This window comes from Ramlibacter sp. WS9 (assembly GCF_003797765.1).
Classification (GTDB): domain Bacteria; phylum Pseudomonadota; class Gammaproteobacteria; order Burkholderiales; family Burkholderiaceae_C; genus Ramlibacter.
Map to the genome: position 1 here is coordinate 1 of NZ_RKMB01000033.1, position 57,225 is coordinate 57,225.

General features: G+C 66.8%; 49 protein-coding genes (1 of these 49 only partly in view). 27 read left to right on the forward strand and 22 right to left on the reverse strand.

Features of this window, described 5'->3' with window-relative positions:
* The first annotated feature begins 187 nt into the window (after nt 1-187).
* Nucleotides 188-3,754, forward strand: a complete 3,567-nt coding sequence (locus EEB15_RS28915) for a DUF2126 domain-containing protein (RefSeq protein ID WP_141513441.1) — start codon at nt 188-190, stop codon at nt 3,752-3,754.
* Nucleotides 3,755-4,567: 813 nt separating this feature from the next.
* Here EEB15_RS28915 and EEB15_RS28920 read toward each other — a convergent pair.
* From EEB15_RS28920 to EEB15_RS28930, 3 genes are all read right to left on the reverse strand, one after another.
* Nucleotides 4,568-6,058 (reverse strand): DegQ family serine endoprotease, encoded by a 1,491-nt coding sequence (locus EEB15_RS28920; RefSeq protein WP_141513442.1) that lies wholly within the window; start codon nt 6,056-6,058, stop codon nt 4,568-4,570.
* A gap of 67 nt (nt 6,059-6,125) precedes the next feature.
* Nucleotides 6,126-7,463: an ATP-binding protein gene (locus EEB15_RS28925; RefSeq protein WP_141513443.1), complete on the reverse strand. Its 1,338-nt coding sequence runs from the start codon at nt 7,461-7,463 to the stop codon at nt 6,126-6,128.
* A complete protein-coding gene (locus tag EEB15_RS28930; RefSeq protein WP_141513444.1) occupies nt 7,460-8,119 on the reverse strand; it encodes a response regulator in 660 nt (219 codons plus the stop codon). Before EEB15_RS28930 ends, EEB15_RS28925 begins: the two co-directional genes overlap by 4 nt.
* A 146-nt stretch (nt 8,120-8,265) precedes the next feature.
* On the opposite strand from EEB15_RS28930, the gene EEB15_RS28935 reads away from it, so the two are divergent.
* The gene (locus EEB15_RS28935) at nt 8,266-10,086 is read left to right on the forward strand and encodes an autotransporter assembly complex family protein (protein ID WP_233259659.1); all 1,821 of its coding nucleotides are present in this window, start codon (nt 8,266-8,268) and stop codon (nt 10,084-10,086) included.
* Between the two features lie 5 nt (nt 10,087-10,091).
* Nucleotides 10,092-13,883, forward strand: coding sequence for a translocation/assembly module TamB domain-containing protein (locus EEB15_RS28940; RefSeq protein WP_158290266.1), 3,792 nt, complete (start codon nt 10,092-10,094; stop codon nt 13,881-13,883).
* A 658-nt stretch (nt 13,884-14,541) separates the two neighbouring features.
* Here the strand turns inward: EEB15_RS28940 and EEB15_RS28945 are convergent.
* From EEB15_RS28945 to EEB15_RS28995, 11 genes are all read right to left on the reverse strand, one after another.
* Nucleotides 14,542-15,321, reverse strand: a complete 780-nt coding sequence (locus tag EEB15_RS28945; protein ID WP_141513447.1) for a transglutaminase family protein — start codon at nt 15,319-15,321, stop codon at nt 14,542-14,544.
* A complete protein-coding gene (locus EEB15_RS28950; protein ID WP_141513448.1) occupies nt 15,293-16,363 on the reverse strand; it encodes an ABC transporter ATP-binding protein in 1,071 nt (356 codons plus the stop codon). Before EEB15_RS28950 ends, EEB15_RS28945 begins: the two co-directional genes overlap by 29 nt.
* Nucleotides 16,360-18,606 (reverse strand): iron ABC transporter permease, encoded by a 2,247-nt coding sequence (locus tag EEB15_RS28955; RefSeq protein ID WP_233259660.1) that lies wholly within the window; start codon nt 18,604-18,606, stop codon nt 16,360-16,362. Before EEB15_RS28955 ends, EEB15_RS28950 begins: the two co-directional genes overlap by 4 nt.
* Complete coding sequence (locus tag EEB15_RS28960; RefSeq protein WP_233259661.1) at nt 18,590-19,603, reverse strand: ABC transporter substrate-binding protein; 1,014 nt, start codon at nt 19,601-19,603, stop codon at nt 18,590-18,592. The genes EEB15_RS28955 and EEB15_RS28960 overlap by 17 nt, the downstream gene beginning before the upstream one ends.
* 814 nt (nt 19,604-20,417) lie before the next feature.
* The gene (locus EEB15_RS28965; protein WP_141513450.1) at nt 20,418-21,458 is read right to left on the reverse strand and encodes an ABC transporter ATP-binding protein; all 1,041 of its coding nucleotides are present in this window, start codon (nt 21,456-21,458) and stop codon (nt 20,418-20,420) included.
* On the reverse strand, nt 21,455-23,614 hold the full coding sequence (locus EEB15_RS28970; protein WP_141513451.1) for an iron ABC transporter permease: 2,160 nt from the start codon (nt 23,612-23,614) through the stop codon (nt 21,455-21,457). The genes EEB15_RS28965 and EEB15_RS28970 overlap by 4 nt, the downstream gene beginning before the upstream one ends.
* Nucleotides 23,611-24,870 (reverse strand): ATP-binding protein, encoded by a 1,260-nt coding sequence (locus EEB15_RS28975; protein WP_233259662.1) that lies wholly within the window; start codon nt 24,868-24,870, stop codon nt 23,611-23,613. Before EEB15_RS28975 ends, EEB15_RS28970 begins: the two co-directional genes overlap by 4 nt.
* Before the next feature lie 11 nt (nt 24,871-24,881).
* Nucleotides 24,882-25,562 carry a response regulator transcription factor gene (locus EEB15_RS28980; protein ID WP_141513453.1) on the reverse strand — a complete coding sequence of 227 codons (681 nt, stop codon included), beginning with the start codon at nt 25,560-25,562 and terminating at the stop codon, nt 24,882-24,884.
* Between the two features lie 51 nt (nt 25,563-25,613).
* A complete protein-coding gene (gene phnD / locus EEB15_RS28985; RefSeq protein ID WP_158290267.1) occupies nt 25,614-26,624 on the reverse strand; it encodes a phosphate/phosphite/phosphonate ABC transporter substrate-binding protein in 1,011 nt (336 codons plus the stop codon).
* 17 nt (nt 26,625-26,641) lie between these two features.
* Nucleotides 26,642-27,673, reverse strand: coding sequence for a phosphate/phosphite/phosphonate ABC transporter substrate-binding protein (gene phnD, locus EEB15_RS28990; protein ID WP_158290268.1), 1,032 nt, complete (start codon nt 27,671-27,673; stop codon nt 26,642-26,644).
* An 832-nt stretch (nt 27,674-28,505) separates the two neighbouring features.
* Nucleotides 28,506-29,243 (reverse strand): serine protease, encoded by a 738-nt coding sequence (locus EEB15_RS28995; protein ID WP_141513488.1) that lies wholly within the window; start codon nt 29,241-29,243, stop codon nt 28,506-28,508.
* Nucleotides 29,244-29,417: 174 nt separating this feature from the next.
* On the opposite strand from EEB15_RS28995, the gene EEB15_RS29000 reads away from it, so the two are divergent.
* Genes EEB15_RS29000 through EEB15_RS29010 form a run of 3 tightly spaced genes read left to right on the forward strand, consistent with a single transcriptional unit; the run spans nt 29,418 to nt 33,453 of the window.
* The gene (locus EEB15_RS29000; RefSeq protein ID WP_141513456.1) at nt 29,418-32,039 is read left to right on the forward strand and encodes a circularly permuted type 2 ATP-grasp protein; all 2,622 of its coding nucleotides are present in this window, start codon (nt 29,418-29,420) and stop codon (nt 32,037-32,039) included.
* Between the two features lie 12 nt (nt 32,040-32,051).
* Nucleotides 32,052-32,954, forward strand: coding sequence for a transglutaminase family protein (locus EEB15_RS29005; RefSeq protein ID WP_141513457.1), 903 nt, complete (start codon nt 32,052-32,054; stop codon nt 32,952-32,954).
* Between the two features lie 46 nt (nt 32,955-33,000).
* Nucleotides 33,001-33,453, forward strand: a complete 453-nt coding sequence (locus EEB15_RS29010; protein ID WP_141513458.1) for a RidA family protein — start codon at nt 33,001-33,003, stop codon at nt 33,451-33,453.
* Nucleotides 33,454-33,468: 15 nt separating this feature from the next.
* Here EEB15_RS29010 and EEB15_RS29015 read toward each other — a convergent pair whose 3' ends face one another.
* Nucleotides 33,469-35,037, reverse strand: coding sequence for a class I adenylate-forming enzyme family protein (locus EEB15_RS29015; protein WP_141513459.1), 1,569 nt, complete (start codon nt 35,035-35,037; stop codon nt 33,469-33,471).
* Between the two features lie 353 nt (nt 35,038-35,390).
* On the opposite strand from EEB15_RS29015, the gene EEB15_RS29020 reads away from it, so the two are divergent.
* The 16 genes from EEB15_RS29020 (at nt 35,391) to EEB15_RS29090 (ending at nt 45,605) form a co-directional block, all read left to right on the forward strand.
* The gene (locus EEB15_RS29020; protein ID WP_158290269.1) at nt 35,391-36,008 is read left to right on the forward strand and encodes a DUF2306 domain-containing protein; all 618 of its coding nucleotides are present in this window, start codon (nt 35,391-35,393) and stop codon (nt 36,006-36,008) included.
* The gene (locus EEB15_RS29025; protein WP_141513461.1) at nt 36,005-36,331 is read left to right on the forward strand and encodes a hypothetical protein; all 327 of its coding nucleotides are present in this window, start codon (nt 36,005-36,007) and stop codon (nt 36,329-36,331) included. Before EEB15_RS29020 ends, EEB15_RS29025 begins: the two co-directional genes overlap by 4 nt.
* A 105-nt stretch (nt 36,332-36,436) precedes the next feature.
* A complete protein-coding gene (locus tag EEB15_RS34040) occupies nt 36,437-36,604 on the forward strand; it encodes a hypothetical protein (protein ID WP_199236659.1) in 168 nt (55 codons plus the stop codon).
* 4 nt (nt 36,605-36,608) lie between these two features.
* Complete coding sequence (locus EEB15_RS29030) at nt 36,609-36,950, forward strand: MmcQ/YjbR family DNA-binding protein (RefSeq protein ID WP_141513462.1); 342 nt, start codon at nt 36,609-36,611, stop codon at nt 36,948-36,950.
* Nucleotides 36,951-36,965: 15 nt separating this feature from the next.
* Nucleotides 36,966-37,430, forward strand: a complete 465-nt coding sequence (locus EEB15_RS29035) for a hypothetical protein (protein ID WP_141513463.1) — start codon at nt 36,966-36,968, stop codon at nt 37,428-37,430.
* Nucleotides 37,431-37,502: 72 nt separating this feature from the next.
* Entirely contained in the window at nt 37,503-37,829 is a 327-nt protein-coding gene (locus tag EEB15_RS29040; RefSeq protein WP_141513464.1) for a hypothetical protein, read from the forward strand.
* 93 nt (nt 37,830-37,922) lie between these two features.
* A complete protein-coding gene (locus EEB15_RS29045; protein ID WP_158290270.1) occupies nt 37,923-38,378 on the forward strand; it encodes a potassium channel family protein in 456 nt (151 codons plus the stop codon).
* Between the two features lie 262 nt (nt 38,379-38,640).
* Nucleotides 38,641-39,534 carry an ATP-grasp fold amidoligase family protein gene (locus EEB15_RS29050; RefSeq protein ID WP_158290271.1) on the forward strand — a complete coding sequence of 298 codons (894 nt, stop codon included), beginning with the start codon at nt 38,641-38,643 and terminating at the stop codon, nt 39,532-39,534.
* Nucleotides 39,527-41,440 carry an acetate--CoA ligase family protein gene (locus EEB15_RS29055; RefSeq protein ID WP_141513467.1) on the forward strand — a complete coding sequence of 638 codons (1,914 nt, stop codon included), beginning with the start codon at nt 39,527-39,529 and terminating at the stop codon, nt 41,438-41,440. The genes EEB15_RS29050 and EEB15_RS29055 overlap by 8 nt, the downstream gene beginning before the upstream one ends.
* Entirely contained in the window at nt 41,437-42,390 is a 954-nt protein-coding gene (locus EEB15_RS29060) for a hypothetical protein (protein ID WP_141513468.1), read from the forward strand. The genes EEB15_RS29055 and EEB15_RS29060 overlap by 4 nt, the downstream gene beginning before the upstream one ends.
* Nucleotides 42,387-43,361 (forward strand): hypothetical protein, encoded by a 975-nt coding sequence (locus EEB15_RS29065; protein ID WP_141513469.1) that lies wholly within the window; start codon nt 42,387-42,389, stop codon nt 43,359-43,361. The genes EEB15_RS29060 and EEB15_RS29065 overlap by 4 nt, the downstream gene beginning before the upstream one ends.
* Before the next feature lie 14 nt (nt 43,362-43,375).
* On the forward strand, nt 43,376-43,894 hold the full coding sequence (locus EEB15_RS29070; RefSeq protein ID WP_141513470.1) for a GNAT family N-acetyltransferase: 519 nt from the start codon (nt 43,376-43,378) through the stop codon (nt 43,892-43,894).
* Nucleotides 43,895-43,918: 24 nt separating this feature from the next.
* Nucleotides 43,919-44,203, forward strand: coding sequence for a hypothetical protein (locus EEB15_RS29075; protein WP_141513471.1), 285 nt, complete (start codon nt 43,919-43,921; stop codon nt 44,201-44,203).
* 17 nt (nt 44,204-44,220) lie between these two features.
* A complete protein-coding gene (locus EEB15_RS29080) occupies nt 44,221-44,634 on the forward strand; it encodes a PACE efflux transporter (RefSeq protein WP_370283998.1) in 414 nt (137 codons plus the stop codon).
* A gap of 21 nt (nt 44,635-44,655) precedes the next feature.
* Nucleotides 44,656-45,384, forward strand: coding sequence for a class I SAM-dependent methyltransferase (locus EEB15_RS29085; RefSeq protein ID WP_141513473.1), 729 nt, complete (start codon nt 44,656-44,658; stop codon nt 45,382-45,384).
* Nucleotides 45,381-45,605, forward strand: coding sequence for a hypothetical protein (locus EEB15_RS29090; RefSeq protein ID WP_141513474.1), 225 nt, complete (start codon nt 45,381-45,383; stop codon nt 45,603-45,605). Before EEB15_RS29085 ends, EEB15_RS29090 begins: the two co-directional genes overlap by 4 nt.
* 18 nt (nt 45,606-45,623) lie before the next feature.
* On the opposite strand, the gene EEB15_RS29095 is transcribed toward EEB15_RS29090, so the two are convergent.
* The 6 genes from EEB15_RS29095 to EEB15_RS29120 are packed head-to-tail and all read right to left on the reverse strand — an operon-like array spanning nt 45,624 to nt 53,068.
* A complete protein-coding gene (locus EEB15_RS29095; protein WP_141513475.1) occupies nt 45,624-46,070 on the reverse strand; it encodes a VOC family protein in 447 nt (148 codons plus the stop codon).
* 5 nt (nt 46,071-46,075) lie between these two features.
* Nucleotides 46,076-48,436: a DNA topoisomerase IV subunit A gene (parC, locus tag EEB15_RS29100; RefSeq protein ID WP_141513476.1), complete on the reverse strand. Its 2,361-nt coding sequence runs from the start codon at nt 48,434-48,436 to the stop codon at nt 46,076-46,078.
* 49 nt (nt 48,437-48,485) lie between these two features.
* On the reverse strand, nt 48,486-49,628 hold the full coding sequence (locus EEB15_RS29105) for a diguanylate cyclase domain-containing protein (RefSeq protein WP_141513477.1): 1,143 nt from the start codon (nt 49,626-49,628) through the stop codon (nt 48,486-48,488).
* A gap of 54 nt (nt 49,629-49,682) precedes the next feature.
* Entirely contained in the window at nt 49,683-50,531 is an 849-nt protein-coding gene (locus EEB15_RS29110) for a lytic transglycosylase domain-containing protein (RefSeq protein ID WP_141513478.1), read from the reverse strand.
* Nucleotides 50,528-51,088, reverse strand: coding sequence for a GNAT family N-acetyltransferase (locus tag EEB15_RS29115; RefSeq protein ID WP_141513479.1), 561 nt, complete (start codon nt 51,086-51,088; stop codon nt 50,528-50,530). The genes EEB15_RS29110 and EEB15_RS29115 overlap by 4 nt, the downstream gene beginning before the upstream one ends.
* Nucleotides 51,089-51,100: 12 nt before the next feature.
* Nucleotides 51,101-53,068 carry a DNA topoisomerase IV subunit B gene (locus EEB15_RS29120; protein ID WP_199236660.1) on the reverse strand — a complete coding sequence of 656 codons (1,968 nt, stop codon included), beginning with the start codon at nt 53,066-53,068 and terminating at the stop codon, nt 51,101-51,103.
* A 169-nt stretch (nt 53,069-53,237) separates the two neighbouring features.
* Here EEB15_RS29120 and EEB15_RS29125 point away from each other — a divergent pair, with 169 nt between their 5' ends.
* Both EEB15_RS29125 and EEB15_RS34485 read left to right on the forward strand, forming a co-directional pair.
* Nucleotides 53,238-54,461: an MFS transporter gene (locus EEB15_RS29125; RefSeq protein ID WP_199236661.1), complete on the forward strand. Its 1,224-nt coding sequence runs from the start codon at nt 53,238-53,240 to the stop codon at nt 54,459-54,461.
* 3 nt (nt 54,462-54,464) lie between these two features.
* Complete coding sequence (locus tag EEB15_RS34485; protein WP_255466387.1) at nt 54,465-54,596, forward strand: hypothetical protein; 132 nt, start codon at nt 54,465-54,467, stop codon at nt 54,594-54,596.
* A 1-nt stretch (nt 54,597) separates the two neighbouring features.
* Here the strand turns inward: EEB15_RS34485 and EEB15_RS29130 are convergent, their stop codons facing one another.
* Nucleotides 54,598-55,194 carry a YdeI family protein gene (locus EEB15_RS29130; RefSeq protein WP_141513481.1) on the reverse strand — a complete coding sequence of 199 codons (597 nt, stop codon included), beginning with the start codon at nt 55,192-55,194 and terminating at the stop codon, nt 54,598-54,600.
* A gap of 57 nt (nt 55,195-55,251) precedes the next feature.
* Here EEB15_RS29130 and EEB15_RS29135 point away from each other — a divergent pair, with 57 nt between their 5' ends.
* The 3 genes in view from EEB15_RS29135 to dapA are tightly spaced (at most 32 nt apart) and all read left to right on the forward strand, a layout consistent with a single transcriptional unit that may run on beyond the window.
* Nucleotides 55,252-56,064 (forward strand): SDR family oxidoreductase, encoded by an 813-nt coding sequence (locus tag EEB15_RS29135; protein ID WP_141513482.1) that lies wholly within the window; start codon nt 55,252-55,254, stop codon nt 56,062-56,064.
* A 5-nt stretch (nt 56,065-56,069) separates the two neighbouring features.
* Complete coding sequence (locus EEB15_RS29140) at nt 56,070-56,606, forward strand: bifunctional 2-polyprenyl-6-hydroxyphenol methylase/3-demethylubiquinol 3-O-methyltransferase UbiG (protein ID WP_141513483.1); 537 nt, start codon at nt 56,070-56,072, stop codon at nt 56,604-56,606.
* Nucleotides 56,607-56,638: 32 nt separating this feature from the next.
* A protein-coding gene (dapA, locus tag EEB15_RS29145) for a 4-hydroxy-tetrahydrodipicolinate synthase (protein ID WP_141513484.1) crosses the window boundary here: on the forward strand, nt 56,639-57,225 show its 5' portion. The gene runs 301 nt beyond the window's last position; only the first 587 of its 888 coding nucleotides appear in the window; the start codon lies at nt 56,639-56,641; the stop codon falls past the right edge of the window.

The window sequence follows — 57,225 nt, forward strand, 5'->3', positions numbered from 1 at the left end:
GAGACAACCCCCACAACCCCGCCTGCTGCACCTGCACCGCAGGGCCGATCACGGCTCCGGCCAGCGCCGGGGTCATCCACCCTCTGTAGTTATGCATATGGCAATGTCAACGTGGCATGGCACTGTCGTGCCGACAGCCCGGCAAAAAACCTCGGGCGGGCCCCAGACTTGCTAGTATTGCCAGCATATGTCGATCCACGCCGCGCTGAACCACGTCACCCACTACAAATACGACCGCCCCGTCCAACTCGGGCCGCAGGTGGTCCGATTGAGGCCCGCGCCGCACTCCCGCAGCAGCATCGTCTCGTACTCGCTCAAGGTCGAGCCGGCCCAGCACTTCATCAATTGGCAGCAGGACCCATTCGCCAACTACCAGGCCCGCCTGGTTTTCCCCGAGAAAACCACTGAGTTCAAGGTCACGGTGGACTTGGTCGTCGAAATGGCGGTCTACAACCCCTTCGATTTTTTCCTGGAACCGGCGGCCGAGAATTTCCCATTCAAGTACGAGCCGCTGGTCGCGCAGGAGCTCGCGCCCTACCTCGCCGTGGAGCCGATCACGCCGCTTTTGCAGGCTTACCTGGAGCAGGTCGACCGCAAGAAGCAGCGCACGATCGACTTCCTGGTGGGCATCAACCAGAAGCTGCAAAACGACATCAAATACCTGATCCGCATGGAGCCGGGCGTGCAGACGCCCGAGGAAACGCTGACGAACGGCAGCGGCTCGTGCCGTGACTCGGGTTGGCTGCTGGTGCAACTGATGCGCCGTTGCGGCTTGGCAGCGCGCTTCGTCTCCGGCTACCTGATCCAGCTCACGCCCGACGTGAAGGCGCTGGACGGCCCGAGCGGCACCACCGTCGACTTCACCGACCTGCACGCCTGGTGCGAGGTCTACCTGCCCGGCGCCGGCTGGGTCGGGCTGGACCCGACATCGGGCCTGCTCGCAGGCGAAGGCCACATCCCGCTGGCCTGCACGCCGCAGCCATCGGGTGCCGCGCCCATCGAAGGACTGGTCGACGACGCCGAGGTGGAATTCGCGCATCACATGGAAGTGACGCGCATCTACGAATCGCCGCGCGTGACCAAGCCGTACACCGAGGAGCAGTGGGCCAAGGTGGTCGCGCTCGGTGAAGCCGTGGACAAGGAGCTGAAAGACGGCGACGTACGCCTGACCATGGGCGGCGAGCCGACCTTCGTCGCCGTGAGTGACCGCGACGCGGCCGAATGGAACACCGACGCGCTGGGGCCCACGAAGCGCGGCTACGCCACCGAGCTCGTGCACAAGCTGCGCGACGAATACGGCAAGGGCGGCTTCCTGCATTTCGGCCAGGGCAAGTGGTACCCGGGCGAACAGTTGCCGCGCTGGGCGCTGTCGATCTATTGGCGCGCCGACGGCCAGCCGGCGTGGAAGAACCCTTCCCTCTTCGCCGACGAGCGAGAGCCGTCGCATTACACGGGCGAAGACGCGAAGCGCTTCATCCACACGCTCACCGGCAAGCTGGGAATCACCGACAAGTTCATCAAGCCCGGCTACGAAGACGTCTATTACTACCTCTGGCGCGAGCGGCGTCTGCCGGTGAACGTCGATCCGTTCGATTCGCGGCTGGACGACGAGATGGAACGCGTGCGCCTGCGCCGCGTGTTCGAGCAGAAACTGGACTCGGTGGTCGGCTACGTCCTGCCGATCAACGCGGTCGAGAATGAGAACCCACATCTCGCCGGCCCCCAGTGGACGACGGGGCCTTGGTTCCTGCGCGACGAGCGCATGTACCTGATCCCCGGCGATTCGCCCATGGGCTATCGCCTGCCGTTGGACGCCCTGCCCTGGGCTGCGAAGACGGACGTGCCCTACCTCATCGAAAAGGACCCGATGGCGCCACGCGGCGTATTGCCCGTTGCCGACGCGCTGCATGAGCGCTACGCGGCACCGGTGGCGCCGGATGCGAAACGCAGCGCAGTGCCTTATCTCTCCGGCACCGGCCCGCAGACGGAAGCGCCGCGAAGGCTCCAATCCGCGACCGGCGACGAAGCCACTGCAGGCACCGAAGGCATCCAGTTCGCGCAGCCCGCGAAATTCGAATCGGCGAAGGAGCTGAGCCGCACGGCCCTGTGTGTCGAAGTACGCGACCCACGCCGCTCCAACGGCCCGAAGGCCGAACAGGTCGGCAGCAAGAGCGGCATGCTGTACGTCTTCATGCCGCCGCTGGCCCGGATAGAGGACTACCTCGACCTGCTGGCCGCCATCGAAGCCAGCGCGCAGGAGCTGGGCGTGAAGATCGTGCTGGAAGGCTATCCACCGCCGCGCGACCATCGCCTCAAGTTGCTGCAGGTCACGCCGGACCCTGGCGTGATCGAAGTCAACATCCATCCGGCGCACAGCTGGAACGAGCTGGTGGCGCACACCGAGTTCCTGTACCAGGCAGCTTTCGAAACGCGCCTGTCGGCCGAGAAGTTCATGACCGACGGCCGCCACACAGGCACCGGCGGCGGCAACCACTTCGTGATGGGCGGCGCCACGCCGGCCGACTCGCCCTTCCTGCGCAAGCCCGAACTCTTGGCCAGCCTGCTTCTGTACTGGCACAACCACCCGAGCCTGTCGTACCTCTTCTCCGGCATGTTCATCGGCCCGACCAGCCAGGCGCCGCGCGTGGACGAAGCGCGCAACGACCAGCTGTACGAGCTGGAGATCGCGCTACGCCAGATCGAGCGCGCGCGGCGGATGCAGGGCGAAGTGAGCGTCGCCGGGCCGCCCCAAGGCGCGAAGGCCCCCTCGGGGGGCAGCGACCCACACGGAGTGGGGGAGCGTGGGGGCTATCTCGCGCCGTGGGTCGTCGACCGCACGCTGCGCAACATCCTGGTCGACGTCACGGGCAATACGCACCGCAGCGAGTTCTGCATCGACAAGATGTACTCGCCCGATTCGTCCACCGGCCGCCTCGGCCTGCTGGAGCTGCGCGCATTCGAAATGCCGCCGCATGCGCGCATGAGCATCGCGCAGCAGCTGCTGATTCGCGCGCTGGTCGCCCGCTTCTGGAAAGAGCCGTACCGCGCGCCCGCCGCGCGCTGGGGCACGGAGCTGCACGATCGCTTCTTGTTGCCGACCTTCGTGCAGATGGACCTGCACGACGTGCTCGCCGAGATGCGTGAAGCGGGCTACCCGTTCGAAGCCGACTGGTTCGCGCCCCACTTCGAGTTCCGCTTCCCGCTGGTGGGCGCCGTGCAGTCGCGCGGCATCGAGCTCACGCTGCGCAACGCGCTCGAGCCCTGGCACGTGATGGGCGAGGAAGGATCGGCCGGCGGCACCGTGCGCTACGTCGATTCGTCGCTGGAGCGCATCGAGGTGCGCGTGACAGGAATGAACGAAAGCCGCTACACCATCACCGTGAACGGCAAGGCCATGCCGATGCAGTCCACCGGCGTCACGGGCGAGTTCGTCGCCGGCGTGCGCTACAAGGCCTGGGCGCCGCCGTCGGCGCTGCACCCGACGATCCCTGTGCATGTGCCGCTGGTGTTCGACATCGTCGACACGTGGATGAAGCGCTCGCTCGGCGGCTGCCAATACCACGTCGCGCATCCGGGCGGCCGCAACTACGACACATTCCCCGTCAACTCATACGAAGCGGAGAGCCGCCGGCTTTCGCGCTTCTTCCGCATGGGCCACACGCCCGGCGAGCTGCAGGTGCCGCCCGCTACCATCAATGTGGCCGGCAGTAAAGAGTTTCCTTTCACATTGGACCTGCGCCAGCCGCCCCGTTGAGCAGCGCGATATCCACCGCCGCTGTGGATAACCCTGTTGGTTAGTGCGGGGGCTCCGCATGGGATGCAGCATCCATGCGGGCTGCATCTGCGGTGCCCGCGAAACGGGCAGCGGCGCCCTGCGTTGCTTCCTCCACGACTTTTGGGGCGTTGCGCCCTGAGACTTCGCGGCAACGCCGTGCACGGCCGGGCCGCGGCGCGATGGCTACGGCGTCCGGCTGCGGCGCTTTCGCGCCTTTAGCCGGAGTCCCCGCGCTGGAAGGTCTTGCGGCCCGCGCGGCACAACTCACCGCGCTTTGCGCGGTTCAAACAAGTGCCGCGAGCATGAGACGGTCGCGTCGCAAGCGACTCTGGGCCGCAAGACCATCCACCGCGGGCGCCTGGGCTTTATTCGCGCCGCGGCCCGGCCGTGCACGGCGTTGCAGTGAGATGGTGGCGTGCCGGCGGTGGCATGCCGAAACCCTGGGCGGACAGCTAAGCGGTGGCACTCCACCGGGGGCGCGCCAACAGTGTCTCTGCGAAGCTGTGCGTGGGCGGGCTGCGGCGCGAATAAAGCTCAGGCGCTTGCGGCGGGTGGCCCCGCGACCCAGCACGGCTTGCCGTGCGACCGTTTCATGCTCGCGAAAACTGTTTGACCGGAGCGAAGCGCAGGGAGTTTTTTCGCGCGGGTCGCGGGGTCTCCCGGCGCAAGGAATTCGGCAGGAGCTTGCGAAGCAGGCGATGCCGAACGCCGTAGCCATCGCGCCGCAGCCCGCCCACGCACAGCTTTGCCGCGAGGTCTACGAGCGCAACTCGCGGCAACGCTGCAAACCCTTCACCCAATCCGCACCGGAACAAAAATCTTGTCGTCGCCGCGCTGGATCAACAATGCCACCGACTTGTCGGATTTTCCGATTGCCGAGCGTGCCTGCTCGACGCTCTTCACCGGCGCACCGTTGATGGCCAGCAGCACGTCACCCGGTTCGACACCCGCGCGCGCCGCGGCGCCGCCCACGTCTTCCACGACCAGGCCTTCCTTGATGCCGGACTGGCGCTTCTCGCCTTCTTGCAGCGGCCGCAAGGCCAGGCCCAGCTTGCCGCCAGTGGCGTTCTCGTTGCGCGCCTCGGCCTTCGCGACCTTCTCGTTCGCGCTCGCGAGTTGCGCGTTCAGGTCCACCTTCTTGCCTTGGCGCCAGACCTGCAGCACGACGCGGTCGCCCGGCTTCGACAGGCCGACCATCGCCGGCAAATCACCCGACGCGACGATGGCTTGGCCGTTCACGCCGCGGATCACATCGCCCGGCTGCAGGCCCGCCTTCTCCGCGGGGCTGCCCTTCTCGACGCTCGCTACGAGCGCGCCCTCGGGGCGGTCCAGCTTGAAGGAGTCGGCCAGCGTCTGGTTCACCTCCTGCACCGTCACGCCCAGGCGTGCATGCTGCGCCGAGCCGGTGGCGACGATCTGATCCTTGATGCGCACGGCGACGTCGATCGGGATCGCGAACGACACGCCCATGTAGCCGCCCGACTGGCTGTAGATCTGCGAGTTCATGCCGATCACTTCACCGCGGCCGTTGAAGAGCGGACCTCCCGAGTTGCCGGGATTCACCGCGACGTCGGTCTGGATAAACGGCACGGCGCTGTCATCGGGCAGCGACCGGCCCTTGGCGCTCACCACGCCGGCCGTCACGGTGTTCTCGAAGCCGAACGGCGAGCCGATGGCCAGCACCCACTCACCGGGGCGCAGGTCCTTCGTGTTGCCGAGCGTCACCACCGGCAGGTTGCGCGCCTCGATCTTCAACACGGCCACGTCGGTTTTCGGGTCGCTGCCCAGCACCTTGGCGCGGTACTCGCGCCGGTCGGTGAGCTTCACCGTCACTTCGCTCGCGTCCTTCACCACGTGCGCGTTGGTGAGAATGACGCCGTCGGCGCCGATGATGAAGCCCGAGCCCATGCCGCGCACCGGCACCTCGCGCGGTGTGCCGCGATTCGGGCCTTGCTGGAAGCGGCGGAAGAATTCGAACGGGTCGCCGAGCGCCTGCGCATCCATTTCCATGCCGGACGTCTTGCGCGTACCCGAGACGCTGATGTTCACCACGGCCGGGCCGTAGCGCTCGGTGATGCGCGGAAAATCGGGCAGCGTCGATGCGGCCAAAGCCGGTGCGACAGGAGCCGTCGCAACCGCTGTGGGAGTGGCGGGTGCGGCCACTGTCGTCGGCGCGGCGTTCACGGCGTTGCGGTGCAATGCCTCTACGCCGGCGCCGCCGATCACACCGGCGCCGAGCAGCGCCAGCACCAGCGGTACCGATTTGAACTGGGCTTGTGTCATGGGATGGTCCTCACGAATAGTTGGAAATCGATAGACCCAACTGTGGGGACGCCCGCTTAGGCGAGTCTTAAAGCCGTGCGGCGTCCGGCGGCGGAAACACCACCTCGACCTTCAGGCCGCCGAGGCGCTGCGAACTGCCGAGCTGCACCGTGGCGCCATGACGCGCGGCGATGGTCTTCACGATGGCAAGGCCCAGGCCGCTTCCCGCGGCGCGCGCATCGGCCGTGCGGTAGAAGCGATCGAAGACACGCTCCCGCTCCGCCTCGGCGATGCCGGGGCCGCTGTCTTCCACCCTGAGGCAAGGAGCACCCTTCGCCGCCGACAGCGAAATATCGACCTGCCCGCCCTCCGGCGAATACTTGATGGCGTTGTCGAGCAGGTTGCGCAGCAGGATGTGCAGCGGCTCCGGCTGGCCTTGCACACTGATACTCTCAGCCGTTACCAAGCCGACGTCGACGCGCCGCACCTGCGCTTGCGGGAGCACGTCGGCGACGACCTGCCGCGCAAGGTCCTGCAAGTCGATGCGTTGCAAGCGGCTCTCGCCTTCGCGGTGGCCTTCCTCTCGCGCCAACACGAGCAACTGGTTCACCAGCTGGATCGCGCGCTCGATGCCGTCGTTCAGGCGCGCCACCGCGGCCTCGCGTCCCGCATCGTCCTGGGCGCGGCGCAGGGCTTGCGCCTGCAGCCGCAATGCCGTCAACGGAGATCTCAACTCGTGCGCAGCGTCCGCCACGAAAGTCTGCTGCGCGGCGAAGGCCTCGCGCACCCGGCCGAACAGCAGGTTCAACTCGCTCACCAACGGCATCACCTCTTCGGGCAGCCCCGCCTCAGGCAGCGGCGAGAGATCGTCAGCGGCCCGCCCGGCCACCTGCGTGCGCACGCGCTGCACCGGTGCCAACGAACGGCTGATCAGCCACCACACCGCCATCATCAGGAGCGGCGCCAACAGCAGCACGGGCAACACCGCGCGCGCGGCCAGCACACGGGCACGCGCCTGTCGCGCATCGAGGTCCTGCGCAATCTGGATGGTCTGTTCGGGCGTCTGCAGCGAATAGACGCGGTAACGCACGCCCTCCACTTCCATGTCGGAGAAACCCAGCACCGCGCGCGATGGCAGCGCCGTGCCGGTCGAGCGGAAGATCTGCGCGCCGTCCGGGCCCCAGATCTGCACCTGGAAGTCGAAGGGCTGCGCGCCGCTGCCCGGGCGAAACGGGACGCCGCCCTGCACCGATCGAGCGAGTTCCTGCAGGTGATAGTCGAACATCGTGTCGGCCTGCTGCAAGGCCGTGCGGTAGGCCGTGCTCGCCTGCAACACCGACGCCAGGGCGATAGCGGCCAGCACCAGCCACAGCAGCCGCCTGCGCAGCGAATGCGGTTCCGCGGCCGTGGGTGCACCGGTACTCATTCGCGCGGCACCACGTACCCCAGGCCGCGCACGGTCTGGATCAGCTCGCTGCCCAGCTTCTTGCGCAAGCCATGGATGAACACCTCGACCGCGTTGCTGCTGATGTCGTCCTTCCAGCCGTAGAGCTTTTCTTCGAGCTGCGCACGCGAGAACACCACGCCGGGCCGCGCGAGCATCGGCTCCAGAACGGCCCATTCACGCGCCGACAGCGACACGGCATCGCCATGGACAGCCGCCTCGCGCGTTGCAGGATTGAGCGTCACGCCCTTGTGGCTGAACACCGGCTCCCCGCGGCCGGCGCTGCGGCGGATCAAGGCGCGGATGCGCGCCAGCAATTCCTCGGTGTCGTAGGGCTTGACCACGTAATCGTCGGCGCCGGCATCGAGGCCGGCGATCCGGTCGCCCACAGCGTCGCGCGCCGTGGCCACCAGCACCGGCACGGTCGAATGCCGCGCGCGCAGGGCCCGCAGCACGTCCAGGCCGTCGCGCTTGGGCAGGCCCAGGTCCAGCAGCACGAGGTCGTAGGTCTCGCTGCGCAGCGCCGTATCGGCCATGGCGCCGTCGCGCACCCAGTCGACGGCATAGTGCTCGGCGCGCAGGGCGTCGAGCACGGCTTCGCCTATCATCGCGTCGTCTTCGACCAGCAGCAGTCGCATGGGGTTGGGTTTCTCCGGCTCGCCGCGATTATGGGCTGCGCGGTCTTAGGCTTGCCTTAAAGCCGGGGCTGTTTGTCGGACACGGCCTACGCCACCGGCGCTGCAGAGCCTGCATAGTGGCAGGCTTGCTCCCAGCTCATCACACCGTGCCATCCATTAACCGAATTCGACTGGCTGCCAGGCTCATTCCCGCCTTGGGTGCGGCGGCCCTGTTGGGGCTGCTTCCCAGTGCCAGGGCCGCTTCCGACGACGCGCCGAAGCCTTCGTTCGATCTCGAAATCCGTGCGCCTCAACCGTTGCGCGCCCTGCTGGAGCGCCACCTGGAGTTGCGCCGCTACCGCGAGGTGAGCGACCTGGACGATGCCGAACTGGCCCGCCTCATCACGCTCGCCGAAAAGGACGTGCGCGAAATCGCGGCGACGCTGGGCTACTTCAGCCCCAACGTGCGCATCGCGCGCGAGCCCGGCGCGCGACCCGTCATCTCCGTGGCGGTGGATCCGGGCCAGGCCACCTCCGTACGCGAGGTGAAGATCGACTTCGAAGGCGACATCGCGGGCAGCAAGGACGAGGACGCGGTCAGGCAGCGCGAAGGCATCCGCAACGGCTGGCTGATGCCGCCCGGGCAAACCTTCACCCAGGCGGCGTGGGACGACGCCAAGGCCGCGGCCCTGCGCGAGCTGCAGGCGCGGCGCTATCCGGCCGGCCGGCTCGCCGACAGCTTGGCCGATATCGACGCACCGGCAAATCGCGCGCACCTGGGCTTGCGGCTGGACTCGGGGCCTTTGTTCCGCCTGGGCCCTGTGCAAGCCACCGGTGTCGAGCGCTACGATCCGGTGCTGGTGCCGCGCCTGGCACGGCTCGCGCCCGGCTCCATCTATGACCGCGACCGCATCCTGCAGGCGCAGTTGCGGCTGGCCAGCAGCGGCTACTTCGATTCGGCGTTCATCCTGGTCGACCCGCAAGCGGACCCGGCAGCCGCGCCCGTTCAGGTGACCGTACGCGAGGCGCCGCTGCAGAAGGTGGTGCTGGGCGTGGGCCTCACCACCGACAGCGGACCGCGCGTCTCGGTCGAGCACATCCACAACCGCGTGCCCGGCATCGGCTGGCGCGCGGTGAGCAAGCTGCAGCTCGACAAGAAGACGCCGTTCGCGCAGACCGAGTTGATGGACATCCCCGACGAGCGCGGCTGGCGCTGGGCGGGCCTCGCCCGTGGCGAACGCCTGGACGACGGCAACCTGGTGACGCACGGCCAGCGCCTGCGCTTCGGCCGCCTGAAGAGCCAAGATCACATCGATCGCAACGTCTACCTCCAGTACGACCGCGCCACGGTGCAGACGCAGGCCGGCGCGCCGGTCACTACTCTGGACAGCGGCGCGGGCTCGGCGATCTCCGCCAACTATGTCTGGACGGGCCGCTATTTCGACAACCCCACGCTTCCCACGCGCGGCCATGGATTCGGCCTGGAGCTGGGCGGCGGCCTCACTCTCACCGGCGACCGCAGCCCGTTCCAACGCACGGTGTTCCGTTGGCTGGGCTATCGCCCACTGACTCAAGGGCGGCTGCAATTGCGCAGCGAGCTGGGCGCCGTGTTGGCGCGATCGTCCGCGCAGGTGCCTGGCACGCAGCTCTTCCGCACGGGTGGCGACACCACCGTGCGCGGCTACAGCTACCGCGAAATCGGCGTGCCGCTGCCCGGCGGCCAGGTCGGGCCCGGCCGCTTCTTGGCGGTGGGCAGCGCCGAATGGCAAAGGCCTATTCGTTGGCGCGGGGCGCCCACCGAATTCGAAAGCGTCGTGTTCGTCGATGCGGGTGCCGTGGCAGACCGCGTGGGCGACTTGCGTTTCTCGACGGGCGTAGGCGCCGGCGTGCGCTGGAAGAGCCCGGTGGGCCCGGTGCAGGCCGACCTGGCCTATGGCGTCAAGTCGCGCAAGGTGCGCGTGCACATGAGCGTGGGGTTCGTGTTTTGAAAGTGATGCGCTCCCCCCGCGAATGGCAGCTGGTGCCGACGCTGCTGCTCGGTGTGATCGTGCTGATCGTTTCAACGGCTGTCGGCCTGTGGTGGTGGGCCGGCACCGAGGCGTCGCTGCAATGGGCGCTGCGGCGCGCGGTGAGTTCGCAGCCCATCGTGGTTGAAGAGGCGCGCGGCACTTTGCGAACCGGCCTGCACGTCAAGCGCCTGACCTGGGAGCGCGAGGGCCTCATGCTCCAGGCCGACGACGTCGACCTGGCTTGGCGGCCGCTGTTCCTTTTCGGCGGCACCATCAAGCTGAGCCGCTTTCACGCCGCGGCCTTGCGCATCGTCGACAGCCGGCCACCTTCCAACGAGCCGTGGAAGATGCCCGGCTCGCTGGAGATTCAACCCGACGTCGAGCTGGACGACCTGGCGATCGGCCGCATCGAGTGGATCACCAACAAGACCGTCGTCGCGGAGAACATCACCGGCCGCTACTGGTACGGCGACGCCGCACATACGGTGCGCCTGAATTCCGTGCGATGGGCCGGTGGGACGTATGGTGCAGCCGCAACTTTGGGTGCAAACGGCAAATTGCCGCTCGACGCGACGCTGTCGGGCAAACTCGAGACGAAGGTGCCCGGCAGCGCCGAGACGGTTCCCGTCGAATTCACGGCCACCCTGCGCGGGCCGCTCGCGGACTTGAAGGCCGAAGCCAAGGTCCGCAGCACGCGGGCCGGCGTCGAGGCGACGCAGGCCACCGGGACAGCGCGGGTCACGCTGTGGGAGGCGCAACCGGTGCCGCAGGCCGAGGTCACCATGAGCGGGCTCGACTTGGCGGGCCTGTGGCCGCAAGCGCCTCACACACAACTGGCCGGCCAAGTGCGCGTCGTGCCTGCAGGCACGGCAACGTGGCAAGCGACCGCCGACGTGCGCAACGACCTGCCCGGCCCGTGGGACGAGCAAAAGCTGCCGATCTCCCAACTTCGCGCCCAAGGCCAATGGCGAGGCGGCATGGCGCTGGTGCAGGAGCTCGACGCGCAGGTCGGCGGCGGACAACTCAAGGCCACGGGCGAATGGCGCAGCGGCGCTACGGGAAGCGGTGGCACGGGCTGGGCACTGCACGGCACCTTGGCCAACGTCGATCCGGCAGCCCTGCACACGCAGCTTGCGGCGACGCCGCTGGGTGGAAAGATCGATGCGCGTCAGGAAGGCACGGCCATCGCGTTCGATGTCGCTTTGAATGGCGGCAGCGCGCGCAAAGGCGCAGCGCCCCGGCGCGGCGCCAAGGCCGCGCCCCCCGCGCTGGCCATTCGCGAGTTGTCGGCGAAGGGCCGCTGGGCCGATGGCCATCTTTCGCTGCCCGCCCTCGCCCTGCGCACCAGCGACGCAAGCTTGCAAGGCTCACTGGAGGTGGAACCCGCCGCGCGCTCCGGCAGCGGCAAACTGGTGCTACAGGCACCGGGCCTGCGTGGCAACGCCGACGGCGCGCTGTCCGAGACCAAGGGCCGCGGCACGCTGCAGCTCGAGGGCAGCGACCTCGCCGCGACGCAGCGGTGGCTGCAAAGCCTGCCGGGCCTGGCCGTGGCGGCCGACGCGCCACCACTGGCCGGTCGCGCCGGCCTTGCGGTCACGTGGCAAGGCGGATGGAACGATCCGCAAATACAGGCACGCCTGTCGTCGCCCTCGATCGAGGTGCGCAACCGCGCCGACGAGAAGGCACCCGGCTGGAACGTGACGGACCTGCTGGCCACCTTGAACGGGCGCCTGAGCGACGCGGCTCTTTCGATTCAGGCACGCGCGAAGCAGGGCCAGCGCCAGGCCGGTGTGCAACTCGTGGGCCGCGGCGGCCGCGCTCCCATGCAACGCGGCGCGGCGCCTCAGTGGCGCGCCAATCTGGCGAACCTGTCGATCAACGTGCAAGACCCGGCCATCGGAGCGGGCGCGTGGCAGCTGGCCCTGCAACGCGCGGTGGATGTGCAATGGTCCCCAGGCGGGCCCAGCCTGGACGTGACCGCGGGCCAGGCCACGTTGACGTCCCCGGCGGTGAAGGGCACAGCAGCACCAACGCAGGCCGTGCTGGCTTGGGACCCGGTGCGCTGGCGCGCGGGTGAATTGCGCACGGCAGGCAAGCTCACGGGCTTGCCCATGAGCTGGATCGAACTGGTGGGCGGGCCGCAGCTGGCGGGTTCGGCCCTGTCCGGCGACATGGTGTTCGATGCGCAGTGGGATGCGAGCCTGGGCCGCACGCTCAAGCTGAATGCATCGCTCGCGCGCAGCCGTGGCGACCTGACGGTGCTCGCCGAAACGGCGGACGGCGCGTCGTCGCGTGTGGCGGCGGGCGTGCGCGACGCTCGGCTCACGCTGGTAAGCCAGGGCGAAGAAGTCGTGCTGACGATGCGCTGGGACAGCGAGCGGGCCGGCACGGCCGATGGCCGGTTGGCCACACGGCTCACACCCGGCGGCGCCGCTGGCTGGCAGTGGGCGGACAACGCCCCGATCTCCGGCGCCCTGCGCGCGCAGCTGCCGCGCATCGGCGTCTGGTCACTGCTCGCGCCGCCCGGTTGGCGCCTGCGCGGCTCGCTCGCCGCCGACGTGAAGGCCGCCGGCACGCGTGCGGACCCGCAACTTTCAGGCACCGTGGCGGCGGACGACCTGGCCCTGCGGTCGGTCGTCGACGGCATCGAGCTCCAAGGCGGCCGCATGCGCGCGCGGCTGGAGGGCAACCGTGTGGTCCTCACCGAATTCATGCTGCGCGGCGCGGGCGAGAAAGATGGCGGCGGCACCCTATCGGCCACCGGCGAGGCGGCGTGGGTCGACAAGGCGCCCCGCATCCAGATGACGGCATTGCTGACGAAGCTGCGCGCCAGCATCCGCTCCGACCGGCAACTCACGGTCTCGGGCCGGCTCGAATCGCGCATGGACGCAGAGTCGACGCAGATCCGTGGTGCGTTGAAGGTGGACCAGGCCCGCATCATCCTGCCTGAGGAAACCGCGCCGAAACTCGGCGACGACGTCGTCGTGCGCAACACGCAGGCCATGGGCGCGACCGCGCAGGAGCGCGCCGCCAAGCCGCCGGCAACACCACCCCCATCGCCTGCATCGCCCGCGAAGAAACCGCTCGTTGTCGCTGTCGACCTCGACATGGGCAACGACTTCCAGGTCGAAGGCCGAGGCCTGCGGACGAAGCTGCGCGGCTCGCTCGCCTTGTCGGCGCAGTCGATCGCGCAGCCCCAGTTGGTGGGCACGATCACGACAGTGGGCGGCGAATACCGCGCCTATGGCCAGCGCCTGGACGTGGAACGCGGCGTGCTGCGCTTCAACGGCCGCATCGACAACCCGGTGCTCGACATCCTTGCCGTGCGGCCCAACCTCGTGCAGCGCGTCGGCGTGCTGATCAACGGCACGGCGCAGGTGCCTTTCGTGCGCCTGTACGCCGAGCCCGACCTGCCCGACGCAGAGAAACTCGCCTGGCTCGTCACCGGCCGCGCGGCGCCCAGCACAGGGGCCGAGGCGGCGCTGGTGCAGCAGGCGGCGCTGGCGTTGCTGGCCAGCCGGCGGCCCGGCTCGAAGGGCATTGCGGCCACGGTTGGCCTGGACGAACTGTCGGTGCGCCGCGACGGCAGCGAAGGCGCGGTCGTCACGCTCGGCAAGCGATTCGCACGCAACTTCTACGCGTCGTACGAGCGCAGCCTCTCGGGCGCGCTGGGTACGCTCTATATCTTCTACGACGTGTCGCGGCGGCTGACGGTGCGGGCACAGGCCGGCGAGCGTGCGGGGGTGGATTTGATCTTCACTTTTGCGTTCGACTAATGCTCGTTCGAGCCGTTGCGTTCGATGTTCCGGGGCGGCAACGCCGTGCATGGCCGGGCCGCGGCGCGATGGCTACGGCGTCCGGCTGCGGCGCTTTCGCGCCTATAGCCGGAGTCCCCGCGCTGGAAGGTCTTGCGGCCCGCGCGGCACAACTCACCGCGCCTTGCGCGGTTCAAACAAGTGCCGCGAGCATGAGACGGTCGCGTCGCAAGCGACGCTGGGCCGCAAGACCGTCCACCGCGGGCGCCTGGGCTTTATTCGCGCCGCGGCCCGGCCATGCACGGCGTTGCAGTGACAGCGTGGCGTGCCACTGGTGGCTGGCCGATGTTGTGGCGAACTGGTGAAGCTTTGGCCGTCCACCGGTGGCGCGCACGGATGGTTTGCGAAGCTGTGCGTGGGCGGGCTGCGGCGCGAATAAAGCTCAGGCGCTTGGCAAGCGGGCGGCCCCGCGACCCAGCACGGCTTCAGCCGTGCGACCGTCTAATGCTCGCGAAAATTGTTTGACCGGAGCAAAGCGCAGGGAGTTTTTTCGCGCGGGTCGCGGGGTCTCCCGGCGCAAGGAATTCGGCAGGAGCGTGCGAAGCAGGCGATGCCGAACGCCGTAGCCATCGCGCCGCAGCCCGCCCACGCACAGCTTTGCCGCCCGGGTCATCGCCTGCTACAGCGTTCCCTCACGCAACTTGCGAACGCGCCAGTTGATCATCGCCGCGGCGATGGCCCACTGCTGCTTGCGGGCCCAGCTGGGTGGCGCCTGCCCCGTGCCACACTCGCAGAATTCGCCGACGTCGTCGAACACACCCAACTCGTGCAGCGGCAGGCTCTCCGGCTCGCGCGGGTGAAACAGTGCCAATGAATGGCTCGTGCCGTTCCAGGCCACTTCGCCGTTCATGTGCACACCCCAGCCGCGCTTGCGCCCCTGCCGCAGCAGCTGGTTGCGTGCCTGGAGCCCGAGCGCCAGATCGACGACGTAGGAGTCCACGCCCAGCCACTGCCCGTCGATGAGGATCTCCGTGATCACGTGTTCGATGGCGCGCCCACTGATGTCCATCAGGCCCCACAGGAAGTCCGGCTGAAGCGCCACGACACGCGCCCGCGCCGGAATGCCCAGCGAGCGCAGCAGCGCGATCAGCAAGGTGCTCTTGGTAAAGGCGTCACCCGCCTGCGCACCCAGCACGCCGACGGACGTGGTGTGGGGCGCATCCGCCGCGCAGGCGAAAGGCAGTTGGCGCACGTGCTGGTAGCAGGCCACGGCCTTGTCCGCGGGGCCACCTTTGAGCTGCGTCAACCGCAGTGCCAGCAGCCGGATCTTGGGATGGTCGTGCTGCAGCAGGGCCGTATTGCGAAGCCATCGCGCACCCGCACCCGGCAAGCTCGCGGCCGGCCCGTCGCAGGCACCGGGCCTGCGCCACTCAATCGGCTCGCACCACTGAAACGCCATGATCCGCCAGACTCAGGCCCACATCGGCCTCCATGGGCACCACTTTCGCCAGATCGGGCGACACGACGAAGATCGGTCCCAGCTCGGTTTCGAAGGTGTATTCGTACGTGCTGCCCAGGTACGCGGCTTTCTTGAGCCGGCCCTCCATGCCGCTGCCGGGTGGGCCGATCAGCCAGGCCTCGGGCCGCACCGCCACCTTCACCTGGCCTTGCGGCATGTCGTTGCCCGGCTTGAATCGCAGCGGGCCCAGGCATACATGCTGCCCCGCGTCGACGCGGCCCGGGAACAGCATGGCCTCGCCCATGAAGCCGGCCACGAACTCGCTGCGCGGCTGCTCGTACAGCTCGCGCGGCGGGCCGCTTTGCGCGATCAGGCCGTGGTCCATCACGATGATCTGGTCGCTGACCGCCAGCGCCTCGGCCTGGTCGTGCGTCACGTAGGCCACGGTGAGCGACAGGCGCTGCTGCAGCGTGCGGATCTCGTCGCGCATTTCGCGGCGCAGCCGCGCGTCCAGATTCGAGAGCGGCTCGTCGAACAGCAGCACCGCGGGCTCGAGCACCAGTGCGCGCGCAAGCGCCACGCGCTGCTGCTGACCACCGGAGAGCTCGCTGGGCAGCCGGTCGTCGAAGCGCACCAGGCCGACGTTGGCCAGCGCCTCGGCGGCCAGCTGGCGCGCCTCGCCCTTGGGCTTGCCGGACATTTTGAGGCCGTACATCACGTTCTCGACCACGCTCATGTGCGGGAACAACGCGTAGCTCTGGAACATCATGCTGACGTTGCGCTCGGCCGGGCCCAGCGTGGTGACGTCCTTCCCGGCGATCAGGATCTGGCCGCTGGTGGGCGACTCCAGGCCGGCGATCATCCGCAGCGTCGTGGTCTTGCCGCACCCGGACGGCCCGAGGATGGTCGTGAGCGTGCCGGTCGGGACGACGAAGTCGATGCCCTTGACGGCCAGCGGCGCATCGGCCTCGCTTCCATAGCGCTTGGTGACGTTACGAAACTCGATGCCGGCGGCTTTGCTGGCGGTGGCTGCGGAAATCATGTGGCTCCTTGCGGGGTGGCGATGGGTAGGGGGCGCGCCGCGGCCTTGCGGCGGCCGAGCCGGCGCTCGCCGACGACGAACTGGATCAGCGCGATGGCGGCCGACATCAGTGCGATCAGCACGGTGCAGTAGGCCAGCGCCACACCGTAGTCGGACTGGCCGACACGCCCGATGATGTAAGTCGTGGCCAGCTCGTTTTCGGCGGTGACCAGGAAGATCACCGCGCTGACGGTCGTCATGCCGCGCACGAAGCTGTAGATCAGCGCCGCGATGAACGCCGGCTTGAGCAACGGCAGCACGATGTGGCGCAGCGTGCGGCTCGACGATGCGCGCAGCATCAGCGAGGCTTCGTCCAGCGAGCGGTCGAGCTGCTTGAAGGCCGCCGTGCCGGCCCGCACGCCCACCGGCAGATTGCGAAACATGAAGCACAGCACGATGATCGCGGAGGTGCCCGTGAGCTCCAGGGGGGGTACGTTGAAGGCAAGCACGTAGCTCACACCCAGCACCGTGCCCGGAATCGCGAAGGCCAGCAGCGCGGCGAACTCGAAGCCGCCCTGGCCCTTGAACTCGGTGCGCGCCAGCAGCCAGGCGATCAGCAACCCCGCAGTGGCCGTGATCGGCGCTGCGATGCCCGCGAGCTTCACGGTGGTGATGAGCGAATCCCACGCCGTGCCCGTCAACGCAAAACCGTACGCTCCCCATTCGAACGAAAAGGCCGTGTGGAAATGCTTGAGCGTGAAGCTGTAGTCGCGACCCCAGGTCTGCACCATGCCGCCCGCGAAGGCGAACAGGTACACCACCACGGTGAAAGCGATCCAGGGCAACGCGACGGCGTTCACGGTGCGCCGCACCGATGGGGGCAAGGCCATCGGCATGCCTGCGTCGCCCTTGCCGCTCACGGTGGTGAAGCTGGTCTTGCCCAGCAGCCAGCGCTGCGTGCCGAACACCGACAGCGCGAACAGCATCAGCACCCAGGCCAACGCCGCGGCGCGGCCCTGATCGAACTGCGCCCCGACGATGGCAAAGAAGATCTCCGTGGACAGCACCGAGAACTGACCGCCCACCACGATGGGGTTGCCGAAATCGGCAATGCTTTCGATGAAGCCCACCAGAAAAGCGTTGGCCAGGCCAGGCTTGAGCAACGGCACCGTGACCGTCCAGAACGTGCGGCTGCGGTCGGCACGCAGCATCTGCGCGGCTTCCTCCAGGCTGGGCGCGATGCCTTGCACCACACCGCGCATGATCATGAAGGCGATGGGCGTAAAGGCGAACATCTGCGCGATCCACACGCCGAACATGCCGTAGAACCAGCGTGTGGGCTCCACACCGAACATCCAGGCGAAGAACTGGTTGGCAACACCGGCACGGCCGAACAGCAGAATCAGGCCCAGGCCGACCACGAACGGCGGCGTGATGATGGGCAGCAGCGCCAGCGCGCGCAGCGGCTTCTGCAGCTTCGAGTTGCCGCGCTCGGCCATCAACGCCATCATGGTCCCGAGCACTGTGGTGCTGGCCGCCGTCAACAGCGCGAGAACCAGCGTGTTCCAGCCCGCACCGCAGTTGGCCTTGCCGGCGAAGCAGCCCAGGCCCCAGATGCGCTCGTTCGCAATGCGCGTCCACAGGGCCGCCAGCGACAGCGAGCCATCCTCCTGCACGAAGGCCGCGGCCAACGACTTGGTCACGGGCCACACGATGAAGATCAACAGCAGCGCGCCGCAGCCCACCACGCTGCCGGCGACGAACACATCGCCGCGGAACAGGCCGCGCCGTGCGAGGCCGATGGACAGGAGCATGAGGCCGGCGACGAAAGAGAGCGCCGCCCCGGCGCCCATCCCGCCTTGCCCGACGGACAGCTCGCCCCATGACTGCAGCATCGGCCAGGCCCAGCCTTTGTCGCGGATCGCGAGACCCGTCAGCGCGAGGCCCAGCGCGACGAGCGCGCCGCACGCCAGCAGCACATTGCCCTGGCGGCGCCCCGGCGGCATCTGCAGGGCCAGCGCCGCGCAGGCCAGGCCAAGCGGCGCGAGCAGCAGCCACCAGCGGCCGAACAGCACGGCCTGTACCAACCCATTGCCGCCCTGCGCGTCGGAGAGCAGTCCCGCGAACAGCTCCAGCCAGGGCGCTTGCGGCGCCGAGTACCAAGGCAGGGCGATGAAGCCGAACCCGCCCACCGCCAGCCACAACCGGATGGCCCGCTGCGGGTCAGTCCGGGCCACGGCCATGCGCTCAGTGCGGGAGTGCATGGACTTCCTTTTCCCAGCGCGAGATCAGCCGGCGGCGCTCCGCGCTGGCGCCGTACTTGGCGTAGTCGTAGTTGATCAGCTTGATCGACTTGAGCTGTGGCACGCGCGCGTCCACCGGCGTCTGCGAGTTGCTGGGCAACTGGAACTGGCGCGCCGCCACGCCGAACTGCTGCGCGCCCGGCGACAGCGCCCAATCGTAGAACTTGCGCGCCACATCGGCGTTGCGGGCGTTCTTCACGATGCTCATGGAGCCGATCTCGGCGCCTGTGCCTTCGGCCGGCGTGGCCGATGCGACCGGGAAGCCTTGGAGCGCTTCGGTCGTCACGTCGTGCACGAAGCTGATCGAGATGGTCGTCTCGCCGCGTGCCGCTGATTTGACCGGCCCGGTACCGGAACGCGTATAGGTGCTCACGTTGCGGTGCAGCTTCTTCATGTAGTCGAAGGCTTGCTCTTCGCCCATCAGCTGCACGAGCGTCGCGATCATGGTGTATGCCGTACCGCTGGAGGCCGGGTTGGCCATCTGAACTTCGCCCTTGAACTCGGGGCGCAGCAGGTCGGCCCAGGTCTTGGGCGCAGACGCCTTCTTCTTGGTGAGCAGTTCGGTGTTGTAGCCGAAGCCCAGCGGGCCGAGGTAGACGCCCACGGTGCGGTACTTCGCGTCTTCGGCCTGCTTGCGCGCCCACGGGTGCAGTTGCGGCAGCAGCGGCGACTTGTACTCGAGCGTGAGGCCCTGCTCCGCCGCCTGCAGGTGCGGATCGCCCGTGCCGCCGAACCAGAGGTCGGTCTTGGGGTTCTCCCGTTCGGCGATCAGTTGCGCAAGCGCCTCGCCCGAGCCGCGCAACGACACGTTCACCTTGACGCCGCTGGTGCGGGCATACACGGTGGAAATGAGGTTGCACCACTCGGCCTGGACCGAACAGATGATGTTGAGCTGGCCCTGCGCCGATGCGCAGGTGGCGGCAGCAGCCAGGGAAAGGGCGATAAGGGCTTTCTTCACTAGGTCTCCGGCAAAGTGTTTGGGAACGTAGTGATTCTTCGGGAGACGCCCCTTTCGAATAAGAGAGGAATCACCGCCGCGCGGCGAAAGCCAGTTGAAAGTCGAACGCCGGGTTGTCATTGCGGACTTGATCCGCAATCCATGACCCCGAATTCATTCTTTGTGTTCTGTGACCGGGGCGGCGAAGCTGTGCGTGGGCGGGCTGCGGCGCGATGGCTACGGCGTTCGGCTTCGGTGCTTCGCACCTGCAGCCGAATTCCTTGCGCCGGGAGACCCCGCGACCCGCGCGAAAAAACTCGCCTCCGCTGCGCTGCGACTCAAACAATTTTCGCGAGCATGAGACGGTCGCACGGCTCAAGCCGTGCTGGGTCGCGGTGTCACCCGCCGCAAGCGCCTGGGCTTTATTCGCGCCGCAGCCCGCCCACGCACAGCTTCGCAGAGACTTTGTTGGCGCGCCACCGGTCGTTGGCCACCGCTTCATCGTTCTGCTGCAACATCGGCGCACCACCGCTGGCACGCCACCCTGTCACTGCAACGCCGTGCATGGCCGGGCCGCGGCGCGAATAAAGCCCAGGCGCCCGCGGTGGACGGTCTTGCGGCCCAGCGTCGCTTGCGACGCGACCGTCTCATGCTCGCGGCACCTGTTTGAACCGCGCAAGGCGCGGTGAGTTGTGCCGCGCGGGCCGCAAGACCGTCCAGCGCGGGGACTCCGGCTATAGGCGCGAAAGCGCCGCAGCCGGACGCCGTAGCCATCGCGCCGCGGCCCGGCCATGCACGGCGTTGCCGCGAGGTCCACGAGCGCCAGGGACAGAAACTACCCACCCGCCACCCAAGCCCCATGCCCCGCCAGCTGCAAGCTCACGGGTGCACCCGGCTCGAGCCCCGCACCGACGGCCGGCACGTGCACGAGCACTGCGCCCAGCTGCGTCTCCACCATGTACTCCATCTGCCGGCCGAGGAACGAACGCTTGACGATTCGACCGGCCAGGCCGGGTTGCGCGCAGTGGAGCACGCGCCACGCCTCGGGCCGCACTGCCACCTGCACCGGCCCCTCTGCACCCGCGTGTGGCTGCGCCAACGCGATCGGGCCGAGCCAGACGGATTGCGCCGCGTCTCGATGGCCGGTCACGATGCTCGCTTCGCCCATGAACGCTGCCGCGAATGCCGTTGCGGGCGACTCGTAGAGAGACCGTGGACTCCCTGCCTGCACGACGCGGCCTGCCTCCATCAGCACGACGTGGTCACTCACGGCAAGCGCCTCGCGCTGGTCGTGCGTGACGTAGATGACCGTCAGGCCGAGCCGCCGCTGCAGGTCGCGGATCTCTTCGCGCAACGCGCGGCGCAGGCGCGGCTCGACACTCGATAGCGGTTCATCCAGCAGCAACACGGCCGGTGCTTGCGCCAGCGCGCGAGCCACTGCAACGCGCTGCTGCTCGCCGCCTGACAGCGTCGAAGGCCATCGGCTACCGAACCCCGCCAGGCCCACCGCATCGAGCGCGTGCCTTGCGCGCGCGAGCGCCTCGCGCGGCGCCACCCCAGCGGCTTCCAGCGGGAACATCACGTTCTCGTGCGCATCCAGATGCGGGAACAGCGCCCCCTCCTGGAACACCATGCCCACCGGCCGTTGCTCAGCCGGCAGCAAGGCGAGGTCATTCCCTTCGAGCAGCAGTTGCCCGCCGTCCGGCTGCGCCAGCCCGGCGATGGCTCGCAGCACGGTCGTCTTGCCGCAACCCGAAGGGCCGAGCAGCGCCGTGAGCGAGCCCGCCGGCACGTCGAAGCTCACGTCCTGCAACGTATCGGCCGGTGCGCCGGGGTAGCGCAACTTCAGCTGCCTGACCTGCAGCAAGCCGCTCACGTCGCCCTCACCAGCCGGATCGGGCGCGTGACGCGGCCCAGTCGCAGGCCCTCGGCCAGCCAATGCGCGACGGCCATGAAGGCCGACAGCAGCAGCACCAATACTGCGCTGTACGCGAACACGAGTCCGTAGTCACCCTGCCCTGCCCGGCCGATGATGAAGGTCGTGGCCAGTTCGGTCTCCGCGGTGACGAGGAAGACCACGGCCGACACGGTCGTCATCGAACGCACGAAGCTGTAGACGAGCGACCCGGACAGCGCCGGTTTGAGCAGCGGCAGCGCGACTTGCCACAACGTCCGCGCTGTCGAGGCGCCCAGGACACGCGACGCGTCCTCCAGCGCGCTGTCCATCTGCCTGAAAGCCGCGGTGCCGATCCCCACCCCCACCGGCAGGCTGCGGAAGATGAAGCACATCACGATCAGCGCCGCCGTGCGCGTGAGCTCGATCGGCGGGCTGTTGAAGACGAGGACGTAGCTCAAGCCCAGCACGGTGCCCGGCAAGGCCAGCGCCATCAGCGCCGTGAGTTCGATCACGTGCTGGCCGGGAAAGCGGTTGCGCTGGAGCAGCCACGCCATCAGCATGCTGCCCAATGCACTGACCACCGCTGCAACGGAGGCGAACGTCAGGCTGTTGAGCAGCGACGGCCACGCCAGGCCGGTGAGTTCGAGAGACCCGTTCGCGAAAGAAAAGCCGAACGCGCCCGCGAAGTGCTTCATCGTCGGCTGGAAGTCGCGGCCCCAGGTCTCGACGAAAGCCGCCGAGATGGCGCTGAGGTACAAGCCCGCCGTCAGCAGCAACCAAGGCAGCGACACCAGCACGGCAACACGCCGCCAGCCCGCCGGCAGGAGCGCGGGCGCCGCCCTCCCACGGGCTTCGGCGCCGCGGTAGTCCCGCGTGCGCAGCACGGCGCGCTGCATCACGAAGACGCCCAAGGCGAACGATGCCAGGACCAGCGCCAGCGCCGCCGCGCGCCCCCCATCGAACTGCGCACCCAGGATCGCATAGAAGATTTCGGTCGACAGCACGCCGTAGGAGCCGCCGATGATGATCGGGCTGCCGAAATCGCCGACGCTCTCCAGGAAGCCCACCAGGAAAGCATGTGCAAATGCCGGCGCCAGCAACGGCAGCGTTACGCGGCGGAAGATGTAGGCCCGCGATGCGCTCATCGTGCGCGCGGCTTCCTCCAGCGCCGGATTCAGGCCCACGAGCGCGCCGCGCACGATCAGGTAGGCAATGGGCGTGAACGAGAACATCTGCGCGAGCCACAGCCCAGGCAGGCCGTAGAGGCCGCGCCCGGGCACGAAGCCGAACGAAGCCTCCAGGGCCTGGCTGATGAGGCCCGAGCGGCCGAGTAGCAGGATCAACGCCAGGGCCGCGATGAAGGGCGGCGCCACGAAAGGCAACGGAGCCAGCAAGCGGACGAGGCGCGCCAGGCGCCATCCGCTGCGCAGCTCCGCCAGCGCCAGCAGCGCACCCAGAAACGTCGTGCCGCCGGCCGTCAGCAGGGCCAGTACCAACGTGTTCCAGGCCACGCCGCAATTGGGCTCTTGCGTCAAACACGACAGGTTCCACACACTCTCCCCACCCACCCGCGCCCAGGCCGCCATCGGGCTGAACCGCCCATCGTCGCCGATGAAAGCCACCGCCAGGCCGCGCACCAGCGGATACACAACGAATAGCATCAGCACGCATGCGGTCAACACAGCGACGGCGCTCGCGAACAAGTCACCCTTGAAAGCCGGCCGCACGTGCGCGAGCCCGAACGAACCCAGAACCACCAATGCCGTGAGCACACCGGCGCTGCCCCAGCCGAAAGCCAACCGCGGCACGCTCGGAGCGAAACTGCCGTACGCGAGAAGCCACAGGGCGCCGCCGAATCCGGCCGCCATCAGCAAGCGGGCCCGCACGCGCGGGTCTTGCAGGCGCAGGGAGCCCGCACACGCAGCGAGCGCGGCCAGGCCCCAGAGCAAGCCGGGCTGGCGAAACAGGAAGGCCTGCCAAAGCGCCGTGGCCGATTCCGCGTCAGTCACCAGGCTGCCCGGCAATGCCAACCCGGCGAAACCAGCAGACAGGCTGTGCCACGGCAGCAGCAGGAAAGCGGCTGCGCCGAAGGCGCTCCATGCCACGACGGCCCGGCGTTCCGTGCGCTCGCTCATTCTGCAGGCCGCCAGCCGATTACCGCGTCCACGCCCGTGGTGCGGCCGCCTTCCACGCGGTTGTACAGGCGCACCTGCGCGCCCATGGCTTCGCCGATCTGCTGGCAGATCGACAGCCCCAGCCCCACGCCGCCCCGCGCGGCGGTGAACGGCGTGAAGAGGCGCGGCTTGACGTCGTCGTCGATGCCGGCGCCTTCGTCCCACACGACGACTTCGCGAAACGGCGCGGGCCGCATCACGATGCCCAGTCGCGCCCCGCGAGGGCTGTGGTGGATGGCGTTGGCCAGCAGGTTGCGGATCAATTCGCCCAGCATCATCGGGTCGGCCGAGGCCTCGAACTCTTCGCCTTCGAGTGCGAAGTCCAGGCGCTGCTGCGCGATGAGGGGAGACAGTTCGACCACGGCCTCGTGCACCACGCTACCGATTGCCATCGACTGGAGCTGTCCAATGCGTTTGAGTTGCTCGATGCGTGTCAGGCTCAGCAGCTGGTTGGCCAGGCCCGCCGCGCGGTCCACGGTGTGCAGCATCTCGCCCAGCGTGGCGCGCGGATCTGCTTCCGACACCAGCGCCGACTGCAACTGCGTGCGCAGCACCGCCATCGGCGTGCGCAACTGGTGCGCCGCGTCCGCAAGGAACCGCCGCTGCTCGTCGACCCACTGGCGCTGCTGGCGCTGCAGTTCCCGCACGTTGTCCAGCGTGGGCTGCAGTTCTTCGGGCGCCGCGACGTGCGCGGGCTTCTCGACGTCGAAGTCCTGCAGCGCGCGGACGATCCAGCGCCGGGCCCGCATCGCTGCCAATGCCGCGGCGACCAGCATCAGCAGCACACCGGCCGCGAAAGCACTGGCTGGGCCGGGCGAAGACAGGCTCATGCCTGGCAACCGACGCGCCAACGGCTCGGCGACCTGGACCACGACCGCTTCACCGCCCGGGCCCGGCTTCAAGGCCACCGCGGCGCGTGTGATGTCCCCGCCCACGCGTGTGAAATACAGCCGTGGCGCGTCGCCTGCGCGGAGTTCTCCGGGCCAGGTATACGCGGGCAAGGCTGCGTCACCCTCCAGGCGCTCGCCGGTGGTGCGACTCACGCGGCGCACCACATTCGCATCCGGATTGGGGCTATCCAGCGCTCCGACAAGCCGCGCGTCTTGCTGGCGGGCCAGCGCGCTGTAGCTCATGAACTGCTGGACGCTCGCGACCGCCAGCACGAGCGCGGCGGCGCCGGCGCCCAGCCACCAAAGGAAGTGCCGCTTCAAGGACACGACGCCGCCTCTCAGGGCGGGGGCGTGCCAGCGGTGTCGTCCCGCAGCAGGTAGCCCACGTTGCGCAGGTTGACCACTTCAACGCCCGCGCCCAGCAACTTCTTGCGCAGGCGGTGCAGCAGCACGTCGAGCGCCTCGGGCTTCACGGATTCATCGCCGCCGAACACCGCCGTGAGCAGCTCGCGGTTCGGCACCACACGATCGACCCGCGCCATGAGCGCGCGCAGCAGCGTGGATTCGCGCGGCGACAGGTCGAGCGGCATCTCGCTGCGCCAGCAACTGCCGCTGGACTGGTCGAAACGCAGCAGGCCGCAGCGCAGCTGGCCGTCGCGGCCGAAGCGCCGCGTCAGCGCCTTGAGGCGCGCTTCCAGCTCCACCAGATCGAAAGGTTTGCCGAGGTAGTCGTCGGCGCCGGCTTCGAGGCCGACCACCTTCTCAGCGACTTGGGAGCGCGCCGTGATCACAAGGACCGGCGTGGTGCTGTTGTCGCTGCGCAGGCGCTGCAACACCTCCAGGCCGTCCAACTGCGGCAGGCTCAGGTCCAGCAGGATGACGTCGAAGGCCTGCTTGCGCGCGAGCGTCAACGCCTCCTTGCCGTCGGCGCAGCACAGCACGTCCCAGCCCTTCCCGGCAAGGTATCGGCTCAGCACACCGCTGAAATCGAAGTCGTCTTCCGCAAGCAGCAATCTCATTGGTACAGCATTCATCACCCCCCGAGGGGCCGCCTCGGGGGATTCCCTATGTCAGCTCGATGCCTTGAGCATCAGCTCGATCTTCGATCCGCGGCGTGTCACCTCATCGACACGCTGCAGACGTGCTTCAGCGCTGAGCCCCGCGTCGTTGATGATGCGTTGCCGCGCGGTGAACATCTCGATGTCCGCGATCGTCACCAGTTGCCGGTTGGTGGACTTGCGAAACCCCGTCAGCTTGTCGATGTTCCAGAGGATGCCTTTCTCCTCCGGATCGGTGGCGCCGAACCGCTCGGTGAATGCGGCGATGCGCGTCTTGAGAGAGGCCGGCAGGCTGTCGCGCCAGACCATCGGGGATTCGGGAATCTCGGGCGACTCCCACACCACACGGACCAGGGCGGCCTGCTCGGGCTGGTTCGTGCGCAGGTTGTCGAGCTCGGTCGTGTTGTTCGTCGCGACGTCCACTTCGCGTTTGGCCGTGGCGAGCAGGTTGGCTTCGTGGCTGCCGCGCTTCGTCTCCTTGAACAGCTTGCCCGGATCGTTCGCGCCCCTCTTCACGAAGGCGAAGTACATCGGCACGATGTGGCCCGACACGCTCTTCAGGTCTCCGTCGCCGAAGACCAGTTGCGGCGCCTGGCGCTGCACGTCATCCAGGCTGCGAATGGCGCTGTCGCGGTGCGCGATCAACACGGAGCGGTAGGACGTCTTGCCCTGGTTCACCTTGACGGCGAAGACGCTGCCCTTGCCCGCCTCGACGATCTCGAGCGCGCCGGCGTTGCCAAGCCAGGCGAGATCGACCTTGCCGTCGACAAAGTCCTTCACCAACTCCGCGGCCGTGGCATAGGTCTGCGCAGAAATGGGCAGTCCCGCGGAAACGCTCATGCGTTCGATGAAGGGATTCCAGTTCTTCAGCGTCAGCTCCGCGTTGCGCGGCGTGATGAGGCCGAATGTCAGCCGGGCTGGCGGTGGTGCCTTCGCCGCGGGGCGGCGCGGATTGGTTTGGGCCCAAAGGGCGGGTGCGGCAGCCACGAGGCCGCCGGCCGAGATGATGAGACGCCGCTTCATACCTTGCTCCTTCATGATCAGACCTTCCCGAGCTTCAGCATCAGCTCCAGCCGCGTCCCGCGCTTGATCGCTTCGTCGATCTTTGCGGCGCGCTCCTCCGGCGGAGTCTTCGCATCGTTGTTGATGCGCTGGCGCGCGTTGAACATCTCCACGTCGGCGATGGTCACCAACTGCGCGTTGCTGGACTTGCGAAACCCCGTCAGGTTGTTCATCTTCTTGAGCGCGGCCTTCTCGTCGGCGAGCCTGGAGCCGTAATTCACCACGAATGCCTGCAGCCTGGCTTTGAGCGGCGCGGAGAGTTCGTTGCGGTAGACGAGCGGCGACTCGGGGATGTCCTTCGACTGCCAGACCACGCGCAGTTGCGAGGCCAGCTCGGGCGACAGCGACTGGAACTTCTGCAGCTCGTTCGAGTTGGTCGTGCCCAGGTCGATCTCTCGCCTGGCCACGCGCTCCATGTTCTCGGCCAGGCTGCCGCGCCTGACTTCCTTGAACAGCGCATCGGGGTCGTTGATGCCGCGCCGCACGAAGGCGAAGTAACGCGGGACGATATGGCCCGACGTGCTCTTCACGTCGCCGTCACCGTAGACGTACTTCCCCTTGTTCGCCTGCAAGTCGCCCAGCGACTGGATCGGACTATGCGCGTGCGTGACGATCACTGAGCGGTACGCCGATTGGCCATTCACCACCATCTGCGCGAACACCGTGGCCTGGCCGTTTTCCACCAACGCCAGCGCGGGAACGTTGCCGACCCAGGCGACATCGACGTTGCCCTGCGCGAACCCGTCGACCAGGTCGCCCTGCATCGGGAAGGCCTTGCCCTCCACTGGCACGCCCAGGCTCTTGCTCATCGCCTCGATGAACGGCGCCCAGTCGGCCAGTGACTGCTCGGCATTCTTCAGCGCGATCAGCCCGAACACCAGCTTTTGCGGCGGCGCCGACACCACCTGCCTCGTCTTGACGTAGCCCTGCGGCGACGCCGGTTTCTGGGCCGAAGCCAGCCCCGTGGCCAGCATGAGGGCCGACGCGATCATCATCCATCTACGCAACATGTGAGTCTCCTTCACCATTCGATCCGATCACTGCTCCCTGGCTTGTTCATGAGCTGTTCGCAATAGCGGGCATGCGCATGCCGCGATAGTGCGCGCGGCAGGGATTGAACTTGAGAGTGGAAGCCCGCTCAAGGAGCGAAAGGAAACTGAAAGTCGCTCGGCGCTCGGCGCTCGTAGACCTCGCGGCAAAGCTATGCGTGGGCGGGCTGCGGCGCGATGGCTACGGCGTTCGGCATCGCCTGCTTCGCAAGCTCCTGCCGAATTCCTTGCGCCGGGAGACCCCGCGACCCGCGCGAAAAAACTCCCTGCGCTTCGCTCCGGTCAAACAGTTTTCGCGAGCATGAGACGGTCGCACGGCTGAAGCCGTGCTGGGTCGCGAGGTCACCCGCCGCAAGCGCCTGAGCTTTATTCGCGCCGCAGCCCGCCCACGCACAGCTTTGCAGAGACATTGTTGGCGCGCCACCGGTCGCGTGCCAACGCTCTGACATTTCTGCTCCAACATCGGCTCACCACCGCTGGCACGCCACCATCTCACTGCAACGCCGTGCATGGCCGGGCCGCGGCGCGAATAAAGCTCAGGCGCCCGCGGTGGACGGTCTTGTGGCCCAGCGTCGCTTGCGACGCGACCGTCTCATGCTCGCGGCACTTGTTTGAACCGCGCAAGGCGCGGTGAGTTGTGCCGCGCGGGCCGCAAGACCGTCCAGCGCGGGGACTCCGGCAGGAGCTTGCGAAAGCAAGCGATGCCGGACGCCGTAGCCATCGCGCCGCGGCCCGGCCATGCACGGCGTTGCCGCGAGGTCTCAGAGCGCCCGGAAAGAACTAGCCGAACAGCCTATTCCTTCGTCAACGTCATCAGGATATCGGCGTACCAGGCGCAGTTGAGACCCAGTGCCTCGTCGAGCTTCAAATCACGCGTGCCAACGTCCATGCGCGACGAGTGGATGCCCAGCAGCATCCAGGGCAGATCGCCCAGGCCTTCCTTGGCCGCGCGCATGACCACCGGCGCGCCGCTCGTGCCGCGGTGGGTGCGCGCGTCGGTGAGGAAATAGCCCTTGCCCTGGAACCGCATGCCGAACGATGAAGCGTTGACGGCGTGCCTGACCACGGGCAGGTGATGCAGCGCATCGTGAAACCCGAGGGGGAATCCCACCACGAGCAACAACGAACCGACTTCCACCGGTTCGGCCGGGCCCGCCAGATGGTCTGGCGTGAAAGCGCGGTACTCGGCGGTCTTGGGCAACGCACCGCGCTCGATCTCCAGCACCGCCACGTCGATGTCGCCGCCGGTGTCGCGGCCTTGCCGCCAGACGCTCTTGCCGTCACGGTACAGCGGCATCGAAAAGCCGGTGGACCGGGCCATGTTCACCGGGTCGATGTGCAGTTCGATCTCGATCCGGTCCGGGTAGTGCTTGCTGGGTTCGTCGACCATCACGTGGCGGCTCGTCACCAGGAAGAGGCGCTCGCCTCGCTGGAAGAAGAACCCGCTGGCGTTGGTGAGGATGCGCTGCCGATCGAAGGTGACGACGCGCGCGGCCGCCAGCAGCAGCGTATCGATCGCCGGGGGCTGCATGGCCACCGCGTGGGGAGCCGAAGACGGCATGGGGCGCAGGGGTGCAGGCGTGGGGGCGTCGGACATGGGCCATTGTCCGCCATGCGGCACCGCGTAGTCCGCATGCAACATGCGCATGGGCCACAAATAATGGATCGGAGCGGCCACAGCTCGTCAGTGTGACAATATCGTTACGTGGACAAACACAACGACCCGGCCCAATCGCTCTTCGGGGATTCCAACCAGGAAGCCCCAGCGGCTCTCGCCGCTGCGCTCGCGCCCCCCGCCGCCCCAGGACACTTCGACGAGTTGCGCGGTGGCGTGTCCGCGCCTTCGGACGATGCCGCCGCACCGAATAAGGTCGAGCCACATGCCATGCCCAGCCCGCCCTGGGCCCGCTTCTTCGAGAACCTCGGGCATGACGGCTTCATCGACCTGAACCGCCGCACCGTCAACCTCGAACGGCAGGTGCGGGACAACGGCATCACCTACAACGTGTATGCCGACGCCAACGGCCCGCAGCGCCCGTGGTCGCTCGACCTGTTCCCGCTGATCATCACGCCTGAGAGCTGGCAGCAGATAGAAGCGGGCGTCCTGCAGCGCGTGCAGCTGCTCGATCGCATCATGGCCGACGTGTACGGCCCGCAGCAATTGCTTGCAAGAAACCTGCTGCCCCCCGCTTTGGTGCAGGGCCACCCCGGTTACCTGCGCGCGATGCACGGCGTCACGCCCGCTGGTGGTGCGCATTTGCACATCGCGGCCTTCGACATGGCGCGAGACCCGGCCGGCAACTGGTGGGTCATCTCGCAACGCACGCAGGCACCGTCCGGGTTGGGCTATTTGCTGGAAAACCGGCTCATCACCTCGCGCCTGTTCCCCGAAGCGTTCCGCGACCTGAAGGTGCAGCGCCTGGCCGCGACCTACCGCGCGCTGGTAGACGGCCTGCGCGCGATGTGCCCGGCCGACAGCGAGCCGCGCATCGTCCTGCTCACGCCCGGCCCGTACAACGAAACCTACTTCGAGCATGCCTACCTGGCGCGCTACCTGGGCCTGACGCTGGTCGAAGGCAGCGACCTCACGGTGCGCGACCAGCGCCTGTACCTCAAGACCCTGCAGGGCCTGGAGCCGGTGCACGGCATCCTCAAGCGCCTGGACGACGAGTTCCTGGATCCACTGGAGCTCCGGTCCGACTCGCGCCTGGGCGTGCCCGGCTTGCTGCAGGCGATCCGCGCCGGCAACGTGCTGGTGGCCAACGCGCCCGGCTCCGCCTTCCTGGAGTCCACCGCCCTGCTCGGCTTCCTGCCCGCGCTGTCGCGGCACCTGCTCGGCGAGGAACTGAAAATGCCGTCGCTCGCCACCTGGTGGTGCGGCGAGCGGGCCGCCCTGGAAGCGGTGTTGCCCCAATTGGCCGGCAGCGTCATCAAGCCCACGTACGGCGGCGCCGGCTCGGGCGCGACATTGGGCAAGTACCTTTCGCGCCGCGAGCTCGACGAATGGGCCGGCCGCATCGTGCGCGAATCCGAAGACCACACGGTGCAGGCGTACCTGCCCCTGTCGCAAATGCCCACGTGGAAACACGGCCCGGAAGGCGACCACATCGTGCCCCGCTCGATGATGCTGCGCGTGTTCGCGGTGTCCGACGGCGTGCGCTCCTGGCGCGTGCTGCCCGGCGGCCTGACGCGCATTGCCAGCGCCGCGCTCGAGATCACTTCGATGCAGCGCGGCGGCAGCAGCGCCGACACTTGGGTGCTGACCCACGGCGAAGTCGACGCTACGAGCCTGCTGCACTACGAGCAGCCCGCAGTCGACATCGCGCATCGCAGCCGCAGCGCGACGAGCCGGGCGGCCGAGAATCTCTTCTGGCTGGGCCGCTACACCGAGCGAACCGAGAACACCGCGCGTTTGGCACGGCTCATCCTCGAAAGCCTGAACGGCGAAGACCAGACGTCCCAGCCGCTTTTGGCCTGGCTGAGCGAAATGGCCGTGGCCGGTGCGCTCGTGCTGCCCGCCGTTCCACCCGCCACGCAAAGCCGCCGTGTGTTCGAACGCTCGCTGATCGCCGGCCTGGGTGACACGGAAGACGCCACCAGCGTCGGCTTCAACCTGCAGGCCTTGCGCGGCGCGGCATCGGCGGTGCGCGAGCGCCTGTCGCAAGAACAGTGGAACGTCATCATGCGCGCCGAGAAAGAATTCTTTAGCGGCTGCGCGTTGGTCACCGAAGACGGCGACTACTCGTCGGTGGAGGCGCTGCGTGTGCTGGAGGCGCTGTCGGGCGCCACCGCCGCGATGACCGGCGCGCAAACCGACCGCATGACGCGAGACGACGGCTGGCGGCTGCTCTCCAGCGGACGCCATCTGGAGCGCCTGGGCTTTCTGGCCGCGTCGCTGGGCTGGGCCATCGAGACGGAGGCGCTGTTCGACGAAGGCGGCTTCGAAGCGGTGGTCGCGCTGTTCGACAGCACCATCACCTTCCATGCACAGTACCAGCAGCGCCACGACATCCCCGCCCTGCTGGACTTGCTGGTGCTGGACCGCGACAACCCCCGCTCACTCGGCTGGGTGGCGCAGACCCTGCGCGGCCGCCTGGCCAAGCTTGCGGGCAGCGCCGCCGGCGAAGTGCCGGACATCGCCCTGACCGTGCCCGATCCGCGCCAATGGTCACTGCAGGCCATGTGCGAGCGCGATGCCGACGGCAAATACACCGTGCTGCTCGATCTGTTGCAGCAGTGCACCGACGCCGCGTACAAATTGTCGGACGACCTGGGTGCCCGCTACTTCACGCACTCGGGCGACGCGCGCCACAGCGTCGGCGCGTAATCGAAAACCATCATGCTGCTGCACGTCGTCCACGAAACGCACTACGACTACGCGCCCGCGGTCAAGACCGCGCAGCACGTGGCCCACCTCAAGCCCGCCAACAGCAGCCGGCAGCGGCTGTTGAAGCATGTTCTCGCGATCGAGCCCGGCCCCGCGCAGCAGAGCGAATCCATCGATGTCTTCGGCAACACGCGGGCCTTCTTCAGCCTGCAGGGCGCGCATGGCGAACTGAAGGTCGTGGCCGACAGCCTGGTCTCGACTTCCGCGCCCGTTGCACCGCAAAGCAAGATGTCGTGGGAGCAGGCGCGCGAACGCATGCGCTACCACCGCGGCGCCGCGTACGACCCGGCGGCGGAATTCGTCTTCCCCTCGCCCTACGTCCCCCGCCACGAAAAATTCATCGCCTACGCGCGGCCCAGCTTCATGCCGGACCGTCCGCTGTTCGAGGCCGCGCACGAACTGATGGAGCGCATCCACACCGACTTCGAATACGAGACCGAGGCCACTGACGTGAGCACGCCCGCACTGGAAGCGCTGGAGCTGCGCAAGGGTGTGTGCCAGGATTTCGCACACGTGATGCTGGCGTGCCTGCGCAGCCTGGGCCTGCCGGCACGCTACGTGAGCGGCTATCTGCTGACTGAGCCCCCGCCCGGCAAGGCACGGCTGGTCGGCGCCGATGCATCACACGCCTGGGTGTCGGTGTACCTGCCCGGCGACGGCGAGCCCGGCGAATGGGCTGACCTAGACCCGACCAACAACCGCCCGCCCGGCGAAGATTACGTGACGCTCGCCACCGGCCGCGATTATTCCGACGTGGCCCCGGTCCGTGGCGTGCTGCATGGCGGCGCCAACCACACACTTCGGGTCGCCGTGACGGTCACTCCCGTCGAGCAGGCCGAACCCGCGCCGCGGTAGACGCCTCCTACAATCGCCTGATCCCCAAATGGACCAGGAGAGCCCCATGAGCGTTTACGACAAGCTGAAAGAACAGGGCATCACCCTGCCCCCGGTGGCCACACCCGCCGCCGCCTACGTGCCCTTCGTGCAGACCGGCAACCTGGTCTACCTGTCGGGCCACATCGCCAAGAAGGACGGCAAGGCCTGGGTCGGCCAGGCGGGCAAGAACATGACGACGGAAGAAGCCAAGGGCGCAGCGCGCGCCGTGGCCATCGATTTGATGGGCACCCTGCATGCGGCCGTGGGGGACCTGAACAAGGTCAAGCGCATCGTCAAGCTGGTGAGCCTGGTCAATTCCACCAGCGACTTCACCGACCACCACCTGGTGACCAACGGCGCGAGCGACCTGCTAGGCGAGGTGTTCGGCGCGAAGGGCGCGCATGCCCGCGCGGCTTTCGGTGTGGCGCAGCTGCCGATGGGCGCCTGCGTCGAGATCGATATGGTGGCGGAGATCTGAGCCTGCCATCGGCAGTCAGGCGGCCTGGTACGCGTCCCGCAACTGCCGCTTGAGCACCTTCCCGATCTCACTGCGGGGCAGTTCGTCGACATAGCGCACCGCGGACAGCCGCTGCGTCTTGCCCAACTGCCCGTTCGCCCAGGCGCGCAACTCCTCTTCCGCTGGCGCGCCAGGAGCCCGGACGACAAAGGCCACAGGTGTCTCGCCCCACTCCTGCGAAGGCACACCCACCACCGCGGCATCCGCCACGCCAGCATGTTGGCGCAGCACGGCCTCCAGGTCGCTCGGGTAGATGTTGAAGCCGCCGGAGATCACCATGTCCTTGCGCCGGTCCATCAGCGTGAGGAAACCCTCTTCATCGAAGCGCCCGACGTCGCCGGTGCGGATGAATCGATTGCCCTGCGCGTCATACCACTCGGCCTCGCGCGTCTTCAAGGGCTGGTTGTGGTACGCCGTCATCATGGATGCGGAGCGGCCGACCACCTCACCGATCTCGCCGAAGGGCAGCTCGCGCTCGTCCTCGTCGATCACGCGGATGTCGTGGCCCTCGGCGGGCTTGCCCACGGTGTGCAGCTTGTCCGGGAAGTTGTGCGCCTCCAGGATGCAGGTGCCGCCGCCTTCGGTCATGCCATAGAACTCCACCAGGCCGCCCGGCCAGCGCTGCAGGATGTCGGCCTTGAGATCCGCGAGGAAAGGCGCGCTGGTGCAGAACTTCATCTGAAACGACGACAGGTCGTAGCCGTCGAATTCCGGCTGCGCCATGATGCGCCGGTACTGCACGGGCACCAGCATCGCGTGTGTCGCGCGCACCTTTTCCGCCAGCGCGCACCAGGTCGCGGCGTCGAACTTGGGCGGCGCCAGCACCGCGCAGCCGCCCTTGGCAAGGGTCGGGAAGAAGCACACCAGCGTGGTGTTGGAGCACAGCGACGTGGCGATCATCGTCACCGCGCTGAGGCCGTAGCCATAGTTCTCCGCGCGCGCCACGTGCTGCCAGCGCATGCCGTGCGACTGCACGATGCCCTTGGGCGAACCCGTGGTGCCCGACGAATAGATGATGTTGAACGCCCAGTCCGGCTGAACGTCGACCTTGCGCGGCCGTGTGCCGGCCGGTGCGAGCCAACGCTCCAGCGAAGGCGATGCGGAGCCGTCCATGTAGATGCGCTGCACCGGCGTGTCGAAGGCTGGCACGGACCCGTCCACGAAGAAGTGCTCCGCCCCGGTATCGGCCAACATCGCCGCCAGCTGCGCCGGTGACGACTGCGTGGCCAGCGGCGCCACTGCCACGCCGGCCCGCAAGGCGCCGAGAAACACCGCGGCATATTCGAGCGAATTGGAGGCGCAGATCGCGATGCTGCGGCGCGGCTTCAAGCCGTCGCGCTGCAGCGAGGCGGCGACCCGGTTTGCCATCGCGTCAAGCTGGGCCCAAGTGACGCTTCGGTCGCCCTGCACCAGTGCCAACTGGCGTGGCCGCGCCAAGGCGTGTTCGCGCACGAGGTCGGCGATGGTGCGAAAGGGAGGCGCGTCCGAGGTGGGCGCGGACGCTGCGGGCGCCGTGGAGGAAAGTGCGGAGGGGTTGCGGGGCATGCGGAGCATCTTAAAACCCGCGGGGCAACGCGGCGGTCACCAATGCAGCGACGCGACTCGCAAAATTTCTTGCGGCGCTTGCCTGCAAACTAATAAACTACAAATTGGACGCCAATCCACGAGACCCAACGTGGGTGCGGGTCAGAGAGGAGCGAATGAGCACTTTGAGGCGACAACACCAGGTTTCCCCGCAGTGTTACCCGCTACGTCAGGCAACCCAGAAGCTGCGCGATCGAATCCGAGCGCACATCGTCCAGACAAATGATTCATAGGAACCGGGAAAAATGCAACGAAGAGCAGCGACAGCAGTGCTCAGTACATTGGTGGTTGCCTTGGCGGCTACGGGAGTGGTCATGGTTGTGCTCAGGGCGCTTCTCCTTGCCGAGGCCTTCTCTGGCAATACCCCGTCACCGGCCGACCCGTACGACGGCGGTTACGCGCGGCATCCCGGCCTGACGTTGCTCCACATAGTGCCGGGTCTTGTCTTCGTGATTCTGGGACCCCTTCAGTTCGCCACCAGGATTCGCGCTCGATATACCAACCTCCACAGATGGTGCGGCCGTATCTATGTGGCGTCCGGTGCGGTTGTCGGTGTGAGCGCGCTGGTCCTGGGAGTCGTCGTCGGCTTTGCAGGTTCGACGGAAACAACCGCTGTCACGTTTTTCTCCACGCTGTTTCTGATCTCCCTTGGCCTCGCCGTTTTCCGGATCCGCCGGCGCGAAGTCGCCGCCCATCGCGAATGGATGATTCGCGCTTTTGCCCTCGGTTTGGCAGTGACCACCATGCGTCCGATGGTGGGGATACTCACCGCCCTGGCTGGCCTGCCGTTTTCGGAGGCCCTTGGAATTTCCTTCTGGTTGGCGTTTTCGCTGCATTTGGTTCTGGCGGAATGCTGGATCAGCTTTACACGCACAGAGCGAAATCCCGTAAGCGCGACCGTGAGCGTGCCATCAACTTCACGTTTCCCATGAACGAATCCACCCTCGGTTCGGTGTTGGCCATGCTTGTAGTCGCCACGCTCGCTTACTTCATAGCTCGATGGCTATGTATTGTCGTCAGAGGCAAGTACGCGTGGATTCTGTTCGTGCTTGCATTCATCGCAACCGCCCTGTCGATCTTCACAGTGGATGTGAATGTTCCACTTTCCCGATCGCACTTCCGGCCCTCGGGTGATCCCGCGCCACCGTGGGTTGCGTTGCTGGCTTGGCTGTTCAGGATACTTCCTCTTTTTGTGCTTGTCGTTGACCAACTTCTCCCATCTTGGAGGAAACGCTTTGAGAAAACTCGCCGGTAGCAGGTCACTACTGCTTGCGGAAACGCCATGCGGTTCGACGGCATATATCTACCTACATGAGCTTCCACACCGAGGCGAATCTTCACTTCCCAACCGAGACAAGAAATGAACCCACGAATTCAAAGCCGGCTAGCTGAACTGCGACAGGAATACGAAACCGGAAAGGCGCAACTCGCTGCTTCTGAGTCTCGAACAGAGCAACTGCGAATGACGCTGGAACGAATTCGCGGCGCCATCCAAGTCCTGGAAGAGCTGGCAGCGGAAGGTGAATGACGGAATGGGAGTACGGCTGGCCACCGTTCGCAAGTTCGCACTGTCATTGCCCGAGGTAGGCGAGGAGCCGCACCATGACTACGCGTCGTTCAGAGTTCGCGGCAAGATATTCGTCACCGTGCCGCCTGGGGACGAGTTCGTACATGTGTTCGTCCCAGAGCAGATCCGCGAGCAGGCGCTGGCCGTGCATGGCGCCTTCCTGGAAAAGCTGTTCTGGGGCGCAAAGGCGTTGGGCCTGAAGGTCAGGCTGGCCGAGGCGGACGCAGAAGCAGTCAAACTGCTGGTTCGGCAGGCTTGGGAGCACAAGGCACCGAAAGCACTGGTCACCGATTTGCCGCACCCCTAGCTTGAAGGAGTTGCCATGCATCTATCGAGACATGTCGAGAGCTATCGCTTCTGGGATGTGGTGGTTCAGTGGGCTCGCGAGCGAATGCAGCACGAGCACCTGGTCGCGCGGGTTCTGGCCAAGGGCGTCATTCGAGAGGGGCTGCGCGTCCAGAGCGTGGACCCGAAGTGGGCGAGCGTCGGCTCCTTCGAGCTGCGGGGCGCTCCCCTCGTGGGGTACGTTTCGAGGGAAGGCGACTTGCCCATATTCGTTCGAGCACCGGCTTTGAAGCATTTGCGCAGCGTGGTCGAACGAGCTGCAGTGCCCGAGCCGGAGCAGCTTCACGATGAGTTTGTTTCCAAGCAGGACTTCCACGCCTGGCTGATCCGAAATCACATCCTTCCGCCGTCGTTCTGGTACGAAGTTCCTGAAAAACTGCGGGCTGACACTTCGGTCGAACAGCGACTTTCTCCCGTGAGCCAACGAGCCCACACACCTTAGGAGCGCGAAATTCACGCACTTCTGCACACCATCGGCGCCATCCTGATACTCCCGTACCTGTTCTTCGCCGCCTTGTTCCTGCTCATTGGCGAGGCGGCAAGATCGAAAGGGTTGTTCGCGCTTGCCGACGTCGTGCTTCACCACGCGACCTGGATCCTGCGTTGGGGAATCTATGGCTTCGCGCTTCTTTGGCTGTGCCTCGTGGCGATGGGGTTCTTCGCCCAATTTCAAAGAATGAGCGCGCTTTGTCTCTGCCTGCTGGCCATCGGCAGCCTCGTCGTGATCGTGGTTCTGCAATCTTCACCGTTCGAAGCCGGCCAACTCTTCTTCCTCGCGCCCTGCATCGCAGTCGCGGTCATGAGTGGCTGGTTGTTCGCACGGGCCGGGGGCGGCGTATAGAGCGCAGCGCAGAGGCCCCCTTTTCAGCCGCTCGACTTGGGTGCAGAATCGAGCGTCCTCAACGGTACACAAAAGAACATGAAAAAAGTCTTGATGTACGTCGCCAACCGGATCTGGCTCATTCTTGGAATCTATTCCCTGAGCCTGCTGGCCGGCGCTGCGAGTTTCGCCCTGCTGGAACAAAAGAGTTTCGGCGAGGGACTCTGGTGGGCGGCCGTCACGGCATTGACGATCGGCTACGGGGACTTGACGCCCGTCACCCCAGCCGGCCGCGTCGCAGGCACCTTCTTCGGCCACTTCTGGATTTTCGTGGTCATCCCCATGATCATCGCGAACATCATTCTTCACCTGATCGAAGACAAGAATATCTTCACCGACGAGGAACAGCGGGAGCTGATGCGAAGAATCCAGCATGTCGAGCAGTTGCTGGACCGGGACTTGGCGCTGGGCCAGAACACGACGGCAAACCGCCCGCCGGCCCTGGCGACGCCAACACCTTCCATCGAAGCGGATGCTGCGAGCTGGCACGCCAGCCGTCCGGTCGCATGAGCGGAGATGGAGGGTGGGCATGCAATTGAACACAACACGTCTTCGTGGACGACATTGCGGCGGCGAAGTTGTTCTATTCGCAGAGCCTTGGGCTCGTGGCCTGACACCGCCGTAGGGCTGGGGCCCTGCAAAGTCGGCGTCAATTAAACTGCTGCGAATTTCCCGCCCTCCTGGCGGCTCCACCGGGCCTCGGGTTCCTACGCCGCACTGCATGTCATCGAATGGCCATTTCAACCCGCCACTGCCCACGAGTGAGGCTGCATTGGCGCTGCGCGCCCTGCTGGACCGCGCGTCGGCGTTGCGGGCCGAGGGCCGTGAGACGGATGCGGTCGCCTGCGGTCCCGCGATATTGGAAGCCTACTTCGAGGCGGAGCAGAGCCGTGCGATCAACCGTCGCGATCCGCGCGGCTTCACGGAAAAGCTGTTTTGCCGCATGCTCGACGTGCACGAACAAGGGTGCCCGACCTATTCAAGGCTGTCCGACAAGCTTGCGGTGCGCGACTTCGTGGCGGGGCGCGTGGGCGAGCGGTTCTTGACCCCGGTGCTTTGGTCGGGCGACGACGCGCGGGAGATTCCGTGGGAACGACTGCCGCCAGAGATCTTGCTGAAGTGCAACGAAGGCTCGGGGAAAGGTGCGCGCCTTGCGGCACCGTACCAACCCGAAGCGGCGCAGGCGCTGGCGCTTCGCTGGCAGTCGCAGTCTTATTACTGGTTTCGGCGCGAATTCCACTATTGGGATGTGCCACGCCGGCTATTGGTCGACGAGCGGCTCGACGACGGCCATCCGGACGGGCCGATCGACTACATCTTCTTCTGTTTCGATGGTGTCCCGCGCCTCGCCCAGGTGGGTAGCCGCTCGCACACGATTCACCGCTTCTTCACCCCGGACTGGGAAGCCGTGCAGTTGACCTATCGCGAGCGGTACGAGACGCCCCACATCCCCCGGCCGGCCGTGCTTTCGCAAATGCTCGAGGCCGCCGCGGCGCTCTCGGCCGGCTTCGATTTCGTGCGTGTCGACTTTTACTGCTGCGGCAACGACATCCGGTTCGGCGAACTCACTTTCACGCCCCGCGCGGGATGGATCCACTTCAAGCCGGCGGAATGGGACATGCGCCTTGGAGACTGGTGGCACTACAGGGGGCTGCCGGATGCCTGAGATGACCGGCGCGGGCGCCGGTCAGGCGGTCGAATACCGCGGTACGCCGGTCGCGCTCGCGGCCAGCTGGCAGGTGGTGCAAGGGCACGCCTATGGGTTGCGCGGGTATGTGCTGCTTGGGTTGGTCCGGTGGCCGGTGAATACCAGCTGGAAGACCGGCGCCATGGTCCCTTTCCTGCACGAGGAAGGTGGGCTGTCCCTGGCTGACGCAGAGCGGCACCTGGCCAAGGGTTTCGGCATCGATGCGTTCCTCGCGCTGTTGGCTGTGTTGGAGAAGTCATCGTACTCGCCGGTCACGCAGCCAGGCGTGCAAATGGCGCCCGCCGTCGTCCGGGATGGTTCGGTGACGTTCTCATTGGCGCTGCCAAGCTGCCTACCCAATTTCACCCTGGGGCTCGCGGAGTGGCTGGTGTCTTCCATCAACTTGGGCCACAGCAACTTGCCACCGGCACGGCGTCGTGCTCTCGCCGACACCGTCAACCCGCGGCTCATAGCGGCCCGCGACGCTTTGAAAGCGAAGATGCAGGCCGGCGGTGTCAACACCGTGCGCATTGCCCGGGCGTGCGCCGACATGCAGTTGCCGCTCCAATGGCTGCCCGGCGGTTTCATCTACGTTGGCTCGGGGCCCTATGGGCGCTTCTTTCGAAGCACGGAGACGGAGTGGACTCCGGCGCTTGCGGCGAACCTGGCGCGGTCGAAAGCACTGACGGCTTCCCTGTTGCGGCAGCACGGCCTGCCTGCGCCCACACACCAGATGGTGAATTCCGAGGAGGAAGCGGTGCAGGCGGCGCGTACGCTGGGCTACCCCGTCGTGGTAAAGCCCGAGGACAGCGATGGCGGGCAAGGTGTGCACGCGGGCCTGCGCACCGAAGAGCAGGTGCGGCGCTGTTACGCGCTGGCGGCCGCCGTCTCGCGAAAGGTCCTGGTAGAGAGCCACATCGAAGGCCAGGACTATCGCATCACCGTTGAAAACGGCAAGATCGTCAAGGCCATCGGCCGGCAGCCGGGCGGAGTGCTCGGGGACGGTCGCCGGTCGGTGGAGGAAATCATCCGGGCCGCCGTCGCGGCGACCACCGGGGACCGTCGGCGCACCAGCATGATTTCGCTGGACGAGGAAGCGCTGGGGATTCTTGCCGAACGCGGCATGACGGCACGGAGCGTGCCGCCCGCCGGCGAATTCGTCGTGCTGAGGCGGCGCGCAAACATATCCACCGGCGGCATCAGCCGCGACGTCATGGACCAGATCCATCCGGACAACGCGCGCCTCGCGCTTCGCGCCACCCAGGCGCTGCGCCTGGACCTGGCGGGCATCGACCTCATCATCCCGGACATCTCCGTGTCGTGGATGGATTGCAAAGCAGGCATCTGCGAGGTGAATTCGCAGCCGCAGATCAACACGGAGTTCGCGCCAAACGTCTACCGCGACCTGCTTGCCCGCATGGTGCCCGCACCCGGCCGCATGCGCACGGTTCTCGTCCTGCACGCGTCGGATGCGCTGGAAAGCGACGCCGGCGTGGCCGCGGCGGCGCAGCAGCTGGTGCAACGTGGCGAGCGCGTGCTGTCCACGCGCCGGGACGGCACATGGCTGAACGATGAACGGCTCGCCCCGCCGGGCCGCGACGCGTTTGCCGCTGCGATGGCGGCGGAACTCGAACGCGAGGCCACCGCGGTGGTCGCCGCGCTCACCACCGAAGAGGTGCTCAAGCAAGGCTTGCCGTGGTTGCACCTGGACCAGGTGCGCGTACTGTGCGGCCCGGGGCCGGGGCTGGTACCGCGCCTGAACGCGTGCCTGAAACTGTTGGCCCCGCACATGGCGGGCGATTTGCTGCTCGATGCGGCAACCGCCGAACTCATCGACCCGCCTGTCCTGGCGCGGTTTACGGTTTCCGTCGGATCGCATTCATGACTGCTCCACTGATCGCGCTCACCTCGTACTACAACCCGTTCCACGGCCAGCGGCGGCGCCGCAACTACGATCGGTTTCGCAGGTACCTTGGCGTTCCGCTCGTCGCTGTCGAATGGTCGCCGGACGGACGCTTCGATCTGTCGGCCGGCGACGCGGACGTGATGCTCCGAGTGAACGGCGGCGACGTGCTGTGGCAGAAAGAGCGGCTGCTCAATCGGGGCTTGGCCCACATTCGCGAAGCGGGGCTCGCCCGCGACGTGGCGATCATCGACGCCGACGCGGTCTTCGCTGCAGCCGATTGGGCGGAACGGACGTCGGCCGCGCTCGATGCTTGGCCCGTCGTCCAGTGCTTTTCGCGCGCCGATTACCTGCCGCCGTTGCCTGCACAAAGCCACACGCGCGCCGAGCTGCTGGCGGTGGAGCCGGAACGCTCCATGCCGTCGCTGGCTTATGCCCTGTCGCAAGGAAATCAGGTCTTCACGACGGACCCGGTCATGGTGCAGACATGGGTCAATGCGTCACCTCTCTCCGGCAACCCGGGCTTGGCCACCGCCGTGCGATTGGCCGAATTGCCGGAGTTCAAGCTCTATGAAGGCAACATCGTCGGTGGTGGCGACCTGGTGCTGATGGCAGGCATCCACGGAGCGCTGGACGACCTCTTCCTCCATCGCCATTTTTCACCCGGGCACCGGGCGGATGTCCTCGCATGGGCAGCTCGCTGCCTCCCCTCGCAAGCGCGCTTGGGCTGGGCTGAAGGCCGCGTGCTGCACCTCTGGCACGGAACAATGGAAGCCCGCCGGCTTAAACAGCGCCAGCTCGTCCTCGGCCCGCGCGACTACGACCCGCAACGCGACGTCGACCGCAACGGCGACGCCTTGCGCTTCAAGGACCCGGCAGGCGAGTTGAAGGCGGCAGTCGAGGCCTATCTCGTTTCGCGCGACGATGCATGACCGACAAGAGCCACACCCAGGCATCGCGCGCCCCACGCATGGTCCCGCCACCCAGTTTTCCCCTCATCATCTCGCCGCGGGGCCGGCACGGCAATCTGATGTTCCAGTACATGCTGGCCGCGCAGCTGCAGCGCAGGCTGGGCCCGCGAGCTGTGGTGCACGGTCCCGGCATGCCCGAGTGGGGATGTGCCGCCACACCCGTGCCGAAGCAGCCCACGAGCCCGCTGGTTCTGGACGGACACCTGTTCGATCTCGACGAAATCGCGCACTGCCTGCGCGCCGGCCTGTGCAATGCCATCGTCCTCCGGGGCTGGGGCATGCGGGTGGAGTACTACCCGGAGATCGATGAGTGCCGGGCGCTGTTCAAGTCCGATGTGCAGGGCCAACAGGTAGGCGATGATGAAGTCCTCATCAATGTTCGCGCGGAAGACATCGAGTCAGGCAGGCACCCCGGCTACTTTCCCCTGCCCTTCGACTTTTACGCATCGGTCATCCGTGCGGAGGGAAAGCGACCCGTCTTCATGGGCCAGCTGCAGCCCGGTCCGTACGTCCAGGCACTCCGGCAACGGTTTCCCCTCGCGCGGTACTTGCCATTGGGTACGCCGATCGAAGATTTCCAGACCATGCGAAACGCGGGCTGCGTGGTGCCGTCCATCAGTTCGTTCGCCTGGCTGGCGACCTGGCTTTCCGAGTCCGCCCACACCATCCACCTGCCGGTGGCAGGCCTGTTCGATCCGCGCCGCGAACGCCAGAACCTGATGCCGGTCGGCGACGCGCGGTACCGGTACTGGAGTGTCGATTTTCCGCCGATGCAAGAGCGCCCCGGCATTCATGCAGCCACATGGGCGGCCGCGCCCCGCAACGTGGTGGGTCGAAGCAGAGACTGGGCGATCGGCATCGCGCGCGCGGGACTCACTCGCCGCGTGGTCGTCAAGCCCGGCCAGCCGGTCGGGGCTCCGCGCGCGGCCTGACAGACGCCTGTTGCATGCAAGTGAACCTCGTCTCCCCACCGCAGCACGAATCGCTCGTCGACCTGCTGTGCGAGCTGCACACTTATTACAACGAAGGCTCGACGGTGCCGCATGAGATGGTGCGATCGCACCTGCTCGAAAACCTGCTCGGCCCCGACTCGCCCTTGCGCCTGGTCGTGGCACATGACGGTGAAGGCCAAGTGCTTGGCTTTGCGGCCATCACGCTGACGTTCTCGCTGGTCGAACCCGCGCCCGAGCAGCGTCGCCATTGCCAGCTGAAAGAGCTTTACGTTCGCTCGTCCGCCCGAAGCCTTGGCGTCGGCAAAGCGCTGATGTCCTGGGTTGCGAGGTACGCGGCCGACAACGGTTGCCGCCGCATCGATTGGCCCGTCAAGGCGTCGAACGCGAGGGGCATCGCCTTTTACGAAAGCCTCGGCGCGCAACAGGTTCTCGAAAGACTGAGCTTCAGGCTCTCCGAGCCGAGCCTTGGTGAGCTGGCCGGCCGGCCCGAGAATGGGCAACAGTTGGCTTGATCGCGCGATGCACAAGGTACCGACATGAGCATTCCTCTCAAGTTGCTGGTGGCCGTGGCCCCGTTCATCTTCACGGTCCTTTTTGGCTGGCTGACGATGGAAGGACACCTCAATTTCGGCGGGGGAGAGAAAGACGTATTTCTCCTGATCCCGCTGCTTCTTTGGTCACTGGTGTACTTCTGTTGCTTTCTTGCGCTTTGGCGCCGGCGATGGGCGCTTGGCAGGTGGCTTGGGTGGTCCGCGGGCATTGCGACCGTTGCGATCGTCGTGGCTTGGTTGGTTCTTCTTGGCGCGTCAGCGATCGCATGAGCCCCAGAAACAGGCGCGTGCTTCAGGCCCTTCTCTATGAGGTCTTCGCCATCGCCTTCGTGGGCCCGGTGCTCAGCTTCGCCTTCGACAAGCCGCATGCGTCCACGCTGGGGCTGGCCTTCGTCCTATCGAGCATTGCCCTCACCTGGAACTACATTTTCAACGCCATCTTCGAGCGATGGGAGTCTCGTCAATCGGTGCGTGGGCGTTCGTTCGCCAGGCGCCTGGCGCACGGCATCGGCTTCGAAGGGGGCCTCGTGGTGATCCTGGTCCCGGTCATGTCGCTCTGGCTGAACATCTCGGCCTTCGACGCATTTCTTGCGAATCTCGGACTCTTGGTATTCTTCTTTTTCTATGCCATTGCCTTCACCTGGACCTTCGATCGCGTGTTCGGCCTTCCAGAGTCTGCCGCCAGGCGCGATGCGGACTAGCAAGCCGATCATCACCTCACCATGACCCCTGCCCTCGCATCACTCGAATCCTCGGACTGGTACTACGACGACCTCAAGCACGTCGGCGTCGACTTTTCGGATCCGGTCCAGGTCGCCACTTACGACGCCCGGCAGAAGTCGACCGACGCGGCCGCGGCAAGCCTGCTCGCGGAAATCGGCGTCGAGGCGGGCCAAACCGTGGCCGATTTCGGTTGCGGTACGGGCGTGCTGGCCTGCCAGGCCTCCCTCAAGCAGTGCGCAGTGCATGCGATCGACATCTCGGCGGCGATGCTCGAGGCGACGCGCCGCCGTGCGGCGCACCTGGGAGCCACATCCGTCACCACACAGCAGGCTGGATTCCTGAGTTTTGCGCTGGAACCGGCTTCCCTGGACGTTGCGACGACACAGTACGCTCTCCATCACCTGAACGATTTCTGGAAGCTCGTTGCCCTGCAGCGCATCCATGCCGCGCTCAAGCCTGGCGGCAAGCTCCTGCTGCGCGATGTCGTGTATTCATGCCATCCGTCCGAGATCAAACAGACGGTGGATGCGTGGCTGCGCTGGATGCAGGAAGAACGTGGCTACAGCCGCGACGAGAACGTCACGCATGTGAGGGAAGAGCACAGCACCTTCGCCTGGGTCATGGAAGGCCTGCTGGAGCGCGCCGGTTTCCGCATGCTGGAGGCCAAGTATGCGATGGGCGTGTATGCGACGTACCTGGTGCAACGGCCCGGGCCCACGCCACCATGAGCGCGCCGTTTCACCGCTTCAACGTCTTCGGCCGCACAGTCCTCATCCAGCGCGAGGCGGGTCTGTGGCAGGCCTACGCAGTGGGGCTGGACGGCAAGCGCAGCCCGGCCGGTTTCGTGGTGCCGGACTTCATCGAAGTGGACGAGATGGAACAGTATCTTTTCGACCTGTTCCACGAAAGCGCCACGCCGGGCAACGGCGACGTACGCCGCATCGAATGACACGCCCGGTCGCGGACCCTACTTCGCGAACAGCGATTCCAGGCTGGCGAATGCCTTGATCTCGACGGCATTACCGGACGGATCGAGGAAGAACATCGTGGCCTGTTCGCCCGGCTCACCCTTGAAGCGGATATAGGGCTCGATCACGAATTTCGTGCCGGCCGCGCGCAGCTTGTCGGCCAGCTCGGTCCATTGCGGGATGGTGAGCACCACGCCGAAGTGACGCACGGGGACCCCGTGGCCGTCGACGGCGCTGGTGGCCGCGGCGCCGGTCTCGCCCGGCGCCATGTGGGCGACGATCTGGTGGCCGTAGAAATTGAAGTCGACCCAGTCGGGAGAACTCCGCCCTTCCGGGCAGCCGAGCAGGCCGCCGTAGAAGGCGCGCGCGGCCGCCAGGTCGTGCACGGGAAAAGCCAGGTGAAAGGGGCGCAGGGGCGCGTCGCGCCCGGTAGTCTCGTTGGTCATTGCTTCTACTCTACACGCTCGATCGACGTCGGCTTGAAGCCGAGATCGGCCATCTTGCCCTTCTTGCCGCGATGCAGCCGCGCGTTGTTCAGCGAACGGATCTCCAGCGTCTCCTCGCGGTCCTTGCCGCTGCGGCCCTGGCCCACGATCTTCACGCTGCGCGTGTAGGCCGCCGCACCTGCCAGCGCGTCCTTGGGATCGAGATCGATCAGCATCAGGCCACGGCCGCCGTTGGCCATGGGCTTCAGCTCGCCGATCTCGAAAGTGAGGATGCGGCCACCCGTCGATGCGCAGGCCACGTGCGTGGCCGGCATGTACAGGCCCGACGGCACCACACCGGCCGGGGCCGGCACGTTGGCGGGTGACGGCCGGCAGACGGTCTCGCCCTCGCCGCAGCTGATGAAAGCCTTGCCGGCCTTCAGGCGCGACATCATGTTCTCGACCGTCGCCAGGAAGCCGTAGCCGCCGGAGCCGGAAAGCAGCAGCCACGCACTCGGCGCGCCGGCGAAGTAGTGCATCAACTGCGTGCCCGGCTCCAGCTCGATCAGCGTGGTCACCGGTTGGCCATCGCCACGCGCTCCGGGCAGCATGGACACCGGCACCGTGTACACGCGGCCGTTGCTGCCGAAGGCCAGCAGCGTGTCCACCGTACGCACCTCGAAGGTCGCGTACAGGCCGTCGCCAGCCTTGAACGCGAAGCTGGCTGCTTCGTGGCCGTGTGCTTGCCGTGCACGCACCCAGCCCTTTTGCGAGACGACGACCGTGACCGGCTCGTCGATCACCTTGATCTCGGCGACAGCCTTCTTTTCGGCCTGGATCAGCGTGCGACGCGCGTCGGCAAACTGCTTGGCGTCCTGCTCGATTTCCTTGACCATCAGGCGGCGCAGCGCGGCCGGGCTGCCGAGGATTTCTTCCAGCTTCTTCTGCTCTTCGCGCAGTTCCTTCAGCTGCTGCTCGATCTTGATCGCTTCCAGCCGCGCCAATTGGCGCAGGCGGATTTCGAGGATGTCCTCGGCCTGTGTGTCACTCAGCTTGAAGCGTTCGATCAGCGCGGCCTTGGGCTCGTCGCTGTGGCGGATGATGCGGATCACCTCGTCGATGTTCAGCAGCACCAGCTGCCGGCCTTCGAGGATGTGGATGCGGCCCAGCACCTTGCCGAGGCGATGGCGCGAGCGGCGCTCGATCGTGGCCTGGCGGAACTCGATCCATTCGCTCAGCATCAGCCGCAGCGACTTTTGCACGGGCTTGCCGTCCAGGCCCACCATCGTGAGGTTGATCGGCGCGGAGGTCTCGAGGCTGGTGTGCGCCAGCAATGAGGTGATCAGCTCGCTTTGCTCGATGCGGCTGGTCTTGGGCTCGAAGACGATGCGCACCGCGGAGTCTTTGCTCGACTCGTCGCGCACAGTGTCCAGCACGGCCAGCACGGTCTGCTTCAGCTGCACCTGGTCTTGCGACAACGCCTTCTTGCCGGCCTTGACCTTGGGGTTGGTGAGTTCCTCGATCTCTTCGAGCACCTTCTGCGTGCTCACGCCGGGGGGCAGTTCCTGCACCACCAGTTGCCACTGGCCCCGCGCGAGTTCTTCGATCTTCCAGCGCGCCCTGACCTTCAGCGAACCACGGCCGGTGCGATACGCCTCGGCAATGTCGGAGGCCGGACTGATGATCTGGCCACCGCCTGGGTAGTCCGGGCCGGGGATGATCGCGAACAGGTCTTCGTCGGACAGTTTCGGCGTCTTGATCAGCGCAACGCACGCGTCGGCGATCTCGCGCAGGTTGTGACTGGGGATCTCGGTGGCCAGGCCGACGGCAATACCGCTCGCGCCGTTGAGCAGCGTGAACGGCAGGCGCGCGGGCAACTGGCGCGGCTCCTGCTCCGAGCCGTCGTAGTTGGGGGCGAAGTCGACAGTGCCTTCGTCGAGCTCGTCGAGCAGCAGGTTGGTGATGCGGGAAAGGCGCGCTTCGGTGTAGCGCATGGCCGCGGCGCCGTCACCGTCGCGGCTGCCGAAGTTGCCGTGGCCGTCGATCAGCGGGTAGCGCTGCGCGAAATCCTGCGCCATGCGCACCATCGCGTCGTAGGCCGCCTGGTCGCCGTGCGGGTGGTACTTGCCCAGCACATCGCCGACCACGCGCGCGCTCTTCACAGGGCGCGCACCGCCAGCGCCGGTGTAGCCCAGGCCCATGCGCGACATCGAATAGAGGATGCGGCGCTGCACCGGTTTTTGCCCGTCGCACACGTCGGGCAAGGCGCGGCCTTTCACCACGCTCAACGCGTACTCGAGGTAGGCGCGCTGTGCGTAAGAGGCGAGGTTCAGGTCGGCGTCGTCGCCGCCGTCGCCGCTTTTGAGGGAAATCAGGTCTTGCTCCATGAATGACTGCTAGAGAGAAAAAAGGGGATCGATGGAAAAGTGAATCTGTTCAGCCGAGCAGTTCTTCCGCGGTGATGGCAACGATGCGCCGTTCGGTGGGCGCCATCAACTGCTCGTCGAGCTTCGCCGCCATGCGTTGCAGCACCGCCTTGGGCGCCGTGTCATTGACGGGCACCAGTGCCAGGACGATGCGAAAGTGCAGGAATTCCGTGAGGGCCATGGGCAACGGCTCCTTGAGGCCGGCCACCAGGATGCGGCTGGCCACATTGGCCATCCCTTCGGCAAGCGACATGCCTTCGGCCAGCACCGCGATGCGCGAATTCGACACACGCGCCGCGACGTCGCCGTCCCGCAGGCCCTGGCGGATGCGATTGGCCGAAGCGAGCACGGCCGACTGGGCCACTTCCTCGCCGAATTCGGCGGCCAGGCTGTCCAGGTTCTCGATGTGCACCAGCAACAGCACGCTCGGATGGCCGTAGCGGCGGGCGAGGTTGCGCACGCCCTTGACGCGCTCGTAGAAGATCAGCGGCGTCGACAGCCCCGTCAGGGGATCGATGGTGTTGCGTGCATCGACGCGCACGCGCGTTTCGCTGAAGATCCGGCTACGCCAAGTGGACGCCAGGAACCCGGCAGCCGCCCAGGCGGTCAGCAAGCCCGCCAGCGGAACCGCCGAATCCGGCTCGCTGTCCAGCGATCGCCATCCCAGCCAGGCAACGCCCCAGCCGAGCGCCAAGTGACCCGCCACGAGCCAACGGGCCCAGGGCTGACTCTGGGGCCAGGCGCGCAGCGTGATGACGATCACCACTGCGGCCCATGCACCAAGGCCCGCAAGCAGCAGGTGCCCGTAGCCCCACGCTGTCGCCAGTGCCAGAGCGGGCAGCACGCCGAGGCTGACGGCCAGCAGCCAACGCCTCAGGTTGCGCAGCGCTCCGGCGTGGCTGACCAGCTCGCGCAATTGCATGCCGTCGATGGCCATCACCATCAGCAACGCGGCCTGGGCGAGAAAAGCCTGCCCGCCCACGAGCGCCTGCACCGCAACGACGGACGCGGTCGTCGCGGCCGCGTGCATGATCAAACCCCGCTCGCGATAGGCGTTGGCAAAGATGACGCTGAAGCAGACCACCAGCACCTGGGCGCCCGCAAAGGCGCCCAGCGCCACCAGGTCGTTGGCATCGGACGGCATAGGGATCATGCGCCGCGCCCTCCTGGCCGCGCGCAACGTACTGCTCGGTGCGGACCGGCAGCGTTAATCGGCATCGCTTTTGATGTCGCCACGCGCTGCGGCGAGGGGCTGCGCCAAGGGCGCCGGCGCGCCGCCGGGCATATTGCCGCGGCCGGCCGCCCCACCCACAGGCAGTTCCATGCGCACGCGGCTGGGTGCACGGCCCACCCCCAAAACAGACGGCGGCTTGAGCATGGCGTACAGCTGCATCACCGTCTTTACGTAGTTCTGAGTCTCGGGGTAGTTGGGTATCTTGTTGCCGGCGCGCTGCACCGCGCCCTCGCCTGCGTTGTATGCCGCCAGCGCCAGATCCAGGCGGCCGGGGAACAGGTCCAGCAGGTAGCGCAGATACCGTGACCCGGTCTTGACGTTGGTCCGCGGGTCGGAGAGCTTCTTGCCCACGGGCGTCTTGGCATCGCCCGTGACGCCATAGCGCTCGGCGGTGGCCGGCATGATCTGCATCAGCCCCACGGCGCCCTTGGGCGACACCGCGAGTGCGTCGAAGCCCGACTCGGTGGCGATCAACGCCTGGAGCAGCTCGTAGTCGATGTCGTGGTGCTTCGACGCTTCGCGCAGATGGTGCTTGACCTGCTTGTAACTGGGCGAAATCTCAAAAAACGCGATGAGCTTGCGCGGCGCCGTGGGAACGGCCACGGCGCGAGCCGTCTCGTGTCTTTCGCGAGCCGTGCCGCGCGCGGTATCGAAACTCTCGCCGCCACGGAAGAACAATTCGTAGCGCTCGTCCACCTTCTCGGTAGAGAAGTGCGCGACGCCTTTGGCATCGACGTAACCCCACACCTCGGCCTGCGCGGCCGGCGCGAGCAGCAGCGCCAGCGCGGCGCCGGCCAGCCAGGACGCCAGGCCGGCCTTCATCCGCGCAGCTCCAGGCCCAGGGTGCGGCGGCCCGTGAATTCCGGCTGCAGCATCGACATGACGATCAGCGAATCGAAACCGCCCTCCACCTTGACCGAGTCGCGCAACGTACCCTCCACGACGAACCCTTCGCTGTCGTACAGCGCCTTGGCCCGTGTGTTGCGAGACTTCACGTCGAGCCAGAAGCGATGCGCGCGCAGGTCGTCGAACGCCACCTTCTTGGCGACGCGCAGCGCGGCGCGGCCAAAGCCGGAGCCCTTGGCCTGCACGACCATGCGCTTCAGCTCGATCGACTGGTGCTGGCTGCGGCAGCCGATCAGGATGAGGAAGCCCACGGCGTCCAGGCCTTCGCCGCCTTCGATGATGAAATGCCGGAAGTCCGGGAAGCGGATCGCGGCCTCATGCTGCGTACGCTCCCAGGGCGTGATGAACGCCAGGTTCTCCGGGTCCTGTTCCAGCGAGAGCACGTACTCCAGATCGCTCGTCATCGTCGGACGCAGCCGCACGCGGGCCGTGGTGCGGTCCGGGGAGCTGGCGGCGAAGTTGGCGGCGGTCATGTGGCAGTGTGTCTAAACGTCGATCTCGACGGCGTCGCCGTGAAGTTCCATGAGTTCGCGGCGGGCGGCGGCTTCGCCTTTGCCCATCAGCTTGGTGATCAGGTTCTCGGTCGCGGCGAAATCCATCGCGCCCAGGTGCACCGGCAGCAGGCGGCGCGTGTCGGGATTGAGCGTCGTGTCCCACAGCTGTTCGGCGCTCATTTCTCCCAGGCCCTTGAAGCGGCTGATGTTCCAGGCCCCTTCGCGCACGCCTTCCTTGCGCAGCTTGTCCAAGATAGCGGTCAATTCGCCTTCGTCAAGTGCATATGTCTTGGAAGCCGGCTTTTTCCCGCGGGCCGGTGCATCCACGCGGAAGAGCGGCGGCCTGGCGACGTAGACATTACCCGATTCGATGAGTTTGGGGAAATGGCGGAAGAACAACGTGAGCAGCAGCACCTGGATGTGCGAGCCGTCCACGTCGGCATCCGACAGGATGCAGACCTTGCCGTAACGCAGGCCAGACAGGTCTGGCGTGTCGTTGGGGCCGTGCGGGTCCACACCGATGGCCACGGCGATGTCATGGATCTCGGTATTGGCGAACAGGCGGTCGCGCTCGACCTCCCAGGTGTTCAGCACCTTGCCACGCAACGGCAGGATGGCCTGGCTTTCCTTGTCGCGGCCCATCTTGGCGCTGCCGCCGGCGGAATCGCCTTCGACCAGGAACACTTCGTTGTGCGAGATGTCGCGGCTTTCGCAATCGGTGAGCTTGCCCGGCAGCACGGCGACACCTGAGCCTTTGCGTTTTTCCACCTTCTGGCCCGCGCGCTGCCGGCTCTGCGCGGCCTTGATCGCGAGCTCGGCCAGCTTGCGGCCGTATTCGACGTGGTGATTGAGCCAGAGCTCGAGCGCGGGCCGCACGAAGCTGGAGACCAGCCGCACGGCGTCTCGGGAATTCAACCGTTCCTTGATCTGGCCCTGGAACTGCGGATCCAGCACCTTTGCCGACAGCACATAGGAAGCTCGGGCAAAGACGTCTTCGGGCAGCAGCTTCACGCCCTTGGGCAGGAGCGAGTGCAGGTCAACAAAGCTTTTCACCGCGTTGAAGAGGCCGTCGCGCAGGCCGCTCTCGTGCGTGCCGCCAGCGCTGGTGGGGATCAGGTTGACGTAGCTCTCGCGCACCGGCTGGCCGTCTTCGGTGAAGGCCACGCACCACTGCGCGCCCTCGCCTTCGGCGAAGTTGTCGTTGTTCGTAGCGAACCCTTCGCCTTCGAACAGCGGGATGACCGGATCGCCCGTCAACGTCTGCATCAGGTAGTCGCGCAGGCCCCCCTTGTATTGCCAGCTCTGCGTTTCCTTGGTCTTCTCGTTGACCAGGGACACGACCACGCCGGGCATCAGCACCGCCTTGCTGCGCAGCAGGTGGGCCAGTTCGGCCATGGGCAACTGGGCGGTCTCGAAATACTTGGGATCGATCCACACGCGCACCGAGGTGCCGGAGCGCCTGTCGCCTTCGACCGCCTTGCGGATCTGCAGTTGCTCGATCACGTCGCCGCCGGAGAACACGATGCGCGCCACCTGGCTTTCGCGATGCGTCGTCACTTCCAGGCGCTTGGCCAGAGCATTGGTGACGGACACGCCAACGCCGTGCAAGCCACCGGAAAAGCTGTAGGCGCCGCCCTTGCCCTTGTCGAATTTGCCGCCGGCGTGCAGCCGCGTGTAGACGATCTCGATGACCGGCACCTTTTCTTCCGGGTGCAGGCCGAATGGGATGCCGCGGCCATCGTCTTCGACGCTGATCGAGCCGTCGGCATGCAAGGTGGTCTTGATGCGTTTGCCGTGGCCCGCGAGGGCCTCGTCCGCCGCGTTGTCCAGGACTTCCTGGATGACGTGCAGCGGGTTGTCGGTGCGCGTGTACATGCCCGGCCGCTGCTTGACGGGCTCCAGGCCCTTGAGCACGCGGATCGAACCTTCGGAATAGTCTGAGGGGGGTTTGGTCGCCATGGGAGGGGGCATTGTAGTCGGGCTTGCACGAAGTACTGTATGAACGTACAGAAAGACTGCCGCACACGAGTCGGTGATGCCCGCGCCGCATCAATCCGGCCCAAAACTTTCAACGGCAGCGTCAGCCCTTTCGCAAGCACCGGCAATGGCCTTTGGCTACATTCGACCGATGCAGTCCACCGCCGCCCAAAAACTCTCGATGGCCCAGGTCCTGATCTGCGGCGCCATGATCGTCACGCTCTCGATGGGCATCCGCCACGGCTTCGGGCTGTGGCTGCAGCCGATCACGCAGGCGCAGAACTGGACGCGAGAGACCTTCTCGTTCGCCCTGGCGATCCAGAACCTGTCGTGGGGCATCTTCGGCATCTTCGCGGGCATGGTGGCGGATCGCTTCGGCGCGTCGCGCGTCCTGATCGGCGGCGCGCTTCTGTATGGCGCCGGGCTGGCCGGCATGGCCCTGGCCACCACGCCGCTCGTCTTCACCCTCACGGCGGGCGTCCTGCTCGGCGCGGCACAGGCGGGCACCACTTACGCCGTCGTCTATGGCGTGATCGGCCGGCAGATCGATCCGGCCAAGCGCTCATGGGCCATGGGTGTCGCGGCGGCCGCGGGCTCGTTCGGCCAGTTCCTGATGGTGCCGGTGGAAGGCTTCCTCATCTCAGGTTTTGGCTGGCAGCAGGCGTTGCTGGCGCTGAGTGTGTTCGTGCTGCTGATCGCGCCGCTGGCGTTCGGCTTGCGTGAGCCGGGGTTCGCGGGCGGCGCGGCACCCGCGCGCGACCAGTCCATCCTGCAGGCGTTGCGCGAGGCCTTCAAGTACCCGAGCTTCCAGCTTTTGATGGCTGGTTACTTCGTCTGCGGTTTCCAGGTGGTCTTCATCGGCGTGCACATGCCCAGCTACCTCAAGGACAAGGGCCTGTCGCCGCAGGTGGCCAGCTACGCGCTGGCGCTGATCGGCCTGTTCAACGTGTTCGGCACCTACATCGCGGGCAGCCTGGGGCAGAAGCTCGCCAAGCGCAAGATCCTCGCTGCGATCTACCTGGGGCGGGCGGTCGCGATCGCCGTGTTCCTGTGGGCACCGCTGACGCCGATGTCGGTCTACATCTTCGCCAGCGTCATCGGCCTGCTGTGGCTCTCCACGGTGCCGCCCACCAACGCCACCATCGCGCAGATCTTCGGGGTGGCGCACTTGTCGATGCTGGGCGGGTTCGTGTTCTTCTCCCACCAGATCGGATCGTTCATGGGCGTGTGGCTGGGCGGCTTCCTGTACGACCGCACAGGCAGCTACGACGTGGTCTGGTACATCGCCATCGCGCTGGGCATCTTCGCGGCGCTGGTGAACCTGCCGGTGCGGGAAGCGCCAATCGCGCGCGGCACCGCGCCGCAACCTGCCTGAAACATGCAGCTGCGCACGCGCAAACTGCTTGCCTACGCCAGCGCCATCGCGGCGCTGCTGGCTGTGTTTGCGCTGTACATGCAGCCGACGATCCTGGTGACGCTCGCGGACCAGCTCTGGGCCTGCTTCAATTAGGTCAGCAGTTCTGGTACTTCCAGTTCCGCGACTTGCCCTCTTCCATCCACTCGATGGCTTGAGCAAGCCGCTTCTCGCGCGTCTCGGCCCGCTTGGCCTCCACCAGCCATTCGATGTACTCGCGTTGGTGAGACGGTGAGAAGGCCTCGAACGTCTTGCGCGCCTTGGCGTTGCGCTTGAGCACGGCGGACAAATCGTCGGGCACTTCGGGTGGCGCCTTGGGCGCGGACTTGACGGCGCGCGCCGGCTTCTCGCCCGAGTCGATCACGGCCGCAACCTTCTTCACGAGCTTCACCAGTTCGGCCTTGGCCGGCAAATCCTTCAGCGACGCGACGCGGCCGAACTGGCCCATGGCCTCGCGGTTCTTGCCGGTTTGCGCCACGTCTTGCCAGAAACCGAAGGCACAGTGCGCCTTGAAAGCCGCCATCTGGGCCAGGATCTTGCCGCCGTGCATGAAGTGCGGCATGCCCCACTTGATGGTTTCCTCGGTGTCCGGGCAGGCCGCGTGCACCACCTGGCGCAGGTGCGCGAGGATGGGCTGCGCGAAATCCGCCGACTTCGCGATGTAGGCGTCGATGCGGGGGTCGGTCTTCGGCATGGCGGCTAGATTGCATCATGTCCGGGCCGCGCGGGCAACGGGGTACATTTCAGTCGCATGAAGGTCTTCATCATCACCGGCGCCTCCGACGGGATCGGCGCCGAAATGGCCCGCCAGCTGGCCAAGGCGCATGGCGCGCAGGCGGGTCTGGTGCTCGCGGCGCGCAACCGGGCCAAGCTGGATGAGGTGGCGGCGCAGTGCCAGGCGCTGGGCGCGCAGACACTGGTGGTGGTGGCGAACGTTTCGGAACAAGCGCAATGCCGGGCCCTGGTCGAACAGGCCGTCGCCAAGTTCGGCCGCATCGACGCGCTGATCAACAATGCCGGCGTCTCGGCCCAGGCCCTGTTCAGCGACGTCAAAGCCGAAGACTTGCACTGGTACGAGAACCTGATGAAGGTCAACCTGTGGGGCGCCGTCTGGTGCACGCACGCCGCCCTGCCTCACCTGAAGGCCAGCAAAGGCAGCATCGTCGCGGTGTCGTCGCTGGCCGGACTGGTCGGCGTGCCGGGCCGCACCGCCTACAGCGCGACCAAGTTCGCGATGACCGGTTTCTTCGAGGCGCTGCGGGCCGAGCTCAAGAGCGCGGGCGTCAGCGTCACCACCGCCTACCCCGGCGTGGTAGCCACCAGCATCCGGCACCGCGGCTACAACGCGAAAGGCGAGCCGGCCGGCTCCAGCGGCCTGAAAGAAGACGACGCGATGAGCGTCGAGGAGTGCGCGCGGCGCATCCTCGATGGAATGAACGCGCGCAGGCGCGAGGTGGTCATGACCGCGAAGGGCAAGCTGGGGCGTTTCGCCAAGCTGATCGTGCCGGGGATGGTGGAGAGCATGGCATTGGCGGCATTGAAGGACGAGGTCAAGCCGCACTGAGCCGTATGCACGGAACCGAATCTCCATCTCCCTGGGTCCAGCGCTGGTCCCACCTGATCCCGGCGGGCGGCGCGGTGCTGGACGTGGCGTGCGGCCATGGCCGGCACATGCGCTGGTTCGCCGGCCGTGGGCACCCGGTCAGCGGCGTGGATCGGTCGCCCGAAGCCATCGAAGCCGTAGCCGGCCTGGGCGACGCCGTTCTGGCGGACATCGAGAACGGCCCCTGGCCCCTCGCCGGCCGCACGTTCCAGGGCGTCGTCGTCACCAACTACCTGTGGCGTACCCTGCTGCCGCAGATCGTCAGCAGCGTGGCGCCGGGCGGGGCTTTGATCTACGAAACCTTCGCGACCGGCAACGAAACGGTGGGCAAGCCGTCCCGGCCCGACTTCCTGTTGCAACCCGGGGAACTGCTGCGGGCCTGCCAGGACTTGCGAGTCGTCGCCTATGAAGACGGCTTCATCGAAGAACCTGCTCGCTTTGTCCAGCGGATCGCGGCCGTAAGGCCCCACCCGGCTGAACGAACGGCGCGTTACCCGCTCTAGTTAGAATCGCTCTTTCCCGAGAATTCCCGGACATGACACCGATTACAGGCAGCATCGTGGCGCTGGCGACCCCGATGCACGAAGACGGCAGCGTCGATTACCCGGCGCTGCGCAAACTCATCGACTGGCACATCGCCGAAGGCACGGACTGCATTGGCGTGGTCGGCACGACGGGCGAATCCCCGACGGTCAACGTGCAAGAGCACCAGGAAATCATCCGCGTGTCGGTCGAGCAGGCCAATAAGCGCGTGCCCATCATGGCCGGCTGCGGCGCCAATTCCACGGCCGAAGCGATCGAGCTGGCGAAGTTCGCCAGGAAGGTCGGCGCCGACTGCCAGCTGCAGGTCGTGCCCTACTACAACAAGCCGACGCAGGAAGGCCAGTTCCAGCACTTCAAGGCCATCGCCGAAGCGGTGGGCGACCTGCCGATCGTGCTTTACAACGTGCCCGGGCGGACCGTGGCCGACATGCTGCACGACACCGTGCTGCGCCTGGCCGAAGTGCCCGGCATCGTCGGCATCAAGGAAGCCACGGGCAACATCGAACGCGCCCAGTGGCTGATCCGTGACGTGCCCAAGGGCTTCGCCATCTATTCCGGCGACGACCCGACGGCCGTGGC

Excerpts from the sequence above, each read along its gene's own strand:
- EEB15_RS28915 (WP_141513441.1), top strand. The coding sequence starts at position 188 with ATGTCGATCCACGCCGCGCTGAACCACGTCACCCACTACAAATACGAC.
- EEB15_RS28920 (WP_141513442.1), bottom strand. The coding sequence starts at position 6,058 with ATGACACAAGCCCAGTTCAAATCGGTACCGCTGGTGCTGGCGCTGCTC.
- EEB15_RS28925 (WP_141513443.1), bottom strand. The coding sequence starts at position 7,463 with ATGAGTACCGGTGCACCCACGGCCGCGGAACCGCATTCGCTGCGCAGG.
- EEB15_RS28930 (WP_141513444.1), bottom strand. The coding sequence starts at position 8,119 with ATGCGACTGCTGCTGGTCGAAGACGACGCGATGATAGGCGAAGCCGTG.
- EEB15_RS28940 (WP_158290266.1), top strand. The coding sequence starts at position 10,092 with ATGCGCTCCCCCCGCGAATGGCAGCTGGTGCCGACGCTGCTGCTCGGT.
- EEB15_RS28945 (WP_141513447.1), bottom strand. The coding sequence starts at position 15,321 with ATGGCGTTTCAGTGGTGCGAGCCGATTGAGTGGCGCAGGCCCGGTGCC.
- EEB15_RS28950 (WP_141513448.1), bottom strand. The coding sequence starts at position 16,363 with ATGATTTCCGCAGCCACCGCCAGCAAAGCCGCCGGCATCGAGTTTCGT.
- EEB15_RS28955 (WP_233259660.1), bottom strand. The coding sequence starts at position 18,606 with ATGCACTCCCGCACTGAGCGCATGGCCGTGGCCCGGACTGACCCGCAG.
- EEB15_RS28970 (WP_141513451.1), bottom strand. The coding sequence starts at position 23,614 with ATGAGCGAGCGCACGGAACGCCGGGCCGTCGTGGCATGGAGCGCCTTC.
- EEB15_RS28980 (WP_141513453.1), bottom strand. The coding sequence starts at position 25,562 with ATGAGATTGCTGCTTGCGGAAGACGACTTCGATTTCAGCGGTGTGCTG.
- phnD (WP_158290267.1), bottom strand. The coding sequence starts at position 26,624 with ATGAAGCGGCGTCTCATCATCTCGGCCGGCGGCCTCGTGGCTGCCGCA.
- phnD (WP_158290268.1), bottom strand. The coding sequence starts at position 27,673 with ATGTTGCGTAGATGGATGATGATCGCGTCGGCCCTCATGCTGGCCACG.
- EEB15_RS28995 (WP_141513488.1), bottom strand. The coding sequence starts at position 29,243 with ATGCAGCCCCCGGCGATCGATACGCTGCTGCTGGCGGCCGCGCGCGTC.
- EEB15_RS29005 (WP_141513457.1), top strand. The coding sequence starts at position 32,052 with ATGCTGCTGCACGTCGTCCACGAAACGCACTACGACTACGCGCCCGCG.
- EEB15_RS29010 (WP_141513458.1), top strand. The coding sequence starts at position 33,001 with ATGAGCGTTTACGACAAGCTGAAAGAACAGGGCATCACCCTGCCCCCG.
- EEB15_RS29015 (WP_141513459.1), bottom strand. The coding sequence starts at position 35,037 with ATGCCCCGCAACCCCTCCGCACTTTCCTCCACGGCGCCCGCAGCGTCC.
- EEB15_RS29020 (WP_158290269.1), top strand. The coding sequence starts at position 35,391 with ATGGTTGTGCTCAGGGCGCTTCTCCTTGCCGAGGCCTTCTCTGGCAAT.
- EEB15_RS29025 (WP_141513461.1), top strand. The coding sequence starts at position 36,005 with ATGAACGAATCCACCCTCGGTTCGGTGTTGGCCATGCTTGTAGTCGCC.
- EEB15_RS34040 (WP_199236659.1), top strand. The coding sequence starts at position 36,437 with ATGAACCCACGAATTCAAAGCCGGCTAGCTGAACTGCGACAGGAATAC.
- EEB15_RS29030 (WP_141513462.1), top strand. The coding sequence starts at position 36,609 with ATGGGAGTACGGCTGGCCACCGTTCGCAAGTTCGCACTGTCATTGCCC.
- EEB15_RS29035 (WP_141513463.1), top strand. The coding sequence starts at position 36,966 with ATGCATCTATCGAGACATGTCGAGAGCTATCGCTTCTGGGATGTGGTG.
- EEB15_RS29045 (WP_158290270.1), top strand. The coding sequence starts at position 37,923 with ATGTACGTCGCCAACCGGATCTGGCTCATTCTTGGAATCTATTCCCTG.
- EEB15_RS29055 (WP_141513467.1), top strand. The coding sequence starts at position 39,527 with ATGCCTGAGATGACCGGCGCGGGCGCCGGTCAGGCGGTCGAATACCGC.
- EEB15_RS29060 (WP_141513468.1), top strand. The coding sequence starts at position 41,437 with ATGACTGCTCCACTGATCGCGCTCACCTCGTACTACAACCCGTTCCAC.
- EEB15_RS29065 (WP_141513469.1), top strand. The coding sequence starts at position 42,387 with ATGACCGACAAGAGCCACACCCAGGCATCGCGCGCCCCACGCATGGTC.
- EEB15_RS29070 (WP_141513470.1), top strand. The coding sequence starts at position 43,376 with ATGCAAGTGAACCTCGTCTCCCCACCGCAGCACGAATCGCTCGTCGAC.
- EEB15_RS29075 (WP_141513471.1), top strand. The coding sequence starts at position 43,919 with ATGAGCATTCCTCTCAAGTTGCTGGTGGCCGTGGCCCCGTTCATCTTC.
- EEB15_RS29085 (WP_141513473.1), top strand. The coding sequence starts at position 44,656 with ATGACCCCTGCCCTCGCATCACTCGAATCCTCGGACTGGTACTACGAC.
- EEB15_RS29090 (WP_141513474.1), top strand. The coding sequence starts at position 45,381 with ATGAGCGCGCCGTTTCACCGCTTCAACGTCTTCGGCCGCACAGTCCTC.
- EEB15_RS29095 (WP_141513475.1), bottom strand. The coding sequence starts at position 46,070 with ATGACCAACGAGACTACCGGGCGCGACGCGCCCCTGCGCCCCTTTCAC.
- parC (WP_141513476.1), bottom strand. The coding sequence starts at position 48,436 with ATGGAGCAAGACCTGATTTCCCTCAAAAGCGGCGACGGCGGCGACGAC.
- EEB15_RS29105 (WP_141513477.1), bottom strand. The coding sequence starts at position 49,628 with ATGATCCCTATGCCGTCCGATGCCAACGACCTGGTGGCGCTGGGCGCC.
- EEB15_RS29110 (WP_141513478.1), bottom strand. The coding sequence starts at position 50,531 with ATGAAGGCCGGCCTGGCGTCCTGGCTGGCCGGCGCCGCGCTGGCGCTG.
- EEB15_RS29115 (WP_141513479.1), bottom strand. The coding sequence starts at position 51,088 with ATGACCGCCGCCAACTTCGCCGCCAGCTCCCCGGACCGCACCACGGCC.
- EEB15_RS29120 (WP_199236660.1), bottom strand. The coding sequence starts at position 53,068 with ATGGCGACCAAACCCCCCTCAGACTATTCCGAAGGTTCGATCCGCGTG.
- EEB15_RS29125 (WP_199236661.1), top strand. The coding sequence starts at position 53,238 with ATGCAGTCCACCGCCGCCCAAAAACTCTCGATGGCCCAGGTCCTGATC.
- EEB15_RS34485 (WP_255466387.1), top strand. The coding sequence starts at position 54,465 with ATGCAGCTGCGCACGCGCAAACTGCTTGCCTACGCCAGCGCCATCGCG.
- EEB15_RS29130 (WP_141513481.1), bottom strand. The coding sequence starts at position 55,194 with ATGCCGAAGACCGACCCCCGCATCGACGCCTACATCGCGAAGTCGGCG.
- EEB15_RS29135 (WP_141513482.1), top strand. The coding sequence starts at position 55,252 with ATGAAGGTCTTCATCATCACCGGCGCCTCCGACGGGATCGGCGCCGAA.
- EEB15_RS29140 (WP_141513483.1), top strand. The coding sequence starts at position 56,070 with ATGCACGGAACCGAATCTCCATCTCCCTGGGTCCAGCGCTGGTCCCAC.